Source organism: Curtobacterium sp. MCSS17_016 (genome assembly GCF_003234255.2).
Lineage (GTDB): Bacteria > Actinomycetota > Actinomycetes > Actinomycetales > Microbacteriaceae > Curtobacterium > Curtobacterium flaccumfaciens.
Map to the genome: position 1 here is coordinate 169,761 of NZ_CP126254.1, position 56,033 is coordinate 225,793.

Annotated in this window: 54 protein-coding genes, 4 tRNA genes and 1 pseudogene (2 of these 59 cut by a window edge); 37 read left to right on the top strand and 22 right to left on the bottom strand. The window is 68.6% G+C overall.

The genetic code is table 11. From position 1 onward, the window contains the following. Positions 1-1,051, top strand: the 3' portion of a protein-coding gene (gene rocD, locus DEJ19_RS00825) for an ornithine--oxo-acid transaminase (protein WP_111234289.1). 179 nt of this gene lie to the left of the window's left edge; the window shows 1,051 of its 1,230 coding nt (coding positions 180-1,230); the start codon falls outside the window, past its left edge; the stop codon is at positions 1,049-1,051. Positions 1,052-1,124: 73 nt separating this feature from the next. On the opposite strand, the gene DEJ19_RS00830 is transcribed toward rocD, so the two are convergent. Together DEJ19_RS00830 and DEJ19_RS00835 are read right to left on the bottom strand one after the other, a co-directional pair. Then, positions 1,125-2,117, bottom strand: coding sequence for an NAD-dependent epimerase/dehydratase family protein (locus DEJ19_RS00830; protein ID WP_111234290.1), 993 nt, complete (start codon positions 2,115-2,117; stop codon positions 1,125-1,127). Between the two features lie 58 nt (positions 2,118-2,175). Then, complete coding sequence (locus DEJ19_RS00835) at positions 2,176-2,805, bottom strand: hypothetical protein (RefSeq protein ID WP_146250735.1); 630 nt, start codon at positions 2,803-2,805, stop codon at positions 2,176-2,178. Between the two features lie 243 nt (positions 2,806-3,048). Here DEJ19_RS00835 and DEJ19_RS00840 point away from each other — a divergent pair, with 243 nt between their 5' ends. Further along, positions 3,049-4,059 (top strand): aldo/keto reductase family protein, encoded by a 1,011-nt coding sequence (locus tag DEJ19_RS00840; protein WP_071404504.1) that lies wholly within the window; start codon positions 3,049-3,051, stop codon positions 4,057-4,059. Positions 4,060-4,200: 141 nt separating this feature from the next. On the opposite strand, the gene DEJ19_RS00845 is transcribed toward DEJ19_RS00840, so the two are convergent. From DEJ19_RS00845 to DEJ19_RS00855, 3 genes are all read right to left on the bottom strand, one after another. Then, positions 4,201-4,273: transfer RNA gene (locus DEJ19_RS00845), tRNA-Phe, on the bottom strand. A 1-nt stretch (position 4,274) separates the two neighbouring features. Next, positions 4,275-4,351 (bottom strand) — tRNA-Asp (locus DEJ19_RS00850). A gap of 53 nt (positions 4,352-4,404) precedes the next feature. Next, positions 4,405-4,477: transfer RNA gene (locus DEJ19_RS00855), tRNA-Glu, on the bottom strand. A gap of 258 nt (positions 4,478-4,735) precedes the next feature. Between DEJ19_RS00855 and DEJ19_RS00860 the strand changes: the two genes are divergently transcribed. Both DEJ19_RS00860 and DEJ19_RS00865 read left to right on the top strand, forming a co-directional pair. Further along, entirely contained in the window at positions 4,736-6,013 is a 1,278-nt protein-coding gene (locus tag DEJ19_RS00860; RefSeq protein ID WP_111095596.1) for a M23 family metallopeptidase, read from the top strand. Between the two features lie 34 nt (positions 6,014-6,047). Further along, positions 6,048-7,502 (top strand): C40 family peptidase, encoded by a 1,455-nt coding sequence (locus tag DEJ19_RS00865; protein WP_284176578.1) that lies wholly within the window; start codon positions 6,048-6,050, stop codon positions 7,500-7,502. A gap of 220 nt (positions 7,503-7,722) precedes the next feature. Here the strand turns inward: DEJ19_RS00865 and DEJ19_RS00870 are convergent, their stop codons facing one another. Further along, positions 7,723-8,214 carry an inorganic diphosphatase gene (locus DEJ19_RS00870; protein ID WP_027467055.1) on the bottom strand — a complete coding sequence of 164 codons (492 nt, stop codon included), beginning with the start codon at positions 8,212-8,214 and terminating at the stop codon, positions 7,723-7,725. Between the two features lie 64 nt (positions 8,215-8,278). On the opposite strand from DEJ19_RS00870, the gene tilS reads away from it, so the two are divergent. The 15 genes from tilS to DEJ19_RS00945 all read left to right on the top strand — a co-directional run bounded on the left by tilS (position 8,279) and on the right by DEJ19_RS00945 (position 21,069). After that, positions 8,279-9,298: a tRNA lysidine(34) synthetase TilS gene (gene tilS / locus DEJ19_RS00875; RefSeq protein WP_110863571.1), complete on the top strand. Its 1,020-nt coding sequence runs from the start codon at positions 8,279-8,281 to the stop codon at positions 9,296-9,298. A gap of 9 nt (positions 9,299-9,307) precedes the next feature. Beyond that, positions 9,308-9,859, top strand: a complete 552-nt coding sequence (hpt, locus tag DEJ19_RS00880; RefSeq protein ID WP_017887686.1) for a hypoxanthine phosphoribosyltransferase — start codon at positions 9,308-9,310, stop codon at positions 9,857-9,859. A gap of 158 nt (positions 9,860-10,017) precedes the next feature. Beyond that, entirely contained in the window at positions 10,018-12,006 is a 1,989-nt protein-coding gene (gene ftsH / locus DEJ19_RS00885; RefSeq protein ID WP_027467057.1) for an ATP-dependent zinc metalloprotease FtsH, read from the top strand. 6 nt (positions 12,007-12,012) lie between these two features. Next, the gene (gene folP, locus DEJ19_RS00890) at positions 12,013-12,978 is read left to right on the top strand and encodes a dihydropteroate synthase (RefSeq protein WP_181441643.1); all 966 of its coding nucleotides are present in this window, start codon (positions 12,013-12,015) and stop codon (positions 12,976-12,978) included. Further along, positions 12,975-13,364, top strand: a complete 390-nt coding sequence (gene folB / locus DEJ19_RS00895; protein WP_214550217.1) for a dihydroneopterin aldolase — start codon at positions 12,975-12,977, stop codon at positions 13,362-13,364. Before folP ends, folB begins: the two co-directional genes overlap by 4 nt. After that, complete coding sequence (gene folK / locus DEJ19_RS00900; RefSeq protein WP_111234239.1) at positions 13,361-13,915, top strand: 2-amino-4-hydroxy-6-hydroxymethyldihydropteridine diphosphokinase; 555 nt, start codon at positions 13,361-13,363, stop codon at positions 13,913-13,915. Before folB ends, folK begins: the two co-directional genes overlap by 4 nt. Next, positions 13,912-14,403 (top strand): DUF3180 domain-containing protein, encoded by a 492-nt coding sequence (locus tag DEJ19_RS00905; protein ID WP_111234240.1) that lies wholly within the window; start codon positions 13,912-13,914, stop codon positions 14,401-14,403. Before folK ends, DEJ19_RS00905 begins: the two co-directional genes overlap by 4 nt. Before the next feature lie 24 nt (positions 14,404-14,427). Continuing rightward, positions 14,428-14,949, top strand: a complete 522-nt coding sequence (locus tag DEJ19_RS00910) for a PH domain-containing protein (protein ID WP_111234241.1) — start codon at positions 14,428-14,430, stop codon at positions 14,947-14,949. A gap of 9 nt (positions 14,950-14,958) precedes the next feature. Further along, complete coding sequence (locus tag DEJ19_RS00915) at positions 14,959-16,719, top strand: PH domain-containing protein (protein ID WP_111234242.1); 1,761 nt, start codon at positions 14,959-14,961, stop codon at positions 16,717-16,719. Then, positions 16,716-17,408 (top strand): Rossmann-like and DUF2520 domain-containing protein, encoded by a 693-nt coding sequence (locus DEJ19_RS00920; RefSeq protein ID WP_181441644.1) that lies wholly within the window; start codon positions 16,716-16,718, stop codon positions 17,406-17,408. Before DEJ19_RS00915 ends, DEJ19_RS00920 begins: the two co-directional genes overlap by 4 nt. A gap of 71 nt (positions 17,409-17,479) precedes the next feature. Beyond that, positions 17,480-19,006 (top strand): lysine--tRNA ligase, encoded by a 1,527-nt coding sequence (gene lysS, locus DEJ19_RS00925; RefSeq protein ID WP_110863567.1) that lies wholly within the window; start codon positions 17,480-17,482, stop codon positions 19,004-19,006. A 29-nt stretch (positions 19,007-19,035) separates the two neighbouring features. Continuing rightward, a complete protein-coding gene (locus tag DEJ19_RS00930) occupies positions 19,036-19,239 on the top strand; it encodes a hypothetical protein (RefSeq protein ID WP_071245264.1) in 204 nt (67 codons plus the stop codon). A 58-nt stretch (positions 19,240-19,297) separates the two neighbouring features. Further along, a complete protein-coding gene (locus DEJ19_RS00935) occupies positions 19,298-19,459 on the top strand; it encodes a hypothetical protein (protein ID WP_163343079.1) in 162 nt (53 codons plus the stop codon). Between the two features lie 63 nt (positions 19,460-19,522). Further along, positions 19,523-19,657, top strand: coding sequence for a hypothetical protein (locus tag DEJ19_RS00940; RefSeq protein WP_258320880.1), 135 nt, complete (start codon positions 19,523-19,525; stop codon positions 19,655-19,657). Between the two features lie 353 nt (positions 19,658-20,010). Beyond that, a complete protein-coding gene (locus DEJ19_RS00945; RefSeq protein ID WP_035809350.1) occupies positions 20,011-21,069 on the top strand; it encodes a sigma-70 family RNA polymerase sigma factor in 1,059 nt (352 codons plus the stop codon). Between the two features lie 194 nt (positions 21,070-21,263). Here DEJ19_RS00945 and DEJ19_RS00950 read toward each other — a convergent pair whose 3' ends face one another. Next, complete coding sequence (locus DEJ19_RS00950; protein ID WP_071404515.1) at positions 21,264-22,196, bottom strand: NAD(+)/NADH kinase; 933 nt, start codon at positions 22,194-22,196, stop codon at positions 21,264-21,266. A 70-nt stretch (positions 22,197-22,266) separates the two neighbouring features. Between DEJ19_RS00950 and DEJ19_RS00955 the strand changes: the two genes are divergently transcribed. Next, positions 22,267-22,743, top strand: a complete 477-nt coding sequence (locus DEJ19_RS00955) for a Clp protease N-terminal domain-containing protein (RefSeq protein ID WP_181422596.1) — start codon at positions 22,267-22,269, stop codon at positions 22,741-22,743. A gap of 233 nt (positions 22,744-22,976) precedes the next feature. Then, positions 22,977-25,496: an ATP-dependent Clp protease ATP-binding subunit gene (locus DEJ19_RS00960; RefSeq protein WP_027467068.1), complete on the top strand. Its 2,520-nt coding sequence runs from the start codon at positions 22,977-22,979 to the stop codon at positions 25,494-25,496. Positions 25,497-25,797: 301 nt separating this feature from the next. Here the strand turns inward: DEJ19_RS00960 and DEJ19_RS00965 are convergent, their stop codons facing one another. From DEJ19_RS00965 to DEJ19_RS00985, 5 genes are all read right to left on the bottom strand, one after another. After that, positions 25,798-26,817, bottom strand: coding sequence for an alpha/beta fold hydrolase (locus tag DEJ19_RS00965; RefSeq protein WP_111234244.1), 1,020 nt, complete (start codon positions 26,815-26,817; stop codon positions 25,798-25,800). After that, positions 26,814-27,764, bottom strand: a complete 951-nt coding sequence (locus DEJ19_RS00970) for a hypothetical protein (protein WP_111234245.1) — start codon at positions 27,762-27,764, stop codon at positions 26,814-26,816. The genes DEJ19_RS00965 and DEJ19_RS00970 overlap by 4 nt, the downstream gene beginning before the upstream one ends. Before the next feature lie 4 nt (positions 27,765-27,768). After that, positions 27,769-28,224, bottom strand: coding sequence for a hypothetical protein (locus tag DEJ19_RS00975; protein WP_071404519.1), 456 nt, complete (start codon positions 28,222-28,224; stop codon positions 27,769-27,771). Beyond that, entirely contained in the window at positions 28,221-28,664 is a 444-nt protein-coding gene (locus DEJ19_RS00980; RefSeq protein ID WP_035809351.1) for a hypothetical protein, read from the bottom strand. The genes DEJ19_RS00975 and DEJ19_RS00980 overlap by 4 nt, the downstream gene beginning before the upstream one ends. A gap of 192 nt (positions 28,665-28,856) precedes the next feature. Beyond that, positions 28,857-29,309 (bottom strand): SRPBCC family protein, encoded by a 453-nt coding sequence (locus tag DEJ19_RS00985; protein ID WP_110858523.1) that lies wholly within the window; start codon positions 29,307-29,309, stop codon positions 28,857-28,859. A 120-nt stretch (positions 29,310-29,429) separates the two neighbouring features. Here DEJ19_RS00985 and DEJ19_RS00990 point away from each other — a divergent pair, with 120 nt between their 5' ends. Together DEJ19_RS00990 and DEJ19_RS00995 are read left to right on the top strand one after the other, a co-directional pair. Next, complete coding sequence (locus DEJ19_RS00990) at positions 29,430-29,972, top strand: amino-acid N-acetyltransferase (protein ID WP_071245253.1); 543 nt, start codon at positions 29,430-29,432, stop codon at positions 29,970-29,972. Positions 29,973-30,036: 64 nt separating this feature from the next. Further along, entirely contained in the window at positions 30,037-30,735 is a 699-nt protein-coding gene (locus tag DEJ19_RS00995; RefSeq protein WP_111234246.1) for a hypothetical protein, read from the top strand. A 111-nt stretch (positions 30,736-30,846) separates the two neighbouring features. Here DEJ19_RS00995 and cspE read toward each other — a convergent pair whose 3' ends face one another. Next, a complete protein-coding gene (cspE, locus tag DEJ19_RS01000; protein WP_017887662.1) occupies positions 30,847-31,056 on the bottom strand; it encodes a transcription antiterminator/RNA stability regulator CspE in 210 nt (69 codons plus the stop codon). Between the two features lie 280 nt (positions 31,057-31,336). Here cspE and DEJ19_RS01005 point away from each other — a divergent pair, with 280 nt between their 5' ends. Continuing rightward, a complete protein-coding gene (locus DEJ19_RS01005; RefSeq protein WP_017887661.1) occupies positions 31,337-31,720 on the top strand; it encodes an SseB family protein in 384 nt (127 codons plus the stop codon). A gap of 4 nt (positions 31,721-31,724) precedes the next feature. Here DEJ19_RS01005 and radA read toward each other — a convergent pair whose 3' ends face one another. Together radA and DEJ19_RS01015 are read right to left on the bottom strand one after the other, a co-directional pair. Next, a complete protein-coding gene (radA, locus tag DEJ19_RS01010) occupies positions 31,725-33,086 on the bottom strand; it encodes a DNA repair protein RadA (protein ID WP_181441645.1) in 1,362 nt (453 codons plus the stop codon). Positions 33,087-33,096: 10 nt separating this feature from the next. After that, on the bottom strand, positions 33,097-34,095 hold the full coding sequence (locus tag DEJ19_RS01015) for an SGNH/GDSL hydrolase family protein (RefSeq protein ID WP_111234248.1): 999 nt from the start codon (positions 34,093-34,095) through the stop codon (positions 33,097-33,099). 143 nt (positions 34,096-34,238) lie between these two features. Here DEJ19_RS01015 and DEJ19_RS01020 point away from each other — a divergent pair. From DEJ19_RS01020 to DEJ19_RS01030, 3 genes are all read left to right on the top strand, one after another. After that, positions 34,239-34,328, top strand: a tRNA-Ser gene (locus DEJ19_RS01020). 365 nt (positions 34,329-34,693) lie between these two features. Next, positions 34,694-35,206 carry a hypothetical protein gene (locus tag DEJ19_RS01025; RefSeq protein WP_111234249.1) on the top strand — a complete coding sequence of 171 codons (513 nt, stop codon included), beginning with the start codon at positions 34,694-34,696 and terminating at the stop codon, positions 35,204-35,206. A gap of 514 nt (positions 35,207-35,720) precedes the next feature. After that, the gene (locus DEJ19_RS01030) at positions 35,721-37,628 is read left to right on the top strand and encodes a bifunctional lysylphosphatidylglycerol flippase/synthetase MprF (protein WP_181441646.1); all 1,908 of its coding nucleotides are present in this window, start codon (positions 35,721-35,723) and stop codon (positions 37,626-37,628) included. Here the strand turns inward: DEJ19_RS01030 and DEJ19_RS01035 are convergent. After that, a pseudogene (locus tag DEJ19_RS01035) lies at positions 37,625-38,774 on the bottom strand (IS3 family transposase). The gene DEJ19_RS01030 and the pseudogene DEJ19_RS01035 sit on opposite strands and share 4 nt — an antisense overlap. 504 nt (positions 38,775-39,278) lie before the next feature. Between DEJ19_RS01035 and DEJ19_RS01040 the strand changes: the two are divergent. Continuing rightward, on the top strand, positions 39,279-40,577 hold the full coding sequence (locus DEJ19_RS01040; RefSeq protein ID WP_111234352.1) for a CitMHS family transporter: 1,299 nt from the start codon (positions 39,279-39,281) through the stop codon (positions 40,575-40,577). Positions 40,578-40,746: 169 nt separating this feature from the next. Here DEJ19_RS01040 and otnK read toward each other — a convergent pair whose 3' ends face one another. After that, a complete protein-coding gene (gene otnK / locus DEJ19_RS01045; protein WP_111234351.1) occupies positions 40,747-42,012 on the bottom strand; it encodes a 3-oxo-tetronate kinase in 1,266 nt (421 codons plus the stop codon). Further along, complete coding sequence (locus DEJ19_RS01050; protein ID WP_111234350.1) at positions 42,009-42,686, bottom strand: aspartate/glutamate racemase family protein; 678 nt, start codon at positions 42,684-42,686, stop codon at positions 42,009-42,011. The genes otnK and DEJ19_RS01050 overlap by 4 nt, the downstream gene beginning before the upstream one ends. 155 nt (positions 42,687-42,841) lie before the next feature. Between DEJ19_RS01050 and DEJ19_RS01055 the strand changes: the two genes are divergently transcribed. Beyond that, a complete protein-coding gene (locus DEJ19_RS01055) occupies positions 42,842-43,480 on the top strand; it encodes a class II aldolase/adducin family protein (protein WP_111234349.1) in 639 nt (212 codons plus the stop codon). Positions 43,481-43,487: 7 nt separating this feature from the next. On the opposite strand, the gene DEJ19_RS01060 is transcribed toward DEJ19_RS01055, so the two are convergent. Next, positions 43,488-44,255, bottom strand: coding sequence for a FadR/GntR family transcriptional regulator (locus DEJ19_RS01060; protein ID WP_220033664.1), 768 nt, complete (start codon positions 44,253-44,255; stop codon positions 43,488-43,490). Then, entirely contained in the window at positions 44,242-44,709 is a 468-nt protein-coding gene (rraA, locus tag DEJ19_RS01065) for a ribonuclease E activity regulator RraA (RefSeq protein ID WP_110895048.1), read from the bottom strand. Before rraA ends, DEJ19_RS01060 begins: the two co-directional genes overlap by 14 nt. Before the next feature lie 336 nt (positions 44,710-45,045). Here rraA and DEJ19_RS01070 point away from each other — a divergent pair, with 336 nt between their 5' ends. The 4 genes from DEJ19_RS01070 to DEJ19_RS01085 all read left to right on the top strand — a co-directional run bounded on the left by DEJ19_RS01070 (position 45,046) and on the right by DEJ19_RS01085 (position 49,259). Next, positions 45,046-46,125 (top strand): isocitrate/isopropylmalate dehydrogenase family protein, encoded by a 1,080-nt coding sequence (locus tag DEJ19_RS01070; protein WP_258377503.1) that lies wholly within the window; start codon positions 45,046-45,048, stop codon positions 46,123-46,125. A 68-nt stretch (positions 46,126-46,193) separates the two neighbouring features. Then, on the top strand, positions 46,194-47,114 hold the full coding sequence (locus tag DEJ19_RS01075) for an AEC family transporter (RefSeq protein ID WP_111234347.1): 921 nt from the start codon (positions 46,194-46,196) through the stop codon (positions 47,112-47,114). A gap of 15 nt (positions 47,115-47,129) precedes the next feature. After that, a complete protein-coding gene (gene glpX, locus DEJ19_RS01080; RefSeq protein WP_284176579.1) occupies positions 47,130-48,116 on the top strand; it encodes a class II fructose-bisphosphatase in 987 nt (328 codons plus the stop codon). 159 nt (positions 48,117-48,275) lie between these two features. Continuing rightward, positions 48,276-49,259, top strand: a complete 984-nt coding sequence (locus DEJ19_RS01085) for a TerC family protein (RefSeq protein ID WP_284176580.1) — start codon at positions 48,276-48,278, stop codon at positions 49,257-49,259. A gap of 75 nt (positions 49,260-49,334) precedes the next feature. Here DEJ19_RS01085 and DEJ19_RS01090 read toward each other — a convergent pair whose 3' ends face one another. Continuing rightward, positions 49,335-49,886 (bottom strand): TetR/AcrR family transcriptional regulator, encoded by a 552-nt coding sequence (locus DEJ19_RS01090; RefSeq protein WP_181441528.1) that lies wholly within the window; start codon positions 49,884-49,886, stop codon positions 49,335-49,337. Here DEJ19_RS01090 and DEJ19_RS01095 point away from each other — a divergent pair. From DEJ19_RS01095 to DEJ19_RS01110, 4 genes are all read left to right on the top strand, one after another. After that, complete coding sequence (locus DEJ19_RS01095; RefSeq protein WP_258377398.1) at positions 49,885-51,615, top strand: MFS transporter; 1,731 nt, start codon at positions 49,885-49,887, stop codon at positions 51,613-51,615. The genes DEJ19_RS01090 and DEJ19_RS01095 overlap by 2 nt on opposite strands. 22 nt (positions 51,616-51,637) lie before the next feature. Beyond that, on the top strand, positions 51,638-52,804 hold the full coding sequence (locus DEJ19_RS01100) for an FAD-dependent oxidoreductase (protein WP_110894242.1): 1,167 nt from the start codon (positions 51,638-51,640) through the stop codon (positions 52,802-52,804). A 34-nt stretch (positions 52,805-52,838) separates the two neighbouring features. After that, positions 52,839-54,221, top strand: coding sequence for a flavin monoamine oxidase family protein (locus DEJ19_RS01105; protein ID WP_110894244.1), 1,383 nt, complete (start codon positions 52,839-52,841; stop codon positions 54,219-54,221). Between the two features lie 79 nt (positions 54,222-54,300). Continuing rightward, entirely contained in the window at positions 54,301-55,452 is a 1,152-nt protein-coding gene (locus DEJ19_RS01110; protein WP_110894247.1) for an AI-2E family transporter, read from the top strand. 35 nt (positions 55,453-55,487) lie between these two features. Here the strand turns inward: DEJ19_RS01110 and DEJ19_RS01115 are convergent, their stop codons facing one another. Next, a protein-coding gene (locus tag DEJ19_RS01115; RefSeq protein ID WP_181421159.1) for a DUF1345 domain-containing protein crosses the window boundary here: on the bottom strand, positions 55,488-56,033 show its 3' portion. The gene runs 102 nt beyond the window's last position; the window shows 546 of its 648 coding nt (coding positions 103-648); its start codon lies off the right edge, out of view; it ends in the stop codon at positions 55,488-55,490.

Below are 56,033 nucleotides of genomic sequence, written 5' to 3' on the forward strand. Positions count from 1 at the left end.
CTTCGGTCACGGCAACCCGCGGCTGCTCGACGCAGCACGGGCGCAGCTCGACCGGGTGACGCTCACGAGCCGCGCGTTCGTGAACGACCAGCTCGGGCCGTTCGCCGCAGCACTGGCGGCGTTGACGGAGACCGAGATGGTCCTGCCGATGAACACCGGTGCCGAGGCCGTCGAGTCAGCGATCAAGGTGTCCCGCGCCTGGGGCTACCGCGTCAAGGGCGTGCCGGCCGAGCGGGCGACGATCATCGTCGCGTCCGGGAACTTCCACGGCCGCACCACGACGATCATCTCGTTCTCGGACGACCCCTCGGCCCACGATGACTTCGGCCCGTTCACGCCGGGCTTCCGCACGGTGCCGTACGGCGACGCTGCGGCCCTGCGCGAGGCGATGGACGAGACCGTCGTCGCCGTGCTGCTCGAGCCGATCCAGGGCGAGGGCGGCGTGGTCATCCCGCCGGAGTCCTACCTTCCTGACGTCCGCGCGGTCTGCGACGAGTTCGGTGCGCTGTTCATCGCCGACGAGATCCAGTCCGGCCTCGGTCGCACGGGGCACACGCTCGCGGTGCAGCGCGTCGGGGTCCGCCCCGACCTCATCACGCTCGGCAAGGCACTGGGTGGCGGCATCGTGCCGGTGTCGGCGGTGGTGGGTTCGCGCGATGTCCTGGGCGTCCTGCGCCCCGGCGAACACGGGTCGACCTTCGGCGGGAACCCGCTCGCCGCAGCTGTCGGCGCCGAGGTCGTGGCGATGCTCGGAGAGGGCACCTTCCAGCAGCGGGCTCTCGACGGCGAACCGCTGTTGCGCGGCCTGCTCGACGACCTGCTCGGCAAGGGTGTCGTCTCGCACCGGGTCGCCGGACTCTGGGCGGGGATCGACATCGACCCCGCGCTCGGCACCGGCAAGGAGATCTCGAAGGACCTCGCCGACCGCGGGCTCCTGGTGAAGGACACCCACGGGTCGACGATCCGCTTCGCGCCGCCCCTGGTCGTCACCGACGACGAGGTGCGCTTCGCGATCGGAACCCTGGCCGACGTGCTCGCCGCGCGCGCCTGACGCGGGCGTTTCGTGAGCAGAAATGGTCGGGTCGCCACACGGCACCCGACCATTTCTGCTCACCAAGTGCGGCTCACACCGCCCAGCGCGCCGCCAGCTCGTCCATCAGGGCATCGAGCCGCTCGTCGACGGCCTGCTCCTCGGGGTGCGCCTCGTACCAGGCGATGACCTCGCGCACACCCTGCCGGTAGGTCGTGCGCGGCCGGTACCACGGCACGAGCGACCGGACCTTGCTGTTGTCGAACACCGAGCTGTTCGCCTTGTCGCCGAGCAGCGCCGCGCCCCACTCGGGGTCGACGGCGTTGATCGCGTCCGCCGGCACGTGCACGATCCGCAGGTCCTCGACCCCGGCCGCCGCCGCGATCTCGTGCGCGATGGCGTTCCACGTCGGGGCCTCATCGCTCGTGATCGTGAAGGGCTCACCGATCGCCTCGGCCCGGTCGAGCAGCCCCGTGAACCCGACCGCGAAGTCGCGACTGTGCGTCAGGGTCCACAGCGAGGTGCCGTCGCCGGTGATGATGACCGGCTTGCCGGCACGCATCCGAGCGACCGCGGTCCAGCCGCCGGTCAGCGGCAGCTTCGTCTCGTCGTAGGTGTGCGACGGCCGCACGATCGTCACCGGGAAGTCCTGCTCCCGGTACGCCTCCATCAGCAGCTCCTCGCACGCGATCTTGTCGCGCGAGTACTGCCAGTACGGGTTCTTCAGCGGCGTCGACTCGGTGATCGGCAGGTGCGTTGCCGGCGTCTGGTACGCCGAGGCCGAGCTGATGAACACGTACTGCCGCGTCCGCCCGGCGAAGAAGTCGACGTCGGCCTGCACCTGGTCCGGCGTGAAGGCGATCCAGTTCACGACCACGTCGAAGCGCTGGTCGCCGAGTGCGTCCGCCAGTGCGCTGCGGTCCGACACGTCGGCCTGGAGGCGCGTCACACCCTCCGGGATCGGCCTGCCCCCGGTGGTCCCCCGGTTGAGCACGGTCACGTCGAACCCCTGCTCGACGGCTTCCCGGACGCAGGCGGCGCTGATCACGCCGCTCCCGCCGATGAACAACACGCTCGCTCCGGTCATGGATGCTCCCTCGCTCTCCGCGGCGCAGCCCTGCGCCGAACCCCTCCGATCCTGCCCCTCAGATGCTGGGTCGGGCACCGAGCACCGTGCCGAGCATCGTCACGTCCTGTGCCCAAGCCGCGGCGCCGGGGTGGATCCATCCGAGCAGTTCGATCGCGTAATCGTGGTCCCGCCGAAGATCACGCCCATGGATCGGCTCGTGGTGCGCGGCGCGGTTCCGCACGAAGTGCAGTTGCTGCATACGTGTCCGAACCTCGCGCTGGCGAGTCAGCGCATCCGCCGGGCCGTGTGGGAACGCGCGGTGGAGTGCCGGTGTCCACAGGGCCGTCAGGTAACGAGACTCGAACAGGTACCGCCAGAACCCGAAGCTCAGTTCGGCGACGACTCGCCCGTGCACTTCTGCTCGTTTCCCCCCTCGCGTGGCACGTCGTCGCGGGACGACCAGATCGTTCTTGCCTTGGGCGTGGAGGGGAACGACGTCGAGCCAGGATGAGCCGGGGTGACGAGCAGTTGCCCAAGCGCGGAGCTGCACGTCTGCGGCGTTGCGCACCACGATCTCGACCGCCCCGGTCAGCTCCATCACGGCAGCTGCAGCTCGCATGTTCCATTCGTAGAGCCCGACAGCGCGTGCGTCGTCGGGCACAGCGTGGAAGGAGGAACGAAGGCGTTCCCGGGTCAGCAGGTCCACGACGTCCACCGGCTCCACGCGACCTCCAGTTGACATCGAACGCTCGCCCCGTAAACTCATATATCGAAGACCCCGGAACGATCACTGGCTCAGGCCACATCGCCGGGGTTTCGTCTTTGCCGACCGTTTCTGAAACATCAGCGTACAGCGCCGCGCCGCCTTGCCGAGTGCGCGCCGACGACGTCGGACTACCGTCACGGTTCGGGTCGCACCGACGCGCCCCACGACAGGAGTGACACGCACATGGAGTACCGCTACCTCGGCAACTCGGGCCTCAAGGTCTCCGAGATCACCTACGGCAACTGGCTCACCCACGCATCCCAGGTCGAGAACGACGCGGCGATCGCCTGCGTCAAGGCAGCCCTCGAGGTCGGCATCTCGACGTTCGACACCGCCGACGTCTACGCCAACACCGGCGCGGAGACGGTCCTCGGCGAAGCGCTCAAGGGGGAGCGGCGCCAGTCCCTCGAGATCGCCACGAAGGTGTTCGGGCCGACCGGTCCGAAGGGCCACAACGACACCGGACTGTCCCGCAAGCACATCCTCGAGTCGATCGACGGCTCGCTGCAGCGGCTGCAGACGGACTACGTCGACCTGTACCAGGCGCACCGTTACGACCACGAGACCCCGCTCGAAGAGACGATGCAGGCCTTCGCGGACATCGTGCGTCAGGGCAAGGTCCTGTACGTCGGCGTCAGCGAGTGGACCGCGGACCAGCTGCGGGCCGGCGCTGCGCTCGCGAAGGACCTCGGCTTCCAGCTCATCTCGAACCAGCCGCAGTACTCGGCGCTGTGGCGGGTCATCGAGGACGAGGTCGTCCCCACCTCGAAGGAACTCGGCATCTCGCAGATCGTCTGGTCGCCGATCGCCCAGGGTGTGCTCACCGGCAAGTACAAGCCGGGTCAGCCGCTGCCCGAGGGCTCCCGCGCGACCGACGACAAGGGCGGCGCGGACATGATCAAGCGGTTCATGCGCGACGAGGTGCTGTCCTCGGTGCAGGAGCTGCAGCCGGTCGCCGACGAGCTGAACCTGTCGATGGCACAGCTCGCGGTCGCCTGGGTCCTGCAGAACGAGAACGTCGCCTCGGCGATCATCGGGGCTTCGCGTCCGGAGCAGGTGCACGACAACGCGGGCGCTGCCGGCGTCACGATCCCGGCGGAGCTCATGTCGCGGATCGACGATGCCCTCGGCGCCGTGGTCGAGCGCGACCCCGCGAAGACGAACGACAGCAGCCCGAAGACCCGCGAGGCCTAGCCGGTCCGCAGAACACCGGTGTTCACCCGTTGAACACGCGCGTGCCACGGTTCGACGCGCGAACACCGGTGTTTTGCGGCCGACGTCACACCGGCCAGACAACGGAAAAGGCCCCCTGCCGAAGCAGGGGGCCTTCACCGGTGGCTGGACACGGCATCGATCCGTGGACCTTTCGATTTTCAGTCGAACGCTCTACCAACTGAGCTATCCAGCCGTGGCGACCCTGACGGGACTTGAACCCGCGACCTCCGCCGTGACAGGGCGGCACGCTAACCAGCTGCGCTACAGGGCCATATTGAATTGCTGTGGTGTTGTTCAGTACTACTTGCTCGCTCACTCAAGGAGTGACCCCAACGGGATTCGAACCCGTGCTGCCGCCGTGAAAGGGCGGTGTCCTAGGCCACTAAACGATAGGGCCGCAAGCAGTGCATCGCGCTACCGATGGACAAGCATACGGATGCCCCCCGGGTTTCACAAATCCGACCCCGCCAACCGTGCATCCCCGGCGTGTCGCGCCGTCAGCGCACGGGTCTCCGATGCTGTCGGTGCGAGCATCGTCGGCGGCCGCACCCCTCGTCCGAGGGGCTGTCGAGCCTGCGACCCCTGTTGTTACTGTTGCACCTGTTAACAGTGTTACGTGCGTGAGCCTTGCCGCGCTGTTACGAAATCGAGATACATGTCGACCTCCACTCCCTTCTCCCTCCGCTCCCGCAGCCGCCTGATCGCCGCCGCGGTCGCCGTCGCGCTCACAGCCGGCACGCTCGCGGTCCTCGCCCCGGCGTCGTCCGCCAGCGCCGCGAGCTACCCGAGCTGGGACGAGGTGCAGCGGGCGAAGTCGTCGACCAGTGCCCAGCAGGCCAAGGTCAGCGAGATCAAGTCGCTCATCTCATCGCTGAAGAGCGAGGCCGCTGCCAAGCAGAAGGCCGCACAGGCCGCGGGCGAGGCGTACCAGGCCGCGCAGAACAAGTACGACGAGGCGACGCTCAAGCAGAAGAAGTTCCAGTCGCAGGCCGATGAGGCCAAGCAGACCGCCGCACGGTCCGAGGAGCAGGCCGGTCAGCTCGCCGCCCAGCTCGGTCGCACCAGCGGTGACGACGTGACGACGGACATCCTCACGCACCCGTCCGACTCCGGCGACCTGCTCTACGAGCTCGGCGCCATGTCGAAGCTCAGCGAGCAGTCCGAGGGCATCTACGCGCAGGCCTCGCAGGACCGCGGTGTGGCCCAGGGCCTCGCCGACAAGGCGGACCGCGCCAAGCAGGCCCTCGGGGACCTGGCCGACGCCGCACAGTCGAAGATGCAGCAGGCCCAGGGTGCCGCCGACGCCGCACAGACCGCGGTGGACGCCCAGAACGACAACGAGGCCCGGCTCGAGGCGCAGCTGACCGCGCTCACCTCGAAGCAGCGCGGCGTCGAGGCCGACTACCGCAAGGGCGTCGCTGCCGAGAAGGCCCGCCAGGCCCGCCTCGCAGCAGCCGCCGCGAAGGCAGCAGCCAAGGCCGCGGCGACCAGCCAGGGCGGCACCGGTGGCGGCAGCGCCAACCCGGCCGGGTGGGTCCGACCCGCCGGCGGGTTCCAGACCAGCCCGTACGGCTACCGCGTCGACCCCTACACGCACGTCAGCGCCCTGCACGCGGGCGTCGACCTGGCCCCGGCTTGCTACGCCCCGATCTACGCGGCGCACGACGGCACCGTCACCTTCGCCGGCAACGGTGGCGGGTACGGCAACGAGGTCATCCTCGACAACGGCGGCGGCATCTCCACCGCGTACGGCCACGTCGTCGACGGCGGGATCATGGTCACCGCCGGACAGCACGTCACCGCCGGACAGCAGATCGCCAAGATCGGCTCGACCGGCTGGTCGACCGGGTGCCACCTCCACTTCGAGACCCGGATCAACGGCGCTGCCGTCGACCCGGTCCCCTTCATGGCAGCGCGGGGGATCTCGGTATGAGCATCAGCGCCACCAGAAGGCGTCGACCCACGTCATGACCACCTCCGCTCGCTCGTTCTCCTGCGGGATCGCGACCATCGCCGTGCTCGGCATCGGCCTGTCGGTCGTCATCGCCGGACCGGCCCAGGCCGCACCCTCGGGTCCGTCCTGGGACGACGTCAAGGCCGCCAAGTCGGATGCCGCCGACGCCCAGCAGACGGTCGACGAGCTGAGCGACCGGCTCGGCACGCTGCAGGACGCCGCCGACCAGGCCGGTGTCGCCGAGCAGCAGGCCGGGCAGGCGTACGCCCTCGCGGCGTCGCAGCAGCTGGAGGCGAAGGACACCCTCGCCGACCTGTCCGCGCAGTCGAAGCGTGCGAAGGCCCGGGCGGACGACTCGGCCGGTCAGGTCGCCGGGCTCGTGGTCGAGCTGTCCCGCACGGGCGGCGGTGACCTGTCGACGACCATGCTCATGGACTCGTCGGACTCGAAGGACCTGCTCTACCGCGTCGGCACGATGTCGCACCTGTCCGAGCGCTCCGCGACCGTCCTGGCCGAGGCACGCGCCGACCAGAAGACCGTCGAGTCCCTGGCCGCCCAGCAGTCCGCGGCCGAGAAGGCCCTGAGCAAGGCGACCGAGGCGACGAAGACCACCTTCGCGACGGCCAACGACGTGGCCGCGGGCGCCCAGGCCCGGGTGCAGAAGGAACAGGACCAGCAGGCCGAGGTCCTGCGCCAGCTCGCGTACCTGAAGGGCACGAGCGTCGCGACGGAGACCGCGTACTGGAGTGCGCAGCAGGCGAAGGCCGCCGCGGCCGCCATCGCGAAGCAGACAAACGACGCCGGCACCGGGAACGGCTCCGGCACCGGGAACGCCACCGGCGGCGGCACGAGCGGTGGCAACACCGGCAACACGGGCGGCACCGGCAGCACCGGCGGCGGGACCTCCACCCCGGCCGTGCCGAGCACGCCGTCCAAGCCCAGCACCCCGTCGAACCCCGGCACCCCCGCGAAGCCGAGCACCCCGAGCAAGCCGGCACCCGCGCCTGCTCCGGCCCCCGCCCCCGCCCCCGCTCCGGCGCCCGCCCCGGCCCCCGCTCCTGCCCCGAGCAGCCCCTCGAAGGCCGCCGGCGCGATCTCCTACGCCCGTGGGCAGCTCGGCAAGGCGTACCTCCTCGGTGGCGCCGGCCCGAACACCTGGGACTGCTCCGGGCTCGTGATGATGGCCTACAACTCGCAGGGCATCGCGACCGGCGGACACAACGTCGTCTGGCAGTACAACTACTTCAAGTCGATCGGCCGCCTCGTCCCGCTGTCCCAGCGCCAGCCCGGCGACATCCTGTTCTACTCGTCGAACGGCACGGCCTCGGGGGCGTACCACGACTCGATCGTGACGAGCTACGGCACCATGGTCGAGGCCGCCCGCCCCGGCGTCGGCGTCGTCGAGCGCGCCATCTGGCTGCCGAACCAGCTCATGCCGTACGTCGCCCGCCCGAGCGGTTCCCTGTAGCCCGCTCCCGGAGTGCTCGTTCTTTCCCAGAGCGGCTGCGGTACCAAGTGAGATCGGGCGTACCTGCACGGATCAACGCACCAGGTACGCCCGTTTCCACCCGGTACGCCCGTTTCCACCAGGCGCGCCCCCGCACGCCCCGCCCCGCGCGACAGCAGCACCACAGAACGGCGCCCGCCCTCCGGAAGGAGAGCGGGCGCCGTTCGTCGTCAGGGGATCGTCAGTGCGAGCCGGGCACGTACGCGGCCTGACCGGCCTGCACGATGCGCTCGGCCTCGGCGGCGTCGCCCCAGCCCTCGGCCTTGACCCACTTGTTCGGCTCGAGGTCCTTGTAGCGCTCGAAGAAGTGCGCGATCTCGGCCTTCGTCTGCTCCGGCACGTCCGAGATGTCCTGGATGTGCGCCCAGCGCGGGTCCTTGGCGGGGACGACGAGGACCTTCTCGTCGTTGCCGGCCTCGTCGCTCATCTTGAAGACGCCGACGGGGCGGACCTTGACGCCGACGCCGGGGAACGTCGGGAACTCGAGCAGCAGCAGCGCGTCCACGGGGTCACCGTCGTCGGCCAGGGTCTTCTCGAAGAACCCGTAGTCGGTGGGGTAGACGAACGAGGTGAACAGCACGCGGTCGAGGTAGACGCGACCGGTCTCGTGGTCCACCTCGTACTTGTTGCGGCTGCCCTTGGGGATCTCGACGACGACGTCGTACGCGGCCATGTTGCGCTCCTGTGTCTGCTTCGGGGACTGTCGTGTGTTGCGAAAGCGCGGCTAACGTTACCGGGTGAACTCTCCGCGTCCCCGGCTCGACCCCGCCGTCGCCGAGACCCGCCTGGCGGTCCGCGACCTGCTCGCCGCAGCCGTCGACGACGGCGTGGTCGCCGCAGGCGACCTGGTCCTCGTCGCACTGAGCGGCGGACCGGACTCCCTCGCCCTGGCGGCGGCCACCGCGTTCGAAGCGGGCAAGCAGGGTCTGCGGGCCGGGGCAGTGGTCGTCGACCACGCGCTCCAGGCGGGCTCCGAGGCGGTCGCGAGCCGCGCCTCCCGGCAGGCATCCGAGCTGGGACTGGACCCGGTGACGGTCCGCAGGGTCACGGTCGGCTCCGACGGTGGTCCGGAAGGCGCCGCCCGGGAGGCCCGCCACGCGTCGATCGCCGAGGTCGCCGCCGCCACCGGGTCACCCCTGGTGCTGCTGGGCCACACCCTGGACGACCAGGCCGAGACGGTGCTGCTCGGCCTGCTGCGCGGCAGCGGGCCGGACAGCCTGTCCGGCATGCAACCGCTCGCCCGACGCGACGGCGGTCCGGCGTACGGCCGGCCGCTCCTGTCGGTCCGGCGCCACGTGACCCGGCAGGCGTGCGCCGCAGCGGGGCTGGCGCCGTGGCGCGACCCGCAGAACGACGACCCCGCGTACGCACGGGTGCGGGTGCGGAACACCCTGCTGCCGGTGCTCGAACGGGAGCTCGGTGCCGGGGTGCCCGAGGCCCTGGCCCGCACGGCCGACCAGCTGCGCGAGGACTCCGCGGCGCTGGACCACTTCGCCGAGGAGATCGCGGAGGACATCGCCGAGCACTCCGAGGCGGGCATCTCGCTGTCGGTGCGGGCGCTCGGGGCGAACCCACCGGCGCTCCGGCAGCGACTCGTGCGCCTGGCGGTGGAGAGCGAGTTCGGGGTGACGCTGTCGCGCGTGCAGACGCTCGAGGTCTGCCGGCTCGTCACGGACTGGAGCGGACAGGGCCCGATCGACCTGCCGGGCGTCCGTGCCACGCGGACCGGCGACCGCATCGAGTTCAGCGCCGGTTAGGCTGGCGTGGTGGAACTCTCCGACGTCCAGGCAGACCTGTCCGAAGTGCTCTTCACCCCCGAGCAGATCGACGAGAAGCTCGCCGAGCTCGCGGCGGTCGTCGACGCCGACTACGCGGGCCGCGACCCGCTGCTCGTCGGGGTGCTCAAGGGTGCCGTCATGGTGATGGCGGACTTCTCGCGCCACCTCAAGATGCAGGCGCGGATGGACTGGATGGCGGTGTCGTCGTACGGCTCCGGCACGAAGTCGTCCGGCGTGGTGCGGATCCTCAAGGACCTCGACACCGACCTGCACGGGCGCGACGTCCTGATCGTCGAGGACATCATCGACTCCGGTCTGACCCTGTCGTGGCTCAAGCAGAACCTGCAGTCCCGTGGTGCCGCCAGCGTCGAGATCGTCGCCCTGCTGCGCAAGCCCGAGGCCGCCAAGGTCGAGGTCGACGTGAAGTACGTGGGCTTCGACATCCCCGACGCGTTCGTGGTCGGCTACGGCCTGGACTACGACGAGCGCTACCGCAACCTGCGCGGCGTCGGCGTCCTCGCTCCGCACGTCTACTCCTGACGGGCGGCCCGCCGCGCTCGGGCCGCACTCGGCCGACTCTGGCCCGGGGGTGAGTTCGCCCGCAGAGGACACCCATTCTCGCCACAGAATCGCGGCCGTATGCTGACCTGCACGCAACTTCGGCAGAGAAAGGTGTCGGGCACTCGCGCCCGGATCACATGAACTTCAAGCGCATCTTCCGCGGCCCGTACCTCTACGTGCTGATCGCGCTGGCGGGCATCTTCATCGGCTGGAGCGTCATCAGCCAGGGCAGCACCCAAGAGATCGACACCCAGAAGGGTCTCGAGCAGCTCTCCGATGACAAGGTCTCGTCCGCGACCATCAACTCCACCGAGCAGCGGGTCGACCTCGTCCTGAAGGACGGCGACAAGCAGGAGCAGTTCTACTACTCCACGCCCCGCGGCGAAGAGGTGGTGCAGGCCGTCAACGACGCCAACCTGCCGGACGGCTACAACGACCGCGTCGCCCAGGGCAACTGGTTCCTGTCGCTGCTCGGCATCCTGCTGCCGTTCCTGATCATCGGTGCCCTGTTCTGGTTCCTGCTCTCGAGCGCCCAGGGTGGCGGCTCGAAGGTCATGCAGTTCGGCAAGTCGAAGGCCAAGATCAACAACAAGGAGAACCCGCAGGTGTCGTTCGCCGACGTCGCGGGTGCCGACGAGGCGATCGAGGAACTGCACGAGATCAAGGAGTTCCTCAAGGAGCCCGCGAAGTTCCAGGCCGTCGGGGCGAAGATCCCGAAGGGCGTGCTGCTGTACGGCCCTCCCGGAACCGGCAAGACCCTGCTCGCCCGCGCCGTCGCAGGTGAAGCCGGCGTGCCGTTCTACTCGATCTCCGGTTCGGACTTCGTCGAGATGTTCGTCGGTGTCGGTGCGAGCCGTGTCCGCGACCTCTTCGAGCAGGCCAAGGCGAACTCGCCGGCCATCGTCTTCATCGACGAGATCGACGCCGTCGGTCGTCACCGTGGTGCCGGCATCGGCGGTGGCAACGACGAGCGCGAGCAGACGCTGAACCAGCTCCTCGTCGAGATGGACGGCTTCGACGGCAAGACGAACGTCATCCTCATCGCCGCGACGAACCGTCCCGACGTGCTCGACCCCGCGCTCCTGCGCCCCGGCCGTTTCGACCGCCAGATCGGCGTGGACGCCCCGGGTCTCGCCGGCCGCAAGCAGATCCTCGAGGTGCACGCGAAGGGCAAGCCGCTCGCCGCGAGCGTCGACCTCGAGCTGCTCGCCCGCAAGACGCCGGGCTTCACCGGTGCCGACCTGGCGAACGTCCTGAACGAGGCAGCTCTGCTGACCGCGCGCTCGAACGCGCAGCTCATCGACAACCGTGCCCTCGACGAGGCAGTCGACCGCGTGATGGCCGGCCCGCAGCGCCGGACCCGGATCATGTCCGACCAGGAACGCCTGATCACCGCGTACCACGAGGGCGGCCACGCCCTGGCGGCAGCGGCGATGCGGCACACCGACCCGGTCACGAAGATCACGATCCTGCCCCGCGGCCGTGCCCTCGGCTACACGATGGTGCTCCCGCTCGAGGACAAGTACTCGGTCACCCGCAACGAGCTCCTCGACCAGCTCACCTACGCCATGGGTGGTCGCGTCGCCGAGGAGATCGTCTTCCACGACCCGACCACTGGCGCCTCGAACGACATCGAGAAGGCCACCGGCACCGCCCGCAAGATGGTGACCGAGTACGGCATGAGCCAGGCCGTCGGGTCCGTCAAGCTCGGGTCCGGTTCGAGCGAGCCGTTCGTCGGCCGTGACATGAGCGGTGGCACCGGTCGCGACTACTCGGAGACCATCGCCCAGACGGTCGACGCCGAGACCCGCGCCCTGCTCGAGGCCGCGCACGACGAGGCCTACCAGGTGCTCAACGACAACCGCGACATCCTCGACCGCCTGGCGGGCGAGCTCCTCGAGAAGGAGACGCTCGACGCCCCGGAGCTCGTGGAGATCTTCAAGGACGTCCGCAAGCTGCCGGAGCGCCCGCAGTGGCTCTCCAGCGACAAGCGCCCGGTTAGCAACCTGCCCGCGATCGACGTGCCCGGCAAGGCCGCCTCGACCGCAGCGGACCCGTCGGACTCCGAGTCGACCTCGAAGACCCGTCGTCGCCCGTTCGGCAACCCGGGTATCGCCCCCGCGTAGGCCGGCATGACCGAGCTGCCGACGCGACGAGAGCGTCGACTCGCCGAGGTGAGTCGTGCCCGCGCCGCCGCCGAACCGGCGGCGGCCGCGATCGACCTCCGTGCACCCCAGCCGGTGCCGGAGGTCGTGACCGGCCGTCGCCGTGACCGCGGTGGCCCGGCCGAGGAACGCACCCGGGTGCTCGGCATCCTCAACGTCACCCCCGACTCGTTCAGCGACGGCGGGCTGCACCAGGCCTACGACGCCGCCGTGCAGCACGCACGGGACCTCGTCGCGGCCGGCGCGGACGTCATCGACGTCGGTGGCGAGTCCACCCGCCCCGGTTCGGAGCGCGTGCCCGTGCCGGTCGAGCAGGAACGGGTGCTGCCGGTCGTGCAGCAGCTCGTCGCCGAGGGCATCCCGGTCAGCGTCGACACGATGAACGCCGCAACGGCCGAGCGTGCCGTCGACCTCGGTGCCGCCATCGTCAACGACGTCTCCGGTGGGCTCGCCGACCCGGACATGGCCCGGGTCGTGGCGTCGACGGGCGTCGGCTTCGTCGTCATGCACTGGCGCGGCCACAGCGACCGGATGTACCGCAACGCCGAGTACACCCACGCGGTCGAGGAGGTCCGGCGTGAGGTCGAGCTCCGGGTCGCCGAACTCATCGTGCTCGGCGTCCGGCAGGAGCAGGTCGTGATCGACCCGGGCCTCGGCTTCGCCAAGCACGGCGTGCAGAACTGGGAGATCCTGGCCGGCTACGAGCGTTTCGCCTCGATCGGCCTGCCGGTGCTCGTCGCCGCCTCACGCAAGCGGTTCCTCGACGGTGTCGGGAGCCCCGAGGGTGCCCCGCCCAGGGAGCGCGACCTCGCCACCGCCGCCATCAGCCTGCTCGCCGCCGAACGCGGCGCGTGGGGTGTGCGCGTGCACGACCCGGCACCGACCCGTGCCGTGCTCGACGTCTGGGACGCCTGGAGGGCAGCTCGATCGTGAACGACACCATCCGACTCACCGGGGTCCGCGCCCGCGGACACCACGGCGTCTTCGACCACGAGCGCGAGGACGGCCAGGACTTCGTCGTCGACGTCGCCGTGGAGCTCGACGCCCGCGCCGCCTCGGGCAGCGACGACCTCGACGCCACCGTGCACTACGGCGTCCTCGCCGAGCAGGTCGTCGCCGAGATCGAACGCGACCCGGTCGACCTGATCGAGACCCTGGCCGAACGCATCGCCGCAGCCGTGCTCACCCACCGTGCCGCACTCGCGACCGAGGTCACGGTGCACAAGCCGCAGGCCCCGATCACCGTGCCGTTCACCGACGTCTCGATCACCATCCGGCGCTCCCGCGGCGCCACGGTGCCGGACGAGGAAGAAGAATGACCCACCGGGTCGTCGTCGCCCTCGGAGCGAACCTCGGCGACCGGGGGAGCACGCTCCGCGCCGCCGCCACCGCGATCGCCGCCCTGCCCGGGGTCGAGCCCGTGGCATCGAGCCGCGAGGTCGAGTCGGTCGCCGTGACCCTCGACGGCCTCGACACGTCGAAGCCCCGCTACCGGAACGCCGTCGTGGTCGTCGACACCGACCTCGAGCCGCAGGCCTTCCTCGACGCCCTGCACGGCATCGAGGACGCCCACGGCCGCACGCGCGAGGTCCGGTGGGGCGACCGCACCCTGGACCTCGACGTCGTCGCCGTGGATGACCTGCGGATCGCCACGGACACCCTGGTCGTGCCCCACCCCCGGGCAGCGGAGCGCGCGTTCGTGCTCGCCCCGTGGCTCGACGCCGACCCCGAGGCCGTCCTGCCCGGTGCCGGACCGGTGGCCGACCTGCTCGCGGCGGTGGGGGACGACACCGAGCGCGTCGACGAGCCGCGCCTGTTCGCGGAGCCGGCACGGGCCTCCCGGCCGGCGGGGAGCGCGACCAGCGCATGAAGCCCACCCGTGCCTCCACGCTGCTCAGCATCGCCGTCGTGACGGTGGTCGCCGGTTTCGCGCTCGACGCCGTCCTGGCGTCGCGCCAGCTGCCGACGTTCCTGTTCTCGGTCCCGCTCGGCATCACGCTCGCGTTCATCGGTGTCGCCGTCGTGCTCATGGCGCGCCCGGTGCGCCGGCACGCGCGTGACGGCGCCGGACGCCAGCGGCCGGTCGACCCGCTCTACGCGACTCGGGTCGTCGTGCTCGCGAAGGCATCCAGCATCTGCGGCACGCTGCTGGGCGGGTTCGCCCTCGGCCTCGTGCTGTACCTGCTGACCCGTTCCGCGACGCCTTCGCTAGGCTCGACCCTGCCGAACGTGATCGCCGTCGGGGGCGGGATCGTCCTGACGGTCTGCGCACTCGTGGCGGAGCGGATGTGCATCGCACCTCCGGGTGACGACGACGACCGTGACGATCCCCGCAACGGTTCGACGACGGTGAACTGACCGAGCAACCCCAGGAGGCCCGCGATGCCGCGTGAACGACTCGACGAGCCCGGCCTCGGCCTCGGTGGGATCGCCTGGCAGCGGGTGTCCGCGAAGCTCGTGTGGACCGAACTCATCACCACGCTCGTGATCGGTGTCGTGGTCACCGCGGGCTGTGTGCTCATCGGCATCGTCAACGACGGCTTCGGCTCCGGGGCCGGCACCGTCTGGCTCTCCATCGGCATCGTGGTCGCGGTCACCACGGCGATCACCGCCGCGCTCACGCCCCGACGGGTCCGGGCAATCGGCTACGCGCTCCGCGACGACGACCTCGTCGTGCGCCGCGGCCTCATGTGGCAGCGGTTCACGGCCGTGCCGTACGGCCGGATGCAGCTCGTCGACGTCGCCCGCGGGCCGCTCGACCGGGCGCTCGGCATGAGCGAGCTGAAGTTCGTCACCGCCGCCGCTGCGACGAACGTCCGGATCCCGGGTGTCCCGGCAGCGGACGCCGACGAACTGCGCGACCGCCTCGTCGAGCTCGCCGAGTCCCGTCGCGCCGGGCTGTAGGGGTCGTCCGTGACCTTCCGACCGGGCACCCCGCCACCCGCTCCGCCCGCCCCGCCCACCCGGGGCAACGCGGCCGCTGCGGCACCCCTGACCGACGGCGAGTGGCACCGCCTGCACCCGCTGACCCCGCTGCTCAAGGGCGGGATCTTCCTCATCGTCATCCTCGGCTACGTGCTGAACAGCCTGCGGGACCAGCTCGTCGAGTTCTTCATCCCGGGCGAGCAGCAGGAGGACGGTGACCCCGTCCGGTACGTGTACGAGCACGGCGTCGTCGGCTGGGTCCTGCTCGGCATCGTGGTGCTGCTCGTGGTGCTGATCGGATTGTTCTACCTGTCCTGGCGCATGCACGAGTTCCGCGTCACCGGCGAGATCGTCGAGGTGCGCTCGGGCGTGCTGTTCCGGAACCACCGCAAGGCCCGGCTCGACCGGATCCAGGGCATCAACATCCAGCGACCGCTCGTGCCCCGGGTGTTCGGTACCGCCAAGCTCGAGATCGCGCAGGCCGGCAACGACGCCAACGTGCAGCTCGCCTACCTCGGGGCCCGCGCCGCCGACGACCTGCGGCAGCGGATCCTGGTGCTGGCGTCCGGCGCGAAGGACGACGACGGCCACGGCGGTCCGTCGCGGCAGTCGCACGGGGCACTGCAGGACCGCGTCGACGAGATGTTCTCGCCCGAGCTCGACCCGGCAGCCGTGCACGCGACCCGCATCGTCAAGGTGCGCCCCGGTCGGCTCATCGCGTCGATGCTGCTGTCCGGCACGACGCTGTTCCTGCTGCTCGTCATCGCCGGCATGATCGTCAGCGTCGCCCTCACCGGCGAGTTCGCGGTGCTGTTCGGGCTGTTCCCCGCCGTGCTCGGTGCCGGTGGCTACTACGTCCGCAAGTTCTCCCGTTCGCTGCAGTACACGATCGCCGAGACCCGCGACGGCATCCGGATCGGCTTCGGGCTGGTCTCGACGTCGAACGAGACGTTGCCGCCGGGGCGCATCCACGCCGTCAGCGTCGCGCAGCCGCTGCTGTGGCGTCCGTTCGGCTGGTGGGACATCCGCATCAACCGTGCGACGAGCGCCGGCAACGGGGCGTCGAGCAACCAGCAGGTGTCCTCGATCGTCCTGCCCGTGGGCACGACGGCGGACGTCCGCGAGGTCCTCGACATCATCCTGCCGGGGCTCGTCGGCACCGTCGTCGCCGGCCCCGAGGCGTCGCAGGAAGCCCTGCGCGAGGGCGCAGCCGAAGCCGTCGACGTCGTCGACGACAGCCTCACCACCTCGGGCGACCGCGGCGGCTTCGTGCACTCCCCACGCCGTGGCGCGTGGCTCCGTCCGTTCGCGTTCCGGCGCAACGGCTACCGGTTCGTGCAGGGTGCGGTGCTGTTGCGGCTCGGTGCCGCGTGGCGCTCGCTCGTCATCGTGCCGCTGCCCCGGGTGCAGAGCGTCAAGGTCGAGCAGGGTCCCCTCGAGCGTGCCCTGCGGCTCGCAGCCGTCCACGTCCACACCGTGGCCGGCCCGGTCTCGGCCCGCGTCGGCGCGCTCGACGCGCGGGACGCGCAGCGCCTGTGGTCGGAGACGACGCAGCGTGCCGTCGAGGCGGCCGCGGTCGACACGACCCACCGCTGGCGCGAACGGGAGGCCCGTCCCGCGGCCGCCGCGCACGCTGCGGCCGACACCGTGCCCGGGTCCGGAGCCCCTGCCGGGCAGGCGGCGGACCACCGGTCCGGCACCGTCCCCGCCGGCTGGGACGACGTCCCGCCGACCGGAGCCGCACGATGAGGGCGGGGCGTCTCGGGGTCGGCGTCGTCGGCGCCGGACGGGTCGGACCCGTCCTCGGAGCAGCCCTGGCGAACGCGGAGCACGCCGTCGTCGGGGTGACCGCCGTGTCCGACGAGGGCCGTGACCGCGCCGAGGCCATGCTGCCCGGCGCCCCGGTGCTCGCGACGCCCGACCTGGTCGAGCGGAGCGAACTCGTGCTGCTCGCGGTGCCGGACGACCAGCTCGCCTCGCTCGTGCAGGGGCTGGCGGACGCCGGGATCTGGCAGCCGGGGCAGCTCGTCGTGCACACCAGCCCGGACCACGGCGTCGGCATCCTCGCCCCGGCGATGGCGGCCGGTGCCATCCCGTTGGCGATCCACCCCGCGATGGCCTTCACGGGCACGAGTGTCGACCTGTCCCGGCTGCGCGACGCGTACTGCGCGGTGACCGCCCCGGCGCCCGTGCTGCCGATCGCACAGGCGCTCGTGGTCGAGATGGGGGCCGAACCGTTCGTCGTGGCCGAGGGTGACCGGCCCGCCTACGCCGATGCGGTGCGGGCCGCCGTGAGCTTCTCGACCGCGATCGTCGACCAGTCGGCAGGCACCCTGTCCGGCATCGGCGTCGAACACCCGGGTCGCGTCCTCGGTGCGCTCGTCCGCTCCGCCGTCGACAACGCGCTCACCGCCGCCGACGGGCAGTCGACGCTCTAGCGGTTCGGGGGCGGGACCGCGGCGCGGGTAGCATTTCCCCCGACCCCCACGACCATCGGAGCCGCACCCGCATGACCGACGAGACCGTCACCCCCGACACCGCGATCGCCGACGCCGCCGCACTGGCCGAGCAGGAGACCAGCGAGCAGCGACAGGTCCGGCTCGACAAGCGGGCGAAGCTGCTGGAGTCGGGCATCGAGGCGTACCCCGCCGAGCTCCCCATCACCACGACGATCCCGGCCGTGCGCGAGCAGTACGCGCACCTGGAGACCGGCGAGGAGACCCAGGACGTCGTGGGCATCGCGGGTCGTGTGGTGTTCTCGCGCAACACCGGCAAGCTCTGCTTCGCGTCCCTGCAGTCGGGCGACGGCTCGCGCATCCAGGCGATGGTCTCCCTGGCCGAGGTGGGGGACGAGTCCCTCGCCCGCTGGAAGGAGTTCGTCGACCTCGGCGACCACGTGTTCGTGCACGGACGGGTGATCTCCTCGCGCCGCGGCGAGCTGTCGATCATGGTCGACGACTGGGCGATCGCGGCGAAGGCCATCCTGCCGCTGCCGAACCTGCACAACGAACTCAACGAGGAGACGCGGGTCCGCCAGCGCTACCTCGACCTCATCGTCCGCGACGAGGCCCGCGCCACCGTGCGTGCCCGCGCTGCCGTGATGGCCTCGCTCCGCCAGACCTTCACCGCGCACGAGTACCTCGAGGTCGAGACCCCGATGCTGCAGACCCAGCACGGCGGCGCCTCGGCACGACCGTTCGTGACGCACTCGAACGCGTTCGACACCGAGCTGTTCCTGCGCATCGCACCCGAGCTGTTCCTGAAGCGCGCCGTCGTCGGCGGCATCGACCGGGTGTTCGAGATCAACCGCAACTTCCGGAACGAGGGTGCCGACTCGTCGCACTCGCCCGAGTTCGCGATGGTCGAGGCGTACCAGGCGTACGGCAACTACGAGCAGATGGCCGACCTGACGCAGGAGCTCGTGCAGAACGCGACCCGCGCGGTCACCGGTGGTGCGCTCGAGGTCACCCTGCCCGACGGCAGCACCTACGACCTGGGCGGCGAGTGGCCCCGCATCGACATGTACGGCTCGCTGTCCGAGGCCGCGGGGCGCGAGATCAGCCCGGAGACCCCGCTGTCCGAGCTGCAGGCGCTCGCCGAGGCCGAGGGCGTCGAGGTCGCCCACGCCACGCACGGCAAGTACGTCGAGGAGCTCTGGGAGCACTTCGTCATCGACTCGCTCGACCGCCCGACCTTCGTGATGAACTTCCCGGTCGACACCTCGCCGCTCACCCGGCAGCACCGCACCCGTCCGGGCGTCGTCGAGAAGTGGGACCTGTACGTCCGCGGCTTCGAGCTGGGCACGGCGTACTCGGAGCTCGTCGACCCGGTCGTGCAGCGGGAGCGGTTCGTCGAGCAGGCGAAGCTCGCGGCCGGCGGTGACCTCGAGGCGATGCGCGTCGACGAGGACTTCCTGCGCGCCCTGGAGCACGCGATGCCCCCGTCCGGCGGCATGGGCATGGGGATCGACCGCCTGCTCATGGCCATCACGGGCCTGGGCATCCGCGAGACGATCCTGTTCCCGCTGGTCAAATAACTCCGAGTCCACCGGGGTACGATGCTCGGGTGCCTGAAGGAGTCGTAAGCGGGATCGTCTTCGCCCTGACGCCGACCATCGTCGTCGGCCTGATCTTCTGGTTCGTGATGCGCGCGATCATGCGTGCCGACCGGACCGAGCGAGCCGCGTACGCCAAGGTCGAGGCCGAGGAGCGCGCCCGCTTCGAGCGTGAGCACGGTCGCCCCGCACCGGCTCCGACGTCGGCCGAGTAGCCGCCCGCGCACGATCCACTTCACCCCGTGTTCACCGCGCGGTGTGATCCTGTCGCGCATGCCCACCATCCCGGAGTCCGCCGCCGGCGTCGATGATCTCGACGACCTCGACGTGGAGGACGCCTTCGGACACCCGGCGTCCGGGGCGTCCGTCTCGCCCGTCGGCAGTGACGACGGACCCCTCGACGACGAGGGTGACGTCGACGACCTCGACGTCTGAGCGCCGACGGACCGACACACACCGTTCACCTCGCCGACGCGTGCCGGGGTGAGCATCGTGCGCATGGCAACCACCGCACATCCCTTCACGGGCCGCAGCCTCGTCGGTGACATCGAGAGTGAGTACGACGAGTTCGACCGAGACGCAGACCTCGAGGTCTCCAAGCGCCGGGACGGGTGGCTCGAACCCTCCTGGTGACCCCGACCCATTCGGTATTCGGGGTACGACGACCAGATCGCACTGATCCGGTCGGACGTACCCCTTTTGCATGTCCGGAGTACGCAGTCGCCTGGGGTACACGATCGGAAACGCTGGTGAAACACGCCTGCAACGCCGGAAACACGGCGTTATCCGCTTGATCCAGGGCCGATTGGGGGACCAGACTGTCGGTGGGCTGTACCCCGCGGGGGACGCTTTCGATGATGAAGCACGGAGAACCCTGAGAATCGCTCCGAACGATTTGTGGGGTACACCTCCGGGCCGCTTTACTCATCAGCACCCCCCGGCAACGCCCCACGAAGCCATCACCGTCGAACGCAGGGAGAAACACCATGACGATCGCAACGGCTGCACCCAGCACCACCCGCCGCACCGCCACCAAGAAGGCATCGGCATCGAAGACCGCGACCGCCGAGTCCGCCACCACCTCCCTCGACACCGAGGTCGAGGCCGACGAGCAGCTCGCCGGTGTCCGCGGCGCCTCGGTCGACCAGGTCGGCGACTACCTCCGTCACATCGGCCGCCTCTCGCTCCTCACCGCCGAGGAAGAAGCGCAGATCGCACGCCGCATCGAGGTCGGGCTCTTCGCCGAAGAGAAGCTCGCCACCGAGAAGGGCCTCGCGAAGACCCTGCAGCGTGAACTCCGCTGGCTCGTCCGTGACGGTGAGCGCGCCAAGGAGCGCATGATCACCTCGAACCTCCGCCTCGTCGTGAGCATCGCCAAGCGGTACTCGCAGCGCGGCCTGCCCTTCATGGACGTCATCCAGGAAGGCAACCTCGGCCTGGTCCGTGCGGTCGAGAAGTTCGACTTCACGCAGGGCTACAAGTTCTCGACCTACGCCACCTGGTGGATCCGCCAGGCCATCTCGCGTGGTCTCGCTGACAAGGCACGCACGATCCGCATCCCGGTGCACACCGTCGAGCTCATCAACAAGATCTCACGCACCGAGCGTGACCTGACCGTCGACCTCGGCCGTGCGCCGATGCCGGAGGAAGTGGCCGCCGAGCTGAGCATGAGCGTCGAGGAACTCGTCGACCTCAAGGGCCGCTCGCACGAGCCGGTCTCGATCCACACCGTGGTCGGCGACTCCGACGACAGCGAACTCGGTGACTTCATCGAGGACGAGGACGCCGCGAGCCCGAACGAGCTCACCGAGACGACGCTGCTGCACCGCGACATCCGCTCCATCGTCGCCGAGCTGCCCAGCGACGAGGCGAACGTCATCCGCATGCGCTACGGCCTGGACGACGACAAGCCGATGACCCTCGACGAGATCTCGAAGATCGTGCACACGACCCGCCAGGCCGTCAGCCGAGTGGAGTCGCGCGCCAAGCTGCGTCTGTTCGCCAAGGCGGTCTCGCAGGACATGCAGCTGTACCTGACCGACTAGGTCAGTGGACTTCGGCCGGCACGTTCACCCGTGCCGGCGCGGGGAAACCGGGTCGTTCTGTGGGAAGACGATCCGGTGGGGTGATGGGACGGCCCGCTCGAGCACTGCTCGAGCGGGCCATTCACGTTCCCGGAGCCGGAGCCGGAGCCGGAGCCGGAGCCATAGCCATAGCCAGGGCCAGCCCCGGCGCGGCGTCAGTCGTCGATCTCGCGCCGGAGCTTCTGCCGCAGGTCACTCGGGATGAGCTCGACCAGCTGGTCGGGACGCACCGGCAGGTCGAGCAGGCTGAGCTTCACGCGTCCGGTGCGCCCGTGCCGCTCGGCGTCGAGGCGCACCACGCTCCCGGCGTCCTTCCGGAGCCGCATGTCGATCTGTGCCCCGGTGGCCACCTCGCCGACCACGAGCCCGTCCACCTCGAGCGCAGCGCTCCTGGTGCCCTCGGCGATGTCGAACCGGTAGCGCTCCCGCGCGGCGAGCACCACCGAGCGGTCGATCCCGGCCATCGGCGCGACCGGCGTCACCACCGAGCCGGACAGCGCGGGGGAGAGCACCGGCCCACCGGCGGCGTAGTTGTACGCGGTGGAGCCGGCCGGGGTCGCTGCCACGATGGCGTCGGCCCGGTAGTACCCGTACCCGAGGCCCCCGACGCTGAGGTCGGCCGACACCTGCCCGGAGCCCGGCCGTCGCACGATGGTCAGGTCGTTGAACGCCAGGTAGTCGGTGCGGGCACCACCCCAGGACAACCGGGCCTCGAGCGCGTGGTGCGGCTCGAGCTGGTACTCGCCGGCGGACAACCGCTCCAGCGCGCTCTCGAGCTCGGGCGGCTCGATCTCGACCAGGAACCCGACGTTGCCGTAGTTCACGCCGAGGACGGGCACCGGGCGCTTGGCCACGAGCCGCATCGCGCCGAGCATGGTGCCGTCGCCGCCGAGGGCCACGACCAGGTCGACGCGGTCCGTGAAGTCGTCGTCGTCGACCACGTCGACCCCGCCACCGATGCGCTGGGCGTCCGCGCGCCGGGCGAGCAGCTCGCCCTGGCCGGACGCGTTCCAGCGCTGCAGGGTCGTCACGGACTCCTGCACGTTCTTGGTCGGGTGGACGACGAGGCCGACGACGGGCTGCTCCATGACCGGATCGTACCGAGCGGACCTCCGATGCGGGCTGTCTATTCGCAGAGACATGCGATATTCTGAATACATGCAGACCGCTCAGCTCTCCGTCGCCCTCCCTTCCGTCCGGCACGGCCGCGAGATCGTGCTGCTCGCCGACCTCGAATCCCACGAGTCCGGCTTCGGCTTCGTCGACGCCGAACACCTGCTGCTGGCCGCCGTCACGCTCTGCGCCGGCATGCCCCGCTTCCGCCCCGTCCTCGACGCCCACCGGATCACCCCGGACACCGTCCGCTCCGGCATCCGCGCCTTCGTCGGCGCCCACACCACCTGCCCCGGCGAACACGACCGCGTCGCGTGCACGCCCGCCGCGATGCGCGTGCTCGCCCGCGCCGCGACGATCGCCGGCCGTTCGGAGCGCATCCGGCCACCGCACGTCGTCCTCGCCGTGCTCGACTCGGTCGACGATCCGCTCGCCGGTTCGGCGCACGACGTCCTCGACGCCCTGGGCGTCGACGCGCGCCGCTTCCGGCGCGACCTGCGTCGCGCGGTGCGGCGCGCCTGACCCGGCCCGACCGACAAGCGGACTGGAGGCCCGTGGCGATCCCGCCACGGGCCTCCAGTCCGTCTCGTCCGTCTCGTCGTTCGCTCACTGCGCACAAGACGCACCCTGGTCACGCCCACGGCGAACAGGGGCAGCCCCCGGGGGGAGCGCTGGTTACTCTCGAAGTACTTGGCCGGACTCACACGAGACCGGCACAGCGTCGGCTCCGCTCATCAGGGGCCAAGGGAGAGCACATGTTCGAGAGATTCACCGACCGGGCCCGTCGTGTTGTCGTCCTCGCTCAAGAAGAAGCGAAGATGCTCAACCACAACTACATCGGCACCGAGCACATCCTCCTCGGCCTCATCCACGAGGGCGAGGGCGTCGCCGCCAAGGCGCTGGAGTCGCTGGGCATCTCGCTCGACGCCGTGCGCGAGCAGGTCCAGGACATCATCGGGCAGGGCCAGCAGCAGCCGACCGGGCACATCCCGTTCACGCCGCGCGCCAAGAAGGTGCTCGAGCTGTCCCTGCGCGAGGCGCTGCAGCTCGGCCACAACTACATCGGCACGGAGCACATCCTGCTCGGCCTGATCCGCGAGGGCGAGGGTGTCGCAGCCCAGGTCCTCGTGAAGCTCGGCGCCGACCTGAACCGGGTGCGCCAGCAGGTCATCCAGCTCCTGTCCGGCTACCAGGGCAAGGAAGCGGTCGCCGTCGGCGGCGAGCAGCAGCAGAACGCGCAGCAGGGTTCGCAGGTCCTCGACCAGTTCGGTCGGAACCTCACCCAGGCCGCGCGCGACGGCAAGCTCGACCCAGTCATCGGGCGCGAGAAAGAGATGGAGCGGGTCATGCAGATCCTCTCCCGCCGCTCCAAGAACAACCCCGTCCTGATCGGTGAGCCCGGCGTCGGCAAGACCGCCGTCGTCGAGGGCCTCGCCCAGGCGATCGTCAAGGGCGACGTGCCCGAGACGCTGAAGGACAAGCAGCTCTACTCGCTCGACCTCGGATCGCTCATCGCCGGGTCCCGCTACCGCGGTGACTTCGAGGAGCGCCTGAAGAAGGTCACGAAGGAGATTCGCACCCGCGGCGACATCATCGTCTTCATCGACGAGATCCACACGCTCGTCGGTGCCGGTGCAGCCGAGGGCGCGATCGACGCTGCCTCGATCCTCAAGCCGCTCCTCGCCCGCGGTGAGCTCCAGACCATCGGTGCCACCACGCTCGACGAGTACCGCAAGCACTTCGAGAAGGACGCCGCACTCGAGCGTCGCTTCCAGCCGGTGCAGGTCAACGAGCCGTCGCTGCCCCACGCGATCAACATCCTCAAGGGTCTGCGCGACAAGTACGAGGCGTTCCACAAGGTGTCCATCACCGACGGCGCGATCGTCGCCGCGGCGAACCTGGCGGACCGCTACGTGCAGGACCGCTTCCTGCCGGACAAGGCGATCGACCTGATCGACGAGGCCGGCGCTCGCCTGCGTCTGTCGATCCTGTCGGCGCCGCCGGAGCTCCGCGAGTTCGACGAGAAGATCTCGACGGTCCGCGGGTCGAAGGAAGCCGCCATCGAGGAGCAGGACTTCGAGAAGGCCGCGAGCCTGCGCGACGAGGAGAAGAAGCTCCTCGGCGAGCGTCTCCGCCTCGAGAAGCAGTGGCGTGCGGGTGACGTCGCCGCGTCCGGCACCGTCGACGAGGGCATCATCGCCGAGGTCCTGGCCCAGGCCACGGGCATCCCGGTGTTCAAGCTCACCGAAGAGGAGACCTCGCGTCTCGTCTTCATGGAGAAGGCACTGCACGAGCGCGTCATCGGTCAGGAAGAGGCCATCTCGGCCCTGTCCAAGACCATCCGCCGGACCCGTGCCGGCCTGAAGGACCCGAACCGTCCCTCCGGCTCGTTCATCTTCGCCGGCCCCACGGGCGTCGGGAAGACCGAGCTCGCCAAGGCCCTCGCCGAGTTCCTGTTCGACGACGAGGGTGCGCTGATCTCCCTCGACATGTCGGAGTTCGGTGAGAAGCACACCGTGTCCCGCCTGTTCGGTGCCCCTCCCGGGTTCGTCGGGTTCGAGGAGGGCGGCCAGCTCACCGAGAAGGTGCGCCGCAAGCCGTTCTCCGTGGTCCTGTTCGACGAGATCGAGAAGGCCCACCCGGACATCTTCAACTCGCTGCTGCAGGTGCTCGAGGAAGGCCGTCTCACCGACGGTCAGGGCCGCGTGGTCGACTTCAAGAACACCGTCATCATCATGACCACGAACCTCGGTTCGCAGGGCATCGCCGGTGGCCCGGTGGGCTTCCAGGTCGAGGGTGACTCGGCAGTCGGCTACGACCGCATGCGCGGCAAGGTCAACGAGGAGCTCAAGAAGCACTTCAAGCCCGAGTTCCTGAACCGTGTCGACGACACGATCGTGTTCCCGCAGCTGTCGCAGCCCGAGCTGCTGCAGATCGTGGACCTGTTCGTGAAGCGTCTGGCCGACCGCCTGCTCGACCGCGACATGACCGTCGAGCTCACGCTGCCGGCCAAGGAGCAGCTCATCAAGGTCGGGTTCGACCCGTCCCTCGGTGCGCGGCCCCTGCGTCGCGCGATGCAGCACGAGGTCGAGGACCAGCTGTCCGAGCACATCCTGCAGGGTGAGCTCAACGCTGGCGACCACGTGAAGGTCGACTTCGTCGACGGTGCGTTCCACTTCGAGACCGGGCGTCAGCCGGGCCGCGAAGAGGTCCTCGCCGGTGCAGCCGCGGTCGAGGCCGCGACCGACACGCCCCAGGGTGAGATCGAGTCCTAGGACCTGACACCCCACGGACAGGAGGCTCGGTGCCAGCTGGCACCGGGCCTCCTGTCCGTTCTCGGGTCGCGTCCAGATCCCGTATCGCCGATCTGCGCGTCCTTGCGGCCACGGACCCCCGTCCGGGGGTACTGTGATGTCAACGCGCGAGACGTTCCCCCCAACTCCTCGCGCGTCGCGCTCGATCGGTTCCCCCCAACGGATCGAGACGCAGCCGGCCCCGGTCTGTTCGCAGACCGGGGCCGTTGCACGTCCGGGGGTAGTTCGGGTCGGCCGCGCGGCCGCGCGGGTGACCGCTGCGTCAGGAGGCGTCGGGCAGCTGTGCGGCGAAGTCGCGGACGGCGCGCTCCCAGCGCTCCGGGTCCTCGTTCCACTCGAGCGTGTGCGGTGCCGTGCGGAACGTGACCGTGGTGGCGCCCTGCCGCGCGGCGTCGGCGACGTCGTCGGCCGCGACCAGGGCGTCGGCCTCGGAGTGGATCAGCAGCGTCGGCGTCGACGAGTCCTGCCAGGTGGTCGTCGTGACGGGGGTCGGGGCACCGGCGAGCCGCGACAGCACGTTCGTGGTCGCGATGCGTGCGGCGACCGTGCCGACGAACCCGGGCAGGTGCGCGCCGCGGACGGCCCCGCGGAGTGCCGAGGCGACGTCGAGCAGGGGTGAGACCGCCACGAGTCCGTCGACGTCGACGCGTGCGGCGGCGACGGAGCAGGCGAGCGCGCCGGCGGACCAGCCCTGCAGCACGACGAGTTGTGCACCACGGGCCCGGGCGGCCCGGACGGCGGCGACGATGCGGTCCGCTGCCCCGGCGTCGAGGGAGCGGAGCGGCAGATCGGTGGTGTCGACGACCTCGGACGAGGCGCCGAGCGCACGCCAGACGCCGACACCGCGCAGGACCTGGCGCGGGCCGAGGGACTGGCCGTGCACGTGGACCACGTGGGTCGTGGCGGCCTCGGGCTCGGTACCGGGGACGTCGTCCGGTCCGTCGTACCGCAGGGCGTCCCAGCCCCACGCACCGGTCGCCACGGGGGCGGTGACGCTGCGGTGGACGGTGTCACCGTCGCTGCGGGTCCCGGTCGCCGTGCTCGCGGTGGTGATCGCGCCGACCTGCACCCTGGTGTCGTCGCGCTGCAGGTCGTAGGTGCCCGGCAGGCGGGTGTCGCGGGTGGCGGTCAGCTCGACCTCGGTGTCCGTGGCGCTGCGGACCGTGGCGGTCGCCGTGTACGGCGTCGGGAACAGCAGCCGCCGTGCGACGAAGGCACCGAGTCCGAGCGTGCCGACCGCTCCTGCCGCGGTACCGAGTGCCGTGATGCGTGCGCCGGTCATGTGATCTCCCTGAGTCGTGCCGTGGTGAGCGTCGCAGCGGCCGGGACGTCCTGCCCGGCCTCGCGCGCGCGGTCTTCGATCTCGACGGACAGTCGGTGCTGCCGACTCCGCCACTGGCGACGCTGCCACACGATCGTGAAGTAGAGCCCGGTGTTGCCCGATGCCGTCTCGAGCCGCCGGAGTTCCGGTTCGAGCACGCGGAACCGGCGTCGGGCGGCCCGCCAGTCGCGGAACTCCCGTGCGGCGTCGGGCAGCACGCCACCGGCCGCGCCGATGGCGAGCAGGACCATGGAGCCGAGGAACACCGGGGTGTAGAGCTTCGACAGGACCCCGACCGCACCGTCGGCGCCGGCGACGTGCACGGCGTCGAGGGCGATCGCGATGCCGGCGAGCAGCACGAGGCCGCCGGCACCGACGACGAAGAGCCAGTACAGGCGGCCGAGCCCGTCACCGCTCCGGAAGCCGCGCAGCACGGCGACGGCCGACCGGGCGATGACGATGGCGATGTAGGTCATTTCCACCGCCGAGTAGAGCGCGGTCGGCAGCTGGTCGCCGTAGGCCACCATGAACTGCGCCGTCGGGGTCGGTGCGTCGATGAGGCTGAACAGCACGACGAGGGCGACGAGCACGAGCACGCAGCCGATGATGCGGCTGGCGCGCAGGAGCTTGGCGGAGCGTGCCGCAGCCTCGACCGACTGCGCGAGGGCGAACATGCCGCACACCATCAGGCAGCGGCCGATCAGGTCGGCGATGTTCGGCACGTGCGTCACGCCGGCGAGGAACGTCGTGACGTCGGGCTGGTTGATCGTGAGCCCGACGGCGACGCAGCTGCAGCAGACCATCAGCCAGGTGACGCTGGCGGACTGGGTGCGCACCAGGAGCAGCCGGGCGACCAGCACCGCCAGGATCAGCCAGACCGGGATCGACCCCCAGACGTGCAGCGTCACCGCGTCACCGGAAGATCCCGGGCTGGCCCTCGGGGTCGAGCAGCCCGATCCGCAGCGCGAGCTGGTCGGCGACGAGCTCGACGGCCTGTTCGTGCGGGGTGTCCAGCGAGCGGGTGAACGCCGTCCGGCCGCTGAGCAGCCCCGTGTACGCCTGGTGGTCGCAGCCGGTGTCGTCCATGAACACGTGGGCGAGTTCGTGCAGCACGCACGCCACCCGGGAGCGCTCGGACAGCCCGGGGCGGGTCTCGAGCAGGGCGTGGTCGGTGCGCTGGATGAGCCGCGCGGACAGGTCGCCCGGCAGCTCCGTGGTGCGCACGAGGATCGGCTTGCCGAGCGCCGCCTCGGCACGGGCGGTCAGCTCCGGCAGGGACAGCCGACGGGGGAGCCCGAGGCGCTGCACGCGGCGACGGGCCTCGGTCTGCCGACGCAGGGCGTCGAAGCGGTCGCGGTACCCGCTCACGGGGTGCCGCCCGACTCGTCGAGGCGACGCAGGTGGTCGGTGAAGTCGCGGATCTCGTCCGCCGAGGCGAACTCGCCGAGACGCCGGGTGGCGAACGCGACGACCTCGCGCTTGCGGAGTTCGAGCACGAGTTCCAGCTGCGCCTGCACCCGCTCCGGCACGTCCGTGTTGCCGGCCGCGTCGGTCAGGTACTCCGCCGGGACGCCGAAGTAGGTCGCCAGGGCGGCCAGGAGTCGCTGGTCTCGGACGGCCGGACCGTTGCCGCCGAGCATGTAGCCCCAGCGCGGTCGGCTCATCGACGCACCCTGCGCCTCGATCTCGGCGGCGATCTCCTTGTACGGGGGTCGCTGGCCCGAGTTGGCCTCGACGACGTCCATCAGGAGCTGCAGTTTGCGCGACAGTTCCCGACGGTGTGCGTCGTCGTCGTTGTACTCGATCACGTGTCCCCACTCTCACATCTGTCTCAGACATGATAAAACTGATCCAGCGCGTCGGCCGGTGTCACCACTCTGCCAGGCTCGCGCTCGCTCGTCAGGTCGGCATTTCGATGGGGGGATGCCGAACGGGGGACGAACGAACGGGAGGCGCGGTGCCAGCTGGCACCGCGCCTCCCGTCCGTCGTGTGGTGCGGACTACGCCTGCACGTCGCCGCGCCAGCCCGGCTGGGTCGGTGCGTTCTCGACGCGCTCCTTGTAGTTCTGCAGGTCCTTCTTGACGGCGTGGCCGCCGACGCCCACGGCGGAGCCGAGCTTCTCGAGGATGCCGGAGGGCTCCCAGTCGATCTGCACGGTGACGCGGGTCTCGGTGTCGGAGAGCTTGTGGAAGGTGACAACACCGGCGTGCTCGGTCTCGCCGTCCTTCACGGTCCAGGCGACACGCTCGTCGGGGTGCTGCTCCGTGATGAGGGCGCGGAACTGGCGCTCCTGGCCGGCGACCTTGACGGTCCAGTCGGTGGTCTTGTCGTCCACCTGGACGATCTTCTCGACCTCGTCGAGGAAGTGCGGGAACTCCTCGAAACGGGTCCACTGGTCGTAGGCCGGGCGGACGGGGACGTTGACGTCGACGGTTTCGATGATCTGAGGCATGTACCGGACGGTAGGCCGATCGACCTGGGCGGCACTCAGCAGCGCTGTCCCCCTGCGGTACCGTCCGGGCGTCGTCGCGGGCGGCGTGCGCGTCCGGCGTCGCGCAGTAGTGTGGGGCGGATGACAGAGCACGGGAAGCACGCGTTCCACGAGCGCGACGACCACGGGATCCTCGTGCGTCCGGCGCTCGCCTCGGACGTCCCGCACATCCAGCGGCTCATCGCCCCCTACGTCGACCGGCGCATCCTGCTCGGCAAGGAGAACGTCGCCCTGTACGGATCGATCCAGCAGTTCCGGATCGCCGAAGGGCCCGACGGCACCCCCATCGGGTGTGGTGCGCTCGCCGTCTTCTGGGACGACATCGCCGAGGTGCGCACGCTCGCCCTGGACGAGCAGTGGATCCACAAGCGCGTCGGGCACCGGATGCTCGAAGCGCTCGAGCACGACGCCCGTGAACTCGGAGTCGCCCGGATCTTCTGCCTGACCTTCGAGGTCGACTTCTTCGCGAAGCACGGGTACCTGGAGATCGGCGAGAGCGTCGTCTCACCGGACGTCTACGCCGAACTGGTCCGCTCGTCGGACGAAGGGGTCGCGGAGTTCCTCGACCTCGCCCGGGTCAAGCCGAACACCCTCGGCAACACCCGCATGCTGAAGAACCTCTGACGCTTTCTCGTGCCGACCGGCGGGGTGGCCGCGTGCGGACCGCGCCGTTGTCTACCCTGTGCGCATGTCGTCGTTGCGTCACCCCGTCGGGCCCGAGAAGCCGGTCGTCTACTGGCGTCGCCGGGCGCTCGTGCTCGGGGCGCTGCTGGTCGTCGTCCTGGTCGTCGTGCTCATCGTCGTCGGGCGGGGGAGCGGGGCCACGTCGGCGGCGCCGAGTGCGTCGGCCTCTGCTGCGGCTGGGTCTGCGGCCGGTGCATCGTCCGATGGGTCCACGGCCGGTTCCGGGTCCTCGCGGTCCGCTGCGCCGAAGCCGTCGGCTTCCGCCTCGGCTTCTGCGTCGAAGCCCGCTGCTGCCGACGGCTCGACCTGCACGAAGGACCAGATCGTCCTGACCCCCGTGCTCGACAAGTCGGCCTACGGCCCCACCGAGGACCCGAAGATCGCGATGTCCATCAAGAACTCCGGCACGAACTCGTGCCACCTGGACCTCGGATCGGCGCAGCAGGTGCTGACGATCAGCTCGGGCCAGGAGCAGTACTGGTCGTCGAAGGACTGCCAGACCGGCGGCACGAACCAGGACGTCACGATCAAGTCCGGTCAGACGCTCACGACCCCGGCGATCGCCTGGGACCGGACCCGCTCGTCCACGTCGACGTGCGACTCGTCACGGCCGGCGGTCACCGCGGGAGGCGCGAGCTACCACCTGCAGGTCGCCGTCGGGAACCTCGAGTCGAAGAGTTCGGTGCAGTTCATCCTGCAGTAACCGGGTTCTCGGTTCTGATCCGCTCCGGCTGCGCTGCGCCGAGCAGGGGCGCCGGGAACAGCAACAGGCCCCGTCGTCCGAAGACGACGGGGCCTGTTCAAGCTGATGTGATCAGCCGAGGACGGTGATGTTCTCCGCCTGCGGGCCCTTGCGGCCCTCGGTGATGTCGAACTCCACCTTCTGGTTCTCCTCGAGCGACTTGTAGCCGTTGCCAGCAATCGCAGAGAAGTGCGCGAAGACGTCAGCGCTGCCGTCGTCCGGGGCGATGAAGCCGAAGCCCTTTTCGTTGTTGAACCACTTGACGGTACCGGTAGATGCCATGATGGCGTTTCCTTAGCTTTCTTGCTTCCGCCAAGGTGCAGATGCACCGACGGAGACCCCGACGTACGTCGACGGGGGTAATGCGCCACGCGGGCAGGTGCCGGCGGGACGGGTTCGGGGCCAGGCCTGTCGGCCAGTGACCCTGGGGCCCGGGTTGAGGGGCAAACCACCTCGCCCGGACGTTGAGCGCCGCCGAAGCGGTTCCATCAGGCTAGCGTGCTCTGGGCCGACTGGCTACCCGTGCGTCACGGAACGACGAAAATCTGGTGGAATTGAGCTGATGGCAGACAAGGAACAGCGCTTCCGGAGCGAACAGCTCGAGGAAGCCCTCGCGAAGCAGGACGTCGCTGCGGTGGCGTTCGCGCTCCGCCACGACATCGTGATCGTCCCCCGACTCGTCACCGGCAAGAAGGACATGCAGGTGCGGGTGTTCGGCCGTGAAGGGTCGGACAAGCGCATCCTGCTGCTGTTCTCGTCGGCGGACGCCTACACGGCGATGGTGCCGGACGAGAAGATCCGGCAGGTCATGGTCTACGACGGGCCGCGGCTCGAGGAGTTCCTGGCCGCCCACCTCGACATGCTCGAGGGCGTGTTCTTCGACATCGCCGGCCCGCACACGATGCAGGCCGCGCCGGCGGACCTGCTGGCCGCTTTGCGCGCGTAGCGTCTCAGAACGCGCGGTCGAGCTCGCGTTCGCGCGGGGACTGCGTCATCGAGAACGCCACACGCAGGGCTTCGCGCAGATGCCCGGAGTCCGAGCCGAGCACGGTCGTGAAGCCGAGGCGGGTGGCCTCGTTCACGCGCTGCTTCGTGCCCGTGGCCGGACGGATCTCGCCGGCGAGGCTGATCTCGCCGACGGCCGCGAGTGTGTGCGGGTACGGGCGGTCTCGTGCGGCGCTCGCGAGAGCCAGTGCGATCGCCAGGTCGGCACCGGGCTCCGTGAGCTTCATACCGCCCACCGTGGACACGTAGACGTCGGCGTCGGACAGCTTGAGGCCGGCGCGGCGTTCGAGGACCGCGAGCAGCATCGCGACACGGGAGGCATCGACACCGTTCACGACCCGGCGGGGCTGGGGCGCCGAGCTCGGGACGATGAGCGCCTGCACCTCGACCGGCAGCGCGCGACGCCCCTCGAGTGCGACGGTGACGCAGGTGCCGGACACCGGGGTGGCGTTCTTCGACATGAAGAGGCCGCTCGGGTCGGGGACCTCGTGGATGCCGTCGCCGCCCATGTCGAAGCACCCGACCTCGTCGGTGGGGCCGAAGCGGTTCTTGAGCGCCCGGACGAAGCGCAGTGCGGTCTGCCGGTCGCCCTCGAAGTGGCAGACGACGTCGACCAGGTGCTCCAGGAGCCGCGGGCCGGCGATCGTGCCGTCCTTCGTGACGTGGCCGACGATGAGGACGGGCAGGGCGCGGTCCTTCGCGATGCGGATCAGGGTCGAGGCGACCTCGCGCACCTGTGACGTGCCACCCGCGATGCCGTCGATCGAGCTCGACGAGATGGTCTGCACGGAGTCGGCGATGAGCAGGTCGGGCTGGACCTGGTCGATCTGGCCGATGATCACGCCGAGGTCGACCTCGCTCGCCAAGTACAGGTCGTCGTGCATCGCCCCGGTGCGTTCGGCACGGAGTCGGACCTGGTCGACGGACTCTTCGGCGCTGACGTAGAGGACGCGCTTGCCCGAGGCTGCGGCTCGGGAGGCGACCTCGAGCAGCAGGGTCGACTTGCCGACGCCGGGCTCGCCGCTCAGCAGGACCGCGGCACCCGGCACCACGCCGCCGCCGAGGACGCGGTCGAACTCGCCGATGCCGGTCTGCCAGCGCTGCACGGAGGTGCCGCGGGCTTCGGTGATCGGTCGCGCGGCCCGGGCACCGGTGACGGCGACCGCCGCGGTACCGCGGGTGCTCGCCGACGCTGCAGAGCTGTCCTCGACGGTGCCCCAGGTCTGGCACTCACCGCACCGGCCGACCCACTTGATGCTGGTCCAGCCGCACTCGGTGCAACGGTAGAGGGACTGCGGGCGCGCCATGTCGTCGAGGCTAGGCCGTACGGCCGACATCACCGGCGCGGTCGCCCGGCTCGTCCGACTCGTCCGTCTGGTCTCGTTCGTCGGGCAGCGCGATCGACCCGGTCATCCGGTGGCGCAGGCGCTCGACCGGCCCCGGACCCTGGCGCGAGGCGTGATCGAGTGCTTCGGCCCCGTCGGTGTCCTGCTCGGCGCGGGCGTTCGCCACCGCCCCGGCTTCACGACCGAGGTTCTCGGCCTCGCGCACGGACAGGTAGTGCCGGATCGCTGCCACAGTGTCGACCCGCGCGTCAACCGCGGGCTCGAACGCGCTCGCCCAGATCTCGTAGCCGCGGTCGTTCGGGTGGAACAGGTCGCCGTAGCTGTTGAAGAAGGTCCGACGGAGCCCGACCCGCTTCGTGATGGTGTGCAGCGGCGCCACCGTCAGCCCGAACTCGTCGGCCACCCGGTGCACGATCTCGTTCGCCACCGCCACCTTGCGCTCCCGGTCCGGCACGAACATGCACGGCAGCTCGGCCACCACGGCGTGCGACGGCACCGCACCGTAGATCGCCCGGATGTTCCGCTCGAACTTGTCCGGGTCGAAGTCGGCGATGTCGTTCGCCCCGATCGACACCGTGCAGACGTCGGGGGCGTAGTGCCGGAGCTTCGGCAGTTGATCACGCTTCGCGCCCCACGTCGTCGAACCGGAGACGCTGAGGTTCACCACCCGGACAGACATGTGGGAACGGTGCCGGATGCGCCGTGCGAGCAGCCCCACGTAGCCACGCCCAGGTGCGGTTGCACCGACGCCCTGCGCTGCCGAGTCACCGATCGCCACGTAGAGCAGCTGCCCCTCGTGCTGCTGCCGTTCCCGCCACCAGTCGGCGTGGATCGGGAGCATGTCGACGACCCGTTGCGCCGCTGCCCGTTGGCCCTTCACGCCGGCGCGGGCACCGACGGCTGCGGCGCCGACGACGCCGAGGCTGCCGACGACGGAGGTGAGGAGTGCGATGAGCGTGCGGGATCTCATGCCGTGGACGGTACGCCCGCCGGTCTTGCCGGAGACGAGGAGGACCTGTGGGTGTGGGGAGAGCCCTGCAGGTGACCGCCTGTGGAGGGCGAGCCGACCCGGGGTGTCATCACGGGCCTCCCGGATCGTGTAAACTCTTTCCCGGTACCGTGTCCGAGCGGCCGAAGGATCATGTCTCGAAAACATGTGTGGGGGCAACTCCACCGTGGGTTCAAATCCCACCGGTACCGCCATAGAAAACCCCCGTTCACGCGGGGGTTTTCTTGCTTAGGGGAGTGGTCCTGGTGCTTCTGTGGTGCAGATCTCGCCCATATGGCTCCGTGCCGCGGCGCCGCTCCTCGGGAGTAGGACGGCCGGAGTTCGTCCGAGCTGGTGCCTGAAGCGCCCTCGTCCGTCCCGCGAGCGCGCAGCCCAGTGCAGGCCTTCGCAGCTGCCTCCCGTGGCGGGCCGAATCGAAGCTAACCACTGCTTCGCGCTGCTCACGGTCTAGATGCGCGGCCTAGGAACATCAACCGGACCTGCGGCAGTCCCTCACAGTTCGAGCAGGACCCCGCGATGACGGGGTAGCCGAGCCGCTGTCAGTAGGCACGATCGGCGAGTGCTGAACACCCACCCACGACTGGTCGCCGCACTCCTGACCGTTGGCTTGGCGCTCCTCATTGCCGGCTGTACCAGTCACAGCTCCGGGAACGGCCTCCCACAGGACTACGGGCAGGACTGGCTCGAACAGATGTCATCCCAGCTCGCCGGCGACCACGGCGGAGGCGGCGGGCAGCTCATCGTCGACGACGATGATAGGAAACAGGCCCGCGCAGGCGTCGCACTGCAGACCGACCTCGCTGGCCCGTACGACGTGCTCGCCGTCTGCCGATCCACAAAGGTGGTGCACCTCGCAATCCACGACATCACGAGCAAGCACGACGAGTACGGCGACTCGTTCGACACCAACTCGCTCATCGGCCAAGCGAACGTCCACTGCGGGGCAACCACCCGGATCCCCATCGACGTGCCGAAGGACCGCGACGGCATCATGCTCGACGCGACAACCGCCGACACCTCCGAGCGAGATCTGTTTGATGCGTTCATAGTCACGCGAGGATCCGACCAGTGACGGTCGGCATGACACGGGCACCGGCACCGGTGGCGGGTTCGAGAAGCCGCTCTTCGCGGCGACGGAAGCAGCAGTGCATGGCCGGGTGAAGTTGCATGCCGCTGTTGCTTACGCGAACATCGATTGGAAAGCGGCTGCTGCTGCGTCAGGTGACGCAATCACGAAGCTCTGACCGCCGGCACTCGGCGCCGGGGCGACGTATCGCGGACTGATGCCGAGATCGCACCGGAGCCTCTAGCGACGGCGGCTTGGATCTCCTCCTGCGTAGAGGTCTCTTTGCGGAATGCTCCACGGTTCTATGGTCGAAGCTGAAGGGGTGCCGGCCTCCCCCTTCCTGTCCTTCCTCCGCCCCGTCCGTGGTTTTCGGTCTCCTCGACTTTTGATCGCTGTCAGCGCTTACGCCCTGCTGCTCGGGACGGCTGCAGTTTTCATCGGCGTTCATGAGGGTTGGGCCGGGCCCGCACTCGTCCGTGACCTCACTCGGACAGCTCTCGCAGTCCTGACCGTCGGCGCCGTGGCTCGTATCGCAGGCCCCGTCCGTACCGTGCTGCTCGCCCTCGGCTCAGCTGCGACCGCTTTCGCCGTGGTGGGTCTCGGCCTTGCACTGTTCACCCGGCTGGGCGAAGCGTTCGCTTCGTTGGCCTCGATTGACTCCCTTTGGGCTCCATTCGCAGGCGCCGCGGGCGTGCTCGTCGTAGCGGCCCGGAAATTCGCGGCACCGTGGGACCGCCTCGTGCCCGTTCTCGTGCTGACTGCCGCCTTCTCGATGGTTCTGTTTCGTGGTCACGCATCGGACGCTGTCGTACTGGTCGGCGTCGGAGCCGCCGCCGCGAGCGGTGGCTGGGTTGTTCCACGCAATCCAAGGTCCTCGTGGCAGGACGTTGACGCCGACCGTGCTCGCGTAACGGCCGCAGCCCTTCTCGTCGGACTCGGTATCGGCCTTGCCGTTGGCGGCGGACGTGACGCTCACGGAGTTGCGAGCCCCGTCGTGTACGCGCTCGGTCCAGTCGCCACTCCAATCGCCGTGATCCTGCTGCTCGTAGCCTCAGCCGCGGTGCTTCGGGGGCGGTGGCTCGGGCTCGTCGTGGCCGTCGTCGTGCTCGCAGTCATCATCGCTGCCATCGTCTGGCGGCTCACCGTCGATTCCGTGCGCGAAAGATGGTTCACATGGGCCGATGTACCGTTCGGCGACGTCGAGTGGCAGTTGAGCATCTTGCTGCTGTGGCTGATACCCCTTGCGGCGCTCGTCGTCCTCGTGCGCCGTCGACAGGCGTTCGTTCGCCGATCCGCGGCACCCGTGCTGCAGGCAGAGCACGAGCGCCTCGTGGATGCGCTCCAACGGGGCGACGCTGGCAGCCTGGGATGGATGGGCACCTGGGATGGCACGAGCACATGGTTCTCCGACGATGGCAAGAGCGCAGTGGCCTACCGGGCTTGCAACGGCGTTGCTCTCACTGTCTCGGACCCTATCTGCTCCCCGGAGGACGCCGCCGAAACGATCAAGGGCTTCGCACGCGAGTGTTCCCGTCTTGCGCTGGTCCCGGCCTTCTACAGCGTCCACGCCGCCCACGAGGGCATCTTCGCCGAGCTGGGTTGGACAGTGACGCAAGTCGCCGAGGAATCCGTGCTCGACCTTGCGACCTTCTCGCTCAAGGGAAAGAAGCGCACCGACCTCCGCACCGCGGTTAACCGGGCAGCGCGTGTGGGTGTCACCGCGGAATGGACCTCGTTTTCCAATCTGAACCCGGCGATGCGTCGCCAGGTGGTCGCGCTCTCCCAGGGGTGGGTTTCGCAGAAAGAGCTGCCAGAGATGGGCTTCACACTTGGTGGTCTCCCCGAGATGGACGATCCCGCAGTCCGGTTGCTGGTGGCCGTCGACACCACGGGTCAGCTGCACGGCGTGACGAGTTGGCTCCCTGTGTACCGCCGGGGTCAGCTCGTGGGACTCACCCTCGATGTCATGCGCCGGGGACGGTCCGCCATGCCCGGCACCATTGAGTTCCTCATCGTCCATGCCGCCCTCGATTCCGCGGCCGAGGGTCTGGAGTCGCTCAGTCTGTCCGGGACACCTCTCGCGCGCTCCGGACAAGCAGTGGAACCAATGTCAGGCCCTCGCGGGTTGGCAGGGCGTGGCAGGGATGTCCTAGGGCGCCTGCTCGAGCCCGCGTACGGCTTCGCATCGCTGGCTCGCTTCAAGGGCAAGTTTCAGCCTGAGCACCGTCCGTTGCTCGTGGCATGCCCAACCGCCCTCGAGTTACCCGTCGTGGGGCGAGCCCTGGTGTCGGCTTATGTGCCGTCCTTGAAGTTCCGCCAGGTACTTGCCCTGGTGTCACAGGTGCGCCACGCCGGACAGGAGCGTCGACGCATCGCGAGACTCGAGAAACGAGGGACTGCTGCAGCTTTCGTTGACTCGTCCGTTTAGGCCGCGAGTGCGACCTGTGGGTTGATGATTGCTTCGTACTCGATGGGCGTCAATTTCCCGAGCCCCGCTGTCGACGCTTCCGGTGGTAGGTCCCCTCGATCCAGTGCACGATCGCGACGCGCAGCTGCTCCCTGCTCGCCCACCGGCGCCGGTTCAGGACGTTCTTCTGCAGGAGCGCGAAGAAGGACTCCATCGCCGCGTTGTCCGCGCACGCGCCGACCCGGCCCATCGAGCCGAGCAGTCCTGCGTCGCTGAGCGAGCGGACGAATCGCTTGGAACGAAACTGACTGCCCCTATCGGAATGAACCACTGTTCCGATCGGATTCCGTCGAGAGATCGCCATCTGCAGCGCCGCGACGGCGAGCGAGGAACGCATCCGAGAGCCGATGGAGTACCCCACGATGCGTCGGGAGCAAGCGTCTTTCACGGCGCAGAGGTACAGATTGCCCTCGCTCGTGTTGTGTTCGGTGATGTCGGTCAGCCACAGCTTGTCGATGTCCGGCGCTGTGAACGCACGCTGCACCCGGTCGTCGTGCACGGGTGGTCCCGCTTTCCGGTTCAGACCCCGCTTCTTCGCGTGCAGAGACCAGAGTCGCTGCTGTGAGCACAGGCGCCAGACGCGCCGTTCCGACACGAGGTGGCCGGCTGCGGCGAGGTCGTCGGCGATGAACCGGTACCCGAACGTCGGGTCGTCCCGGTGCGCGTCGACGGCGGCGTTGGTCAGGTGAGCGTTCACCCAATCGCGTCTACTTACGGGGCCTTTCCGCCAGGCATAGAACGCCTGCTTTGTGAAGCTCAGCACCCGGCAGGTCACCGCGACCGGGATCCGGTCGGCGGCGAGTTCGAGGACCAGCGGGTACATCATCTTGGGAGGTGCGCTTGCGAGAGATACGCGGCCGCTCGGCGCAGGATCTCGTTCTCCTGCTCAAGCAGCCGGTTCCGTTTCCGCAGTTCTCGAAGCTCCGCGTTCTCCACGGTCGTGACGCCGGGCTTGACGCCGTCGTCGACGTCCGCGCGGCGCAACCAGTTCGTCACGGTTCCTTCGGAGATCCCAAAGTCCTTCGCGACCTGCGTCAACGGGATCTCCCCGCGACGAGCGACCGCGACCACGTCGCGTCGGAACTCCTCCGGACAGGGCCTGGGCATGATCGACATCCTTCCAGCGAGGAGCACGTCCTCACAGGTCAGGAGTCAACCGAACCTGCAGCAGTCCCCGACAACGGGCACGAAGCGAAGCGCCATGATCGCGTGGCCGGCCCAATTGAGCTCGTTCTTGCTCCGGGGTCGAGGCATCGACCAACCACTTCATATGGTCTGGCTGCCTGCCGCAGGGAGCGAAACCGACGTCAGGTGTTCACGGCTGCGGGTCGCGTCCGTCGAAGACGCGCGTAGCGCGGGTAACAGTCGCCCGCCGGCCCATCTCGTCGGCCTCCTTCGACCCTCGACTACAAGCCGCCTTGGCTCCGTCTGCCGCGGGCGACCCTTGCTAAAAGTGGGCGACCACTTCTCGCGAAGGCCGGATTAGGCGAGCCACAGGTCGTATCTGTGGGTCGTACTGGCTAGCAAGTGGTCGACCAGTTGTGCTAGCGTCAGCCTGCGCCTGTGCAACCGTGCAGTGCCGAAGACCTCGACGCGGAGGAGCAAGCAAGGATGCTCGCAGTATTCGGATTCGCCACGCTGGCGTCGTTCATGGTGGCGGTGATGCGCAAGTGGGCGACTGCTTTTGTGGCGATCATCGTGGCTCCGGTGATCTTCGCCATTGTCGCGGGCTTCGGTCCACGACTCGGGGACATGACCCTGAGCGGGCTTGAAACCGTTGCGCCCACCGCAGTGTTGCTGTTGTTCGCCGTGCTGTACTTCGGGCTCATGATGGACGCGAAGCTGTTCGATCCGGTGTCAAACCTGATCCTCCGGCTGTCCAAGGGCGACCCGGTGAAAATCTGCATGGGCACCGCGATCCTCGCGATGCTGGTTGCTCTCGACGGTGACGGCACGACGAGCTACATGATCGTCTGCTCGGCATTCTTGCCGCTGTACCGCCGCTTGAACATGAACCCGCTTGTGATCGCGACGGTCGCAGTGATGGGACTCGGGCTCATCTCGGGCTCCACCCCCTGGGGCGGCGCGGCCACCCGCGGTATCAGCGTGCTCAAGCTCGACGCGACCGAGTACTTCGTGCACCTGATTCCGTCGCTCGTCATCACCTCGGTCTTCATCCTCGCCGTTGCGTTCATTCTCGGTGTCCGCCAACGTCGCCGTGTCAACCCGGCCGTCGTCGCCGAGGTTGCTGCCGAGATCCAGGCCCGTAAGGGAGAGAAGATGGCCCGTCCCTCATGGCGTATGTGGTTCAACGCTGCTCTCACCTTGCTCTTGCTGGTCCTCCTGGTCACCGGCGTTGCTGACCTGGTCGTACTCTTCATCGGCGCATTCGTGATTGCGATCGTGATCAACCACCCCAACCTCGCCGAGCAGGGCGAAGTCATCAAGAAGCACGCCGCTACCGCTGTGCCTGTCGTGATGCTCGTCCTTGCCGCAGGCGTCTTCACCGGTATCCTCAGCGACTCCGGGATGATCAAGGCGATGGCGGACGCATTCCTGTCGATCGTCCCCGATCAGATTGGCGGCTTCTTCCCGATCATCACCGCGATCATCGCAATTCCCATGGGCTTCTTCATGTCGAACGACGCGTTCTTCTTCGGCGTGCTTCCCGTTCTCTCGGAGTCCGCTAGCCAGTACGGGTTCCACGCCAACGAGATCGCTCGCGCCGGCGTCGTGGGGCAGATGACCCACATGATCGGTCCGGCCTCGGCGCCGTTGTGGGTGCTGCTGGGGCTGATCAAGAAGGATCTCGGTGAGTTCCAGCGCTTCGGGTTGCTGTGGGTGGTGGCCGGTTGCGTTGTGTTCATTCTCGCGCAGCTCGTTACCGGCGCGATGACCGTCCGGTTCTGATTGGACTTAAATCGATAGCGAACACAGGGGCGGGGCCGGTAATCCGGTTCCGCCCCTGTTTCGCGTGTAACGCGTCACGAATGCGGCCGCGTGCTCATCGTCCAGCGCTCTTGCCCATGAGGAAGGCGAGCATGCAGGTCCGACCGACCCGCACGCTCGCCTTCCGTGTTCAGCGGCTGACTCGTCCGGTCTGCACCGCTTCGAGGAGGAAGTCGGAGCTGCCGAAGTTGCCTGACTTCAACAGCACGGCTATCGCGTCGGTGCCCTGCGTGTAGATCCACGGCACGCCAGGAGCGACCTCGCGCCCAATCACGCCGGTACGTACCTCGAGGGCGGTGACGACGGCTCCGGATGTCTCTCCACCAGCGACAACAAGCCGGCGGACTCCACGTTCGATCAAGCCGCGTGCGATCAGACCGGTCGCCTCCTCGAGTATCGCAGACGCTCGGTTGACGCCGAGTTCTGCCTGTACTCGCTGCAGGATTTCCGGTGGCACTGACGAGTACAGGACGGGAGCAGTACCCACAGGGAGGGTGTCATAGAACGTCAGCGCTGCTGCCGCCAGCGCTGCTGGCTGCTGTTCCGCCAACGCGTCGATAAAGTGTCCTGGCTGCTGCTCACGATAACGATCTAGCTGCTGCAGAGTGCGAGCGGAGCAGGAGCCGGCGAGGACGGCCGTTCGCACTTCGCCGATCGGGTCGGCATCGCTGACCTCGTGAGCATGGTTCTGGGCCGCGCGAGCGCGTCCAAGCCCTCCTGCAAGACCGGCCGCTCCCGTAACCAGACGCGCACCGGCGACGGCTACTCCGATCTCGGAGAGGTCTTCGTCACTGACTGCATCAATAACGGCGTATCGGATACCGGACTCTTCTAACGTTGCCAGATCCCTAACGACTGCAGACGCCCCCGCCCGTACGCGGTCATGGTGGACCAGTGCAACCTGCTCCGTCGTCTGCGCCGCGAGCACCTCGACGATCCGCGAATTGGTCATTGGCGTCAGCGGATGGTGCCGCATGGGCGATTCTGACAGGAGCGTGTCGTGCACGAAGAGGTGGCCCTGGTACTGCGTGCGTCCGTGTTCAGGGGAACTCGGAACGACGGCCACGACTTGAGCGGACGTCAGCCCGGCGAGAGCATCAGAAACCTGTCCGATGTTGCCCTCTGCGCGGGAGTCAAAGGTGGAGCAGTACTTGAAGTACAGCTGGTCGGCTCCGCGCTCGAGCAGCCATTCGCCGGTTCGGAGTGATTCCCGAACTGCTTCTTCCACCGGAGTTGTGCGGCTCTTCAACGCAACGACGACCGCATCGGCATCCGCGGGGACAACCGTCGTTGTGTCAGGGACACCGAACACGATTGCTGTGCGCAGTCCTGCACGCCGGAAGGCCACGGCGACATCGGTGCCGCCGGTGAAGTCGTCAGCGATCGCGCCGATCATGCTCCGAGCCCGTTCCCGAGCATGGCACCTCGGAGGCGAGCGGCCGCCCGATCGGGGCCTGTGACCACGGTTAGACCGGTGCTCGCCAGCGCCGGCGCCGCCGGTGCGAGAGAGTACTGCGCGAGGAAGACAGCGTCCAGGTGCGGGGAGGTCGGAAGCGCAGACTGGATCGCTGTCACGAGGGCGGATGCATCCGCTCTACGTGAAGCCACGAACGCGCCGTCAGGCACAATGGGAACCAGCTCAACGGCACTCCCGACCTCCGCAAGGTACTCGCGGAGTCGAAGCATCGTGTCCTCCAGCGGCGCCTGCTGGCTGGCGACTACTGCGATGCGTCGGCCGGCGAGCTCGGCGACCGCCTCGAAGGCGGCTTCATCGGCCCCGATGACGGGTAGATTCCCCTGCGTCGGTGCATCTGTGGCGACGGGGCCGTACATCGAGCACGTCAGCAGCACCCCGTCCGCCCCCTCCAGCATTGCATGATCGATGAGACGGAGCATCCGCGCCCGCAGCTGCTCCGTCAGCCCGCCGGATTGGTCGGCGTCCTGCAGCAGCCTGTCATCCAGGATTGACCACACGTCAACATCGGGCATCGACCGTTCCAACGCTGCGCGCGCGGGTTCGATGGCTGCGGGAACCGCGTTGATGAGTGCGATACGTCGACGGTCACCCATGACCGCTCCTTTCACGTCCACCAGGCTCAGTACGCCTGGAAGGTCCAGTATGGGCTAAAATCGCGAAGTGGTCGACCACTTTTTCGGGACGGCGAACCAGGTCCGAAGGCTTTTTGGCTGGTCGTAGACGGTCGACCAGTGAGGAGGACACGTTGATGTCTGTTGCCGGAGATGTCGTCGCTGCGGGACAGCGGCTGTCGGAGCTCGGGCTGAGCCCGGGTACGTCCGGGAACATCAGTGCCCGCGACGGGGACCGCATCGTGATGACGCCGACGGGATCGGACATGGGGGCCCTCGAGGCTGCTGACCTGTCAGTGCTGTCCTTTGACGGTGAGCTCTTGAGTGGGGGGAAGCCGTCGAAGGAGTTCCCGTTTCACCGTGCGATGTACCGAAGGGACAGCGGCACGACTGCGGTAGTGCACCTGCATTCACCACACGCTGCAGCGATCTCCTGCACGCCCGCGTGGAGCGAGCGAAGCGCGATTCCGCCGCTGACGCCCTACTTCGTGATGCGATCGGGGCAGACCCCGCTGATTGCCTACGCCTCCCCAGGAGACCCGAGTCAGGCCGATCGGATGGAACGGCTGCCGTTCCCCTTCAACGCTGCTCTGCTGCAGAATCACGGGTCTGTCGCAGCGGGGAACACCATGGCGGACGCGATCGCTGCCGCGGTGGAGCTCGAGGAGGTGTGCCGGCTCCTGCTCTTGCTTGGCGACCGGCCGCTGACCCTGCTGCCCGAGGGTGAAGCGGAGCACCTTGCGGAGAAGTACGGCTCGTACTGGACGGCTCAGTAGCCAGTCGTTACTGACCGGCGTCGTGCAGCGTCTCGGTCAGCCGCCTGCTGGCCCGCGCCATGTGGCTTTCCATTGCGGCAGCGGCCGCGGCACTGTCGCGAACCCGGATCGCCTCAAACACCGGGACGTGCTCCTGGTAGGATTCTTCGAACGATTCCGCGGCGTCCATCACTCGATGAATCCACACCCGGAGTAGCGACGAGATGCTCTTGAGCATGTTCGCCAGCACGAGGTTCCCGGACGCTTCCGCTATCGCGAGGTGGAACGCGACGTCAGCTTCCACGAACTCGTCCGTCGAGGTCGCGGCGCGCATCGCGTGCAGTGCGGTCTCGATCTGTGCAAGGTGGGCATCGTCAGAGCGTTCGGCTGCGAGCAGGGTAGTGATCTGCTCGAGGTAACGTCGCGCTTCAACGAGGTCTGATGCTCGCCGCTCGCCGAGCATCAGCCCCCACTCGATCACTCGGGGGAGCAGATCGGACTCGCCCTGGCGCAGGTAGGTTCCACCGCCGTGGCGGAACTCAACCAAGCCGAGCACGCCGAGTGACTTGATGCCTTCGCGGATGATCCCGCGCCCGACGCCGAAGGACTCGCTCAGTTGACGTTCGGAGGGCAGTTTCTCGCCCGGACCGATCTGGCCGGACGAAACGTAATCGATCAGTGCTCGTGCGACTTCGTCCGACGATGGCGTCGTCCCAGAGACTGCGGTGAGCTCTGGCGCAACTGCGGTCCGGCGGCGCGATGGGGGAGTGGACTCAATGGCCTCAGCGCTCGACAAGGATGCCGTCCTCGTCACAGTAGATGGTCTTGCCAGGTTCGAACCGAACGCCACCGATGACGACCGGCACGTCGACCTCGCCGACATTGTTCTTGACGCTCTTGCGCGGGTTGGTCCCGAGCGCCTTTACCCCGAGCGGGATCGTGGCGATTGCCGCACGGTCCCGGATTGCGCCGTTGATCACCACACCGGCCCAACCGTTCTGGGCGGCGATGTTCGCGATCATGTCACCCATCAGCGCTCGCTCGAGCGAGCCGTGGCCGTCGACAACGAGGACGGCGCCGTTCCCGGGCTCTGACACGACGCGCTTCAGCACCGAATTGTCCTCGAAGCACGAGACGGTGCGGATCGGACCGCTGAAGGAGAGTGCACTTCCGTAGTTGCCGAGCTGGACCGACAGCGACGCCAGCGCCTCGCCGTGCTCGTCGTACAGGTCTGCGGTGTGGAACGTCATCGTGGTCCTTTCGCGGGTCCCTCTCATCCTATTCGCCGTGCTACCGCATGCTGGCGATGAAGCGACAGTCGCCTCGCTTGTGGTGAACCACTTCGTGGGACTCTGAGAGATGCGGGACGGAGCTAAACCCTGCCGCTGGTTGGACGTGACCGACGAAGTTGCAGAGCTTCCGTTGCGGTGAAAGCGCGCCGTCGTTGACTGGTCGACCACTTGCGTGCATGATGGCAGCGAGTCCACCGCAGCGTTGCAGGATGTTGCACGTCTAGCGCTGCGGCAACTCCCTCCATCATCCGGCCCGTCAACGAGGCCGGCCTGACGAGTAAAGGAAGTCCAATCGTGTCTCAGCAGTACCGCCTCGCTGTCCTCAACGGCGACGGCATCGGCCCGGAGATCGTTCCCGCCTCGGTGCAGATCGTCGACGCCGCAGTCGCCACCGTAGGCGCTCCCGCCATCGACTGGTCCGAACTCCCGCTCGGGCGTGGGGCGATCGACGAGTTCGGCACCGCCGTGCCCGAGCAGACCCTGGCAGCACTCAGCGACGTCGACGGGTGGCTCCTTGGGCCGCACGACAGCGCTTCCTACCCGGAACCCCACAAGTCGCTGCTGAACCCGTCGGGCACGATCCGCAAGCACTTCGACCTGTTCGCCAACATCCGCCCCGCAAAGGCGTTCCCCGGCGGTAACGCGATCGTCGAAGGCACCGACCTCGTCATCGTTCGCGAGAACACGGAAGGCTTCTACGCAGACCGGAACACGTTCGCCGGCACCGGCGAGATGATGCCGACCAAGGACGTCGCCATCATGCACGGCATCATCACCCGCGCCGCCACCGAACGCATCGCCCACGAGGCGTTCAAGCTCGCGATGACTCGCGACAAGCGCGTGACCATCGTGCACAAGGCGAACGTGCTCAAGATGACCACCGGCCTGTTCCGCGATGTCTGCCGTGAGATCGCAGCCCAGTACCCCGAGGTCAGCGTCAACGACTTCCACATCGATGCCTCCACGGTGCACCTCGTGCGCCGTGCCGACAAGTTCGACGTCATCGTCACCGAGAACATGTTTGGCGACATCCTTTCCGACCTGGCCGGCGAGGTCGCCGGCTCCCTTGGTATCGCCCCGTCCATCAACGCCTCCTCGACGCAGGCAATGGCACAGGCATCACACGGGAGCGCCCCGGACATCGCCGGACGCAACGTCGCGAACCCTATCGGCATGATTCTGTCCTCCGCGATGCTGCTGCGTTGGCTCGGCGCGAAGTTCAATGACGAGGCGATCCTCAAGGCCGCAGACCTCGTCGAGGAGAAGGTTGCCGCGACCGTTGAAGCCGGCACCATGACCCCAGACATGGGTGGCTCCGCCGGTACCAAAGAGTTCGCCGCGGCCGTCGTAGACGCAATCACCGCTGCTGCATAAGTGAGACCGGTGTGGGGCCACCAGGGGTGGCCCCACATCCATGTCCACCACCGGTCGAGAGAAACGCCATGATCCAGATCCTCACGGGCTTCGTCGTCATCGCATTCGTCATCGGCGTGGGCTACATCATGCGCCGGAGTGGTTTCGTGGGCGACGAGGCCCGACCACTGTTCTCCCGAACCGCGCTCTACGTCACCAACCCGGCGCTGCTCTTCACCGTCCTCGCTCAGGCGGACCTCCACGAAGTGTTCTCCGGCCCGGTCGTCGTCGCCGCCGGCAGTACCGCCGTGGTCGCGAGCCTGTTCATCCTGTTCAGCCGCATCTTCTTCCGTCGCGACATCGCTACCACCACCGTCGGCGCGATGGCATCGGGCTACGTCAACGCCAACAACATCGGCATCCCCGTTGCCGTTTACGTGTTGGGCTCAGCGACGTATGTGGCACCGGTGATCCTGCTGCAGCTCGTCGTCATCACTCCGGTTGTGCTGATCGTCCTCGATGCAGCCACTTCCGAGCGTCGGAACTTCCTCGCGATCGCGAGCAGACCGTTCCGCAACCCCATCACCGTCGCGTCCCTCATCGGTGTCCTCATTGCCGCGACCGAGGTCCCCCTCCCGGACGCGGTGTTGGCGCCCCTGAGGCTCCTCGGTGGTGCCGCCGTGCCGCTCGTTCTGATGGCGTTCGGCATGTCGCTGCACGGCTCACGTCCCCTCCGCACGGAAAGCGATCGCGTCAGCACGCTCGTCGCAACCGGCATCAAGTCGATCGTGATGCCAATCGTCGCCTTCTGCCTCGCGCACTTCGTGCTCGGCCTCGCCGATCACGTCGTGTTCGCAAGCGTCGTCATGGCCGCACTCCCCACGGCACAGAACGTGTTCCTCTACGCCGGCCGATACGACCGCGGAACCACCATCGCCAGGGACACTGTTCTGCTGAGTTCCGTCGCATCCGTCCCGGTGATCATCGCCGCCTCCGCACTGCTCACCTGAAACGAAAGAACTTCGATGCTCTCCATGGAAGCCGGCTCCCTGTTCCTCCAGCCCGACCGCAACCTCGCGCTCGAGCTCGTGCGTGCGACGGAGGCCGCCGCGATCCGTGCGCAGCCGTGGGTCGGGCGTGGTGAGAAGAACCTCGCCGACGGCGCCGCGGTCGACGCGATGCGCAAGTTCCTCGGCACGGTGAACTTCGACGGTGTCGTCGTCATCGGTGAGGGCGAGAAGGACAACGCCCCGATGCTCTACAACGGCGAGCACGTCGGCAACGGTCACGGTCCGGCCTGCGACATCGCGGTCGACCCGATCGACGGCACCTCGCTCACCGCCGCCGGCCGCCAGAACGCCATCTCCGTCATGGCCGTCTCGGACCGCGGCTCGATGTACGACCCGTCTGCCGTGTTCTACATGGACAAGATCGCCGCCGGCCCCGAGGGTCGCGGTGTCCTGGACCTCGAGAAGCCGATCGGTGACAACATCCGCGCGCTGGCGAAGGCGAAGGGCAAGGACCTCGAGGACATGGTCGTCGCCGTGCTCGACCGTCCGCGCCACGACGAGCTGATCCGCGCCATCCGCGCGACCGGTGCCGGCACGCGACTGCTGCTCGACGGTGACGTCGCCGGTGGCATCGCCGCCGCCCTGCCCGGCTCGACGATCGACATGTGCGTCGGGGTCGGCGGCACTCCCGAGGGCATCATCACGGCGTGCGCGATCAAGGCGCTCGGCGGCGTGATCCTCGGCAAGCTCCAGCCGAAGGACGACGAGGAGCGCGAGCGCGCCATCGCCGCCGGCCACGACCTGGACAAGGTCCTCGACCAGGACGACCTGGTCACCGGCGACAACACGTTCTTCGTCGCCACCGGAGTCACCGACGGCGTCCTGGTCGACGGCGTGCGTCGTTCCCGCGGCGTCATCCACACGGACTCGCTCGTGCTCCGCTCGCGCTCGAACACGATCCGCCGCATCCAGGCGGACCACCGTGCGGAGAAGTGGTTGTAGGCCGCAATAGCTGCCGAACAGGATCGGCAGCCTTTTGGCGGTCGCGTCAGTCCGGTGATCCTCAGACAGGGATTCCACCGTCGACAGGACCGGCGGCGAGATCCTGCAACGAGCACCTTCTGCGCTCACCCGTTCCAGTTTCAGTAAGGAAGGCTCCGCATGCCCGAGCTCCCCGTCGTGTTCGAAGTCGGCTCGATGATCGCCCTGGTCGCGATCCTGCTCGCCGACCTGCTCATCGTCGCGCGTCGCCCGCACGTGCCGACGCTGCGCGAATCCGGCGTCTGGGTGGGCATCTACGTCGGGCTGGCGCTGATCTTCGCGGTGCTCATGCTGGTCTTCGCCGGTGGCGACTCCGCCGGGCAGTTCCTGGCGGGCTGGCTGACCGAGTACAGCCTGAGCATCGACAACCTGTTCGTGTTCGTCATCATCATGGCGCGCTTCTCGGTGCCGAAGAAGATCCAACAAGAGGTGCTGCTGCTCGGCATCATCATCGCGCTCGTGCTCCGCGGGATCTTCATCCTGGTCGGCGCGCAGCTCATCGAGAACTTCTCGTGGATCTTCTACATCTTCGGCGCCTGGCTGATCTGGACGGCGATCCAGCAGCTCCGCGGCGAGGACGAGGACGAGCAGAAGGACACCTTCATCGTCCGGCTGCTGCGCCGCCGGGTCCGTCTCACCGACACGTACGACGGCATGAAGTTCCGCACCCACCACGACGGTGTCCGGCACTTCACGCCGCTGCTCATCGTGCTCATCGCGATCGGTACCACCGACCTGCTGTTCGCGCTCGACTCGATCCCGGCGATCTTCGGCATCACCGAGAGCCCCTTCATCGTGTTCACCGCGAACGTCTTCGCGCTGATGGGCCTGCGCCAGCTCTACTTCCTGCTGGGCGGACTGCTCGAGCGTCTGGTCTACCTGAAGTACGGCATCGCCGTGATCCTGGCCTTCATCGGCGTGAAGCTCGTGCTGCACGCGCTGCACGACAACGAGCTGCCGTTCCTGAACGGCGGCCACCACATCGAGTGGGCGCCGGAGATCAACACGTGGGTGTCCCTGCTGGTGATCGTCGCCGCGATGGCCGTGTCGACGCTGGCGAGCCTCATCCGGATGCGAAGCGAGCGTGTGAGTGCAGACGCGTAGGGCGACGGTATGGCGAAATGAACCTCCTGCTTCCCCTCAGCGCGAGTGAGATGCGCGCCTAGCTGGTGCTCTTTGTCAAGGCGACACTGGAGCAGGCGTCGGCGCCGGTCCTCCCCAAATGCTCTCGGGGAAGTCATCAAGTCCACCGTTGTCGGCGAGGTGCAGGAGCAAGGCGCGAGCGTGTTCTGCTGCCGCTGGTGGTTCATCGCCGTACGCGACGGCTGCGGCGAGTCCTTCTGCAGCGCGCCGGACCACGAGGATCCGGTCTGGGGACAGTCCGTCGGCTGCGAGGTTTTCGTTCCACCAGCGCGTGTCGGCGGTCGTGATCTCGCTGACCTTTGGGATCTGGTAGATCCCCGCCCATGACGGTGCAGCCGTGAAGTACTGCAGCGTCGCTTCGGCTCCAGAGGTCATTGCTCGGACGTAAGCGCGCAGGAGCTTGCCGGGACGGTTCTCGGTGAGGTCGAGATGCTGGAGAACGCTGTCGCGGAGTTGTTGCTGAGCGTCATCGACGAGCGCCACGATCAGGGCTTCCCGATTCGGGAAATGGTGCAGCAGGCCGCCCTTCGAGACGCCGGCGTGCTTGGCGATGTAGTCGAGGGAGACGCCCGTCCCGCGATCGGCCATGGCTTCTGCCGCCGCTGCGAGCACCGCTGCTCGGGTGCGCTCGGAGTTGCGCGTCGATCGCTCCGGCGACTGGTCGTGCTCCGGCATGGCCTGCTCCTCGGCGTCGGGGAAGTTCCTCATCCATCTGATCAGGAAAGGGGCAAAAGCTGCTCATCTCCTGCCAACAGTCTACATGCGTTCTACAGCCGACCATTTGGTCGGTACGGTGGTCCTCGTGACTTCAACGACTTCCGCTCCGGTGACCGCGCGCAGCTGGGCTGCGCTTGGGATCCTGACCCTGGCCGTGCTCTTGCTCGCGATCGACGGCACCGTGCTCGCACTGGCGGTGCCGGCCTTGTCCGCGGATCTGAACCCGACTGCGACGCAGCTGCTCTGGATCGGCGACATCTATTCGTTCGCGCTGGCCGGGCTGCTGGTCACGATGGGCAACCTCGCCGATCGCATCGGCCGGAAGCGGCTGCTGCTGATCGGCTCGCTCGGTTTCGGGCTGTCGTCGCTGCTCGCCGCGTTCGCCACGAGCCCGGAGATGCTGATCGCCGCCCGCGCGATCCTTGGTATCAGCGGCGCAACGATCATGCCGTCGACCCTCGCGCTGGTGCGCAACATCTTCACCGACCCGGCACAGCGCACCCGCGCGATTGCCGTGTGGGCGGCCGGGGCGACGGCGGGCGCGGCGGTTGGCCCGATTGTGGGTGGCGCGCTGCTGGAGCACTTCCACTGGGGCAGTGTGTTCCTGATCAACGTGCCGATCATGGTGCTGGTTCTGATCGGTGGCGTGTTCTTGCTGCCGGAGTCGCGGGATCCCCGCGGCGCACGCGTCGACCTCCTGTCAGCGCTGTCGTCGTTCGTTGCGATCGTCGCGATCGTCTATGCCATCAAGCACGTCTTCGCGGAGGGGTTCGACTGGAGCGTCGCCGTCGCGGTGCTGGTGGGGGTCGCTGCCGGATGGTGGTTCCTGCGCCGTCAGCACCGACTGACCCGGCCCCTGATCGACGTGTCCCTGTTCCGGTCGCCGGCGTTCAGCGGCGCGGTGATGGCGAACACGGTGTCGATCTTCGCGTTCGTCGGGCTGCTGTTCTTCTTCTCGCAGTACCTCCAGCTGGTTCGGGGACTGAACCCCTTGCAGGCGGGGCTGTCGGAGCTGTCGGCGACCGTCGCGTCGATCATCGTGATCGGACTGGCCGGGTTCATGGTCGGCAAGCTCGGCCGAGGCCGCGCCATCAGCGTCGGTCTGGGGCTCGGCGCGGTCGGGCTCGGCGTCCTCGCTTTCGCGGAGGGACTCGACGGGCTGGCCGGGATCATCATCGGCTTCGCGATCGTCGGATTCGGTGCGGGGCTGGCGATGACGCTCACCACGGACGCCGTGGTCGGCGCCGCCCCGCGGGACCGTGCCGGCGCGGCATCCTCGATCGCCGAGACGGCGTACGAGCTCGGAGCGGCCCTGGGCATCGCCGTTCTCGGGTCGGTGCAGCTCGCGTTCTACCGCGCCCACCTCCCCACGATCAGCAACCCGGACATCGAGCAGTCGATGCGGGAGTCCCTCGCGACGGGCCTGACGCAGCTGGACCGCACGGCGCCAGATGTCGCCGCCGTCATCGAACAGGCCAAACACGCCTTCACCGTCGGCATGCAGTGGACGTCCGTGATCGCCGCGGTACTGCTCATCGTCGCCGCGGTGATCGCATGGCGGTCGATCCCGTCCCGCGCCGAGACCCCCGTCGAGCACTGAGCGACCAAGAAAGGCACTTCCCATGAAGATCCTCGTTGTCGGAGCCGGCATCGCTGGCAGCGGTGTCGCGCTCATGCTCACCCACGACGGACACGACGTCCGCGTCGTCGACGCCATCACCGAGCCCTACCGAGGCGGGTACCAGATCCTGTTCGACCGGACCGCCATGCGCATGGTGCAGCGCATCGGCGTCCTGCCGGAGATCGAAGCGCTCAGCACGCCGACCGCGACGATCACCGTCACCCGCAAGGGCAAGGACCTCGCTCGGATGCGCACGGATGGGTACCGGTCCGCACGCCGTGGTGACCTGGTCGCGACGATCGCTCGCCACGCGGAACGTCGGGTGCCGTTCCAGTACGGCGTCGAGCTCGTCGGCATCGAGCACACCTTCACCGGCGTCGTCGCCCGCTTCGCGGACGGCAGTGCTGAGGCGTTCGACCTGATCATCGGTGCCGACGGCCTGAACTCCACGGTGCGACGACTCGCGGTCGAAGACGGACGGTCGGCGATCTATGAGAACGGACGCCACCACCTTTGGGTGAACGTGCCCGGACGGATGGCCGGCACGACCGAAGCGGCAATCCTGCTCGGGGACCGTGCCGGCGCGCAGGTGTTCCCGTACACGGACCACGACGAGACGCTCGTGCTGACCTCGATCAACCTCGGCCGCGGCCGGCAGCACGGATCCGACCTCCTCCCGGTCGCAGCCGAGCTGCTCGCCACCGCCAGCGACCGGTTCGCCCCGTTCGTCGACCAGGTGCGCACGGCCTCACCTGACCGGATCCGCGTCACGAAGTTCGCACAGGTCCGTGCGCCGCGGTGGCACGCGAGGAACGTCGTCCTGATCGGCGATGCCGCGCACTGCATCGACCCGCTCTCCGGCGCCGGCGCGCACGGGGGCCTGGTCGGCGGAGCGATCTTCGCGGACGAGCTCCGCCGCACTCCCGACAACATCGCTGCAGCAGCGCTGCGGTACCGGCGGCGGCTGCTGCCGTTCGTCCGGTCCGCGCAGCTGCTGACAGCGGGTGTGGTCGAACGCGCGACTGCCGGGAACCTCCGGCAGCGGCTCACCGCTGACTGCTCCCTAATCGGCGCCGCCCTCGCGGTCCGCCGCGCTGACGTGCCTCGCCGCACCTTCACCGCGGCCGCCCGCGCCGCTTCCCTCCCGGTGCCCGCACCCGCGAACTGACCCCGGCCCATCGCCGCGAAGAACGGAGAACACCATGACCACCGTTGCTCGATCCGTCGACGTCGTGATCGTCGGCGCTGGCCTCGCCGGCTTGTCCGCCGCTGACCGACTCACCCACGACGGCTACAAGGTCCTCGTCCTCGAGGGCCGCGACCGCGTCGGCGGCCGCATCCACACCACCTCCGTCGCCGGTGTCCCCGTCGACGCCGGCGCGACCTGGGTCGCACCGGACCACACGGCCATGCATGAGCTGATCGACCGGCTCGGCGGCCGCACCGTCCCGCAGTTCCACGACGGCAAGGGGCTGATCTCTTTCCGTGGTCGCCGACGGGCCGAGAGCGCGCTGGCGCTCGCGCCGTGGGTGGTCCTCGACCTCACCCGGATCATGGGAGCGCTGCAGAAGATCGTCGACCAGCTGCCGGCCGAGGACGCACACACGCACCCGCGCGCGGCGGAGTACGACGCGCTCTCGCTCGGGGCGTGGCTGACGCGGAAGCGTGCACTGCAGGACACCCGGAAGTTCATCGACATGATCAGCAAGGTGCACTGGGGTGCCCCTGCCGGCGACATCTCCCTGTTCAACGCGTTGCGGTACATCAAGACCCTCGGCGGTCTCGAGCACATGATGGCTGTCGAGGGCGGAGATCAACAGGACCGCATCTTCGGCACCGTGCACACCCTCGTCGCCCGGTTCGCTGACACGCTCAGCCCCCGCGTCATCGTGAACGCACCCGTGCACCGGATCACGACGCACGGCGATACGGTCACCGTCGACGCCGAGGGTGTGACCGTTGACGCTCGCTACGTCATCGTCGCCACCGCGCCGACGCATCGGGCAGCGATCACGTTCGAACCGGCCCTGCCCGAACAGCATCGGGGCTTGTCACGCACCTGGCGGCTCGGCGCTCTCAGCAAAGCGTTCGTCGCCTACGACCGTCCGTTCTGGCGCGACCGGGGACTCTCCGGTGAGGGCGTCTCCGACGACGACACCGTGTTCCTCACCTTCGACGTCAGCCCCGGAGCGGACGGCCCCGGCATCCTCATGGTGTTTTGCGACCCCCGCGGCTTCGACGCGTACGACCGCGACGAACGATCCAAGCGGGTCCTCGCCCACTTGGTGCACCTGTACGGGTCCGAGGCGCTGAAACTGATCGACTACCAGGACTTCTCCTGGGGCAACGACACCTTCGCCCCCGGCGGACCGAACCCCGCCGTCGCACCGAAGGCATGGACCACGTTCGGACGGTTCCTCCGGGAACCGGTGGGACGCGTGCACTGGGCCGGCACCGAGACCGCCGACGAGACCTCCGGAACCATGAACGGCGCCATCCTCTCCGGCCACCGAGCCGCCACCGACGTCGCGCAGCTGCTGGCCGCCACCACGCAGCCGGTGACGCCCACCCCGTTAGCACGCTGACCGACGCGATCGTGGGTGCAGGTCCAAATGGGCCTGCACCCACCTTCCCGCATCCGACCACTGAACAGAGAAACCGGCCATGAACACCACCCCTCGGACCGCTGAGTCGAGCACGACGCTGCCCGCACCGATCAGCCTCGCTGCCGCATGGTCGAAGGCGTTCCTCCTCATCGCGATCGCCGTCGCGGTAATCCTCGTCGTCGTCGTGCAACTCCGGATTATCGTCATCCCGGTCCTGGTCGCACTGATCTTGTCGGCGCTGCTGGTGCCGTTCTGCACCTGGCTGCAACGGCACCGGTGGCCGAAGTGGGCCGCAGTCGCAGTCAGCGAAGTCGGCGTCGTCGGCGCCGCCGGAGGGCTCGCCGCGTTGGTGGTCTGGCAGCTCCGAGCCGGCTTGCCAGCCCTCCGAACCGCGGTCGTGCACCAGCTCGACCAGGTCTCCGCGTGGCTGCACGAGCCGCCCATCTCCCTCACGGACGCAGACATCACCGGAGCGTTGACCAGCGCCGTCAACGCCCTTCAGGACAACGCGCAGTCCCTCGTCACCGGCGCCCTCAACGCCGGAAGTGTCGTCGGGACCTTGCTCGCCGGCGTACTGCTGGTGCTCTTCACCACACTGTTCGTCCTCATCGATGGCCGCGGCATCTTCGAATGGACGGTTCGCCTCTTCCCCCGCCGCGCCCGTGAAGCCGCGCGAGGTGCCGGGCGCGCCGGATGGGCGACGCTCACCGCGTTCGCCCGTGTTCAGATCCTCGTCGCCCTCGTCGACGCGATCGGCATCGGTCTCGGCGCTTTCATCATCGGTCTGTTCTTCGATGGGTTCCCGTTCCTGGTGCCGATCGTCATCGCAGTGTTCCTCGGCTCGTTCGTCCCCATCGTCGGCGCGATCGCCAGCGGCGTACTGGCCGTGGTCGTCGCGCTGGTGTTCCTCGGGCCCGTGCCGGCCGTGATCATGCTCGCCGTCGTGCTCATCGTGCAGCAGGTCGAAGGTCACGTCCTGCAGCCGCTGATCATGGGTGCCGCTGTCAACGTTCACCCCCTCGCGGTCGTCCTCGCCGTCGCAGCTGGCGGGTTCCTCGCAGGGATCCCGGGAACTCTGTTCGCGGTGCCGCTCGTCGCCGTCGCCAACACGATCGCACACCACCTCGCTCGGGCACCGTGGCGTCCGAGAACGTCCGCGATCCGACCGGAGGATCTCACCTCGAGCCTGTCCAAGCCGCCGGCCACGTAGCCGTAGCTCGTCCGAGGGATCGACCCGCTCCGCGGTCAGTTGCGGATGACCTGCTGCAGCACCTGGAACGCCACCGCGACGACGAGCGCGTTGTAGAAGAAGCTCAAGATGCTGTGCAGCATCACCACCCGTCGGACACCGAGGCTCTCCACCTGCGCGTCCGAGGTCGCGAACGCGGTCCCGATGGTGAAGGAGAAGTAGAGATAGTCGATCAGAACAGGTTGCCGCTTACCAGGGAATCGCACACCACGGCGGCGGCCGCCCCCGTCGGCCGCCCAATAGGTGTGTGCGAACCCGACCTGGAGCAACGTCCACGACAACACGACGCCAATCGACGCGGTGATCGCGAACAGCAACGCGCCGCCGCCATCCGCTTGAGCCACCAACGCCACGACTGCCGAGTACGCACCGGTCACGCTCGCCACCAGTGGCAGCAGCCACGACCACCGCTCAACCTCCCGAAGCGCGCTCTTGCTCTCGTCGACCTGATGCCCGGGCCAGGTAGCGACGAGACCGCCCAGGAGGTACACCAACGTGACGGCCTCCCACACCACCAGCGTCCAGAACTCCCCGACGAACAG

Bases quoted from the DNA above. Each gene is read 5' to 3' on its own strand.
- DEJ19_RS00830 (WP_111234290.1), bottom strand. From the start codon at position 2,117: ATGACCGGAGCGAGCGTGTTGTTCATCGGCGGGAGCGGCGTGATCAGC.
- DEJ19_RS00840 (WP_071404504.1), top strand. From the start codon at position 3,049: ATGGAGTACCGCTACCTCGGCAACTCGGGCCTCAAGGTCTCCGAGATC.
- DEJ19_RS00860 (WP_111095596.1), top strand. From the start codon at position 4,736: ATGTCGACCTCCACTCCCTTCTCCCTCCGCTCCCGCAGCCGCCTGATC.
- DEJ19_RS00865 (WP_284176578.1), top strand. From the start codon at position 6,048: ATGACCACCTCCGCTCGCTCGTTCTCCTGCGGGATCGCGACCATCGCC.
- DEJ19_RS00870 (WP_027467055.1), bottom strand. From the start codon at position 8,214: ATGGCCGCGTACGACGTCGTCGTCGAGATCCCCAAGGGCAGCCGCAAC.
- ftsH (WP_027467057.1), top strand. From the start codon at position 10,018: ATGAACTTCAAGCGCATCTTCCGCGGCCCGTACCTCTACGTGCTGATC.
- folP (WP_181441643.1), top strand. From the start codon at position 12,013: ATGACCGAGCTGCCGACGCGACGAGAGCGTCGACTCGCCGAGGTGAGT.
- folK (WP_111234239.1), top strand. From the start codon at position 13,361: ATGACCCACCGGGTCGTCGTCGCCCTCGGAGCGAACCTCGGCGACCGG.
- DEJ19_RS00905 (WP_111234240.1), top strand. From the start codon at position 13,912: ATGAAGCCCACCCGTGCCTCCACGCTGCTCAGCATCGCCGTCGTGACG.
- DEJ19_RS00910 (WP_111234241.1), top strand. From the start codon at position 14,428: ATGCCGCGTGAACGACTCGACGAGCCCGGCCTCGGCCTCGGTGGGATC.
- DEJ19_RS00920 (WP_181441644.1), top strand. From the start codon at position 16,716: ATGAGGGCGGGGCGTCTCGGGGTCGGCGTCGTCGGCGCCGGACGGGTC.
- lysS (WP_110863567.1), top strand. From the start codon at position 17,480: ATGACCGACGAGACCGTCACCCCCGACACCGCGATCGCCGACGCCGCC.
- DEJ19_RS00935 (WP_163343079.1), top strand. From the start codon at position 19,298: ATGCCCACCATCCCGGAGTCCGCCGCCGGCGTCGATGATCTCGACGAC.
- DEJ19_RS00940 (WP_258320880.1), top strand. From the start codon at position 19,523: ATGGCAACCACCGCACATCCCTTCACGGGCCGCAGCCTCGTCGGTGAC.
- DEJ19_RS00945 (WP_035809350.1), top strand. From the start codon at position 20,011: ATGACGATCGCAACGGCTGCACCCAGCACCACCCGCCGCACCGCCACC.
- DEJ19_RS00950 (WP_071404515.1), bottom strand. From the start codon at position 22,196: ATGGAGCAGCCCGTCGTCGGCCTCGTCGTCCACCCGACCAAGAACGTG.
- DEJ19_RS00955 (WP_181422596.1), top strand. From the start codon at position 22,267: ATGCAGACCGCTCAGCTCTCCGTCGCCCTCCCTTCCGTCCGGCACGGC.
- DEJ19_RS00960 (WP_027467068.1), top strand. From the start codon at position 22,977: ATGTTCGAGAGATTCACCGACCGGGCCCGTCGTGTTGTCGTCCTCGCT.
- DEJ19_RS00965 (WP_111234244.1), bottom strand. From the start codon at position 26,817: ATGACCGGCGCACGCATCACGGCACTCGGTACCGCGGCAGGAGCGGTC.
- DEJ19_RS00985 (WP_110858523.1), bottom strand. From the start codon at position 29,309: ATGCCTCAGATCATCGAAACCGTCGACGTCAACGTCCCCGTCCGCCCG.
- DEJ19_RS00990 (WP_071245253.1), top strand. From the start codon at position 29,430: ATGACAGAGCACGGGAAGCACGCGTTCCACGAGCGCGACGACCACGGG.
- DEJ19_RS00995 (WP_111234246.1), top strand. From the start codon at position 30,037: ATGTCGTCGTTGCGTCACCCCGTCGGGCCCGAGAAGCCGGTCGTCTAC.
- cspE (WP_017887662.1), bottom strand. From the start codon at position 31,056: ATGGCATCTACCGGTACCGTCAAGTGGTTCAACAACGAAAAGGGCTTC.
- DEJ19_RS01005 (WP_017887661.1), top strand. From the start codon at position 31,337: ATGGCAGACAAGGAACAGCGCTTCCGGAGCGAACAGCTCGAGGAAGCC.
- radA (WP_181441645.1), bottom strand. From the start codon at position 33,086: ATGGCGCGCCCGCAGTCCCTCTACCGTTGCACCGAGTGCGGCTGGACC.
- DEJ19_RS01015 (WP_111234248.1), bottom strand. From the start codon at position 34,095: ATGAGATCCCGCACGCTCATCGCACTCCTCACCTCCGTCGTCGGCAGC.
- DEJ19_RS01040 (WP_111234352.1), top strand. From the start codon at position 39,279: ATGCTCGCAGTATTCGGATTCGCCACGCTGGCGTCGTTCATGGTGGCG.
- otnK (WP_111234351.1), bottom strand. From the start codon at position 42,012: ATGATCGGCGCGATCGCTGACGACTTCACCGGCGGCACCGATGTCGCC.
- DEJ19_RS01050 (WP_111234350.1), bottom strand. From the start codon at position 42,686: ATGGGTGACCGTCGACGTATCGCACTCATCAACGCGGTTCCCGCAGCC.
- DEJ19_RS01055 (WP_111234349.1), top strand. From the start codon at position 42,842: ATGTCTGTTGCCGGAGATGTCGTCGCTGCGGGACAGCGGCTGTCGGAG.
- rraA (WP_110895048.1), bottom strand. From the start codon at position 44,709: ATGACGTTCCACACCGCAGACCTGTACGACGAGCACGGCGAGGCGCTG.
- DEJ19_RS01075 (WP_111234347.1), top strand. From the start codon at position 46,194: ATGATCCAGATCCTCACGGGCTTCGTCGTCATCGCATTCGTCATCGGC.
- glpX (WP_284176579.1), top strand. From the start codon at position 47,130: ATGCTCTCCATGGAAGCCGGCTCCCTGTTCCTCCAGCCCGACCGCAAC.
- DEJ19_RS01085 (WP_284176580.1), top strand. From the start codon at position 48,276: ATGCCCGAGCTCCCCGTCGTGTTCGAAGTCGGCTCGATGATCGCCCTG.
- DEJ19_RS01095 (WP_258377398.1), top strand. From the start codon at position 49,885: ATGGCTTCTGCCGCCGCTGCGAGCACCGCTGCTCGGGTGCGCTCGGAG.
- DEJ19_RS01090 (WP_181441528.1), bottom strand. From the start codon at position 49,886: ATGGCCGATCGCGGGACGGGCGTCTCCCTCGACTACATCGCCAAGCAC.
- DEJ19_RS01100 (WP_110894242.1), top strand. From the start codon at position 51,638: ATGAAGATCCTCGTTGTCGGAGCCGGCATCGCTGGCAGCGGTGTCGCG.
- DEJ19_RS01105 (WP_110894244.1), top strand. From the start codon at position 52,839: ATGACCACCGTTGCTCGATCCGTCGACGTCGTGATCGTCGGCGCTGGC.
- DEJ19_RS01110 (WP_110894247.1), top strand. From the start codon at position 54,301: ATGAACACCACCCCTCGGACCGCTGAGTCGAGCACGACGCTGCCCGCA.